Origin of the sequence: Streptomyces sp. NPDC059695 (assembly GCF_042733785.1) — a bacterium.
GTDB lineage: Bacteria > Actinomycetota > Actinomycetes > Streptomycetales > Streptomycetaceae > Streptomyces.
Map to the genome: position 1 here is coordinate 1 of NZ_JBHWFF010000034.1, position 54,582 is coordinate 54,582.

At 73.6% G+C, this 54,582-nt stretch carries 57 protein-coding genes (1 of these 57 only partly in view); 37 read left to right on the top strand and 20 right to left on the bottom strand.

Features of this window, described 5'->3' with window-relative positions; all coding sequences use genetic code 11:
* Positions 1–143: 143 nt before the first annotated feature.
* A complete protein-coding gene (locus ACFV2S_RS31045; protein WP_385566478.1) occupies positions 144–1,388 on the bottom strand; it encodes a LuxR C-terminal-related transcriptional regulator in 1,245 nt (414 codons plus the stop codon).
* Positions 1,389–1,530: 142 nt separating this feature from the next.
* Here ACFV2S_RS31045 and ACFV2S_RS31050 point away from each other — a divergent pair, with 142 nt between their 5' ends.
* Both ACFV2S_RS31050 and ACFV2S_RS31055 read left to right on the top strand, forming a co-directional pair.
* Entirely contained in the window at positions 1,531–2,457 is a 927-nt protein-coding gene (locus tag ACFV2S_RS31050) for an NADP-dependent oxidoreductase (protein ID WP_385566483.1), read from the top strand.
* Between the two features lie 27 nt (positions 2,458–2,484).
* Complete coding sequence (locus tag ACFV2S_RS31055) at positions 2,485–3,042, top strand: GNAT family N-acetyltransferase (protein WP_383799022.1); 558 nt, start codon at positions 2,485–2,487, stop codon at positions 3,040–3,042.
* A 271-nt stretch (positions 3,043–3,313) separates the two neighbouring features.
* Here the strand turns inward: ACFV2S_RS31055 and ACFV2S_RS31060 are convergent, their stop codons facing one another.
* The 3 genes from ACFV2S_RS31060 to ACFV2S_RS31070 all read right to left on the bottom strand — a co-directional run bounded on the left by ACFV2S_RS31060 (position 3,314) and on the right by ACFV2S_RS31070 (position 7,068).
* On the bottom strand, positions 3,314–5,407 hold the full coding sequence (locus tag ACFV2S_RS31060) for an FtsX-like permease family protein (RefSeq protein ID WP_385566490.1): 2,094 nt from the start codon (positions 5,405–5,407) through the stop codon (positions 3,314–3,316).
* Entirely contained in the window at positions 5,401–6,150 is a 750-nt protein-coding gene (locus ACFV2S_RS31065; protein ID WP_385566495.1) for an ABC transporter ATP-binding protein, read from the bottom strand. Before ACFV2S_RS31065 ends, ACFV2S_RS31060 begins: the two co-directional genes overlap by 7 nt.
* Before the next feature lie 87 nt (positions 6,151–6,237).
* Complete coding sequence (locus ACFV2S_RS31070) at positions 6,238–7,068, bottom strand: NAD(P)H-binding protein (protein WP_385566499.1); 831 nt, start codon at positions 7,066–7,068, stop codon at positions 6,238–6,240.
* A 73-nt stretch (positions 7,069–7,141) separates the two neighbouring features.
* On the opposite strand from ACFV2S_RS31070, the gene ACFV2S_RS31075 reads away from it, so the two are divergent.
* The 9 genes from ACFV2S_RS31075 (at position 7,142) to ACFV2S_RS31115 (ending at position 14,508) form a co-directional block, all read left to right on the top strand.
* Positions 7,142–7,534 (top strand): winged helix-turn-helix transcriptional regulator, encoded by a 393-nt coding sequence (locus ACFV2S_RS31075; RefSeq protein ID WP_385566503.1) that lies wholly within the window; start codon positions 7,142–7,144, stop codon positions 7,532–7,534.
* Positions 7,510–8,655 carry a DUF2786 domain-containing protein gene (locus ACFV2S_RS31080; RefSeq protein WP_385566507.1) on the top strand — a complete coding sequence of 382 codons (1,146 nt, stop codon included), beginning with the start codon at positions 7,510–7,512 and terminating at the stop codon, positions 8,653–8,655. The genes ACFV2S_RS31075 and ACFV2S_RS31080 overlap by 25 nt, the downstream gene beginning before the upstream one ends.
* 486 nt (positions 8,656–9,141) lie before the next feature.
* Positions 9,142–11,235, top strand: a complete 2,094-nt coding sequence (locus ACFV2S_RS31085) for an FUSC family protein (protein WP_385566512.1) — start codon at positions 9,142–9,144, stop codon at positions 11,233–11,235.
* Positions 11,236–11,355: 120 nt separating this feature from the next.
* Positions 11,356–11,946, top strand: a complete 591-nt coding sequence (locus ACFV2S_RS31090) for a hypothetical protein (RefSeq protein ID WP_385566517.1) — start codon at positions 11,356–11,358, stop codon at positions 11,944–11,946.
* Between the two features lie 315 nt (positions 11,947–12,261).
* Complete coding sequence (locus ACFV2S_RS31095; protein WP_385566522.1) at positions 12,262–12,819, top strand: SigE family RNA polymerase sigma factor; 558 nt, start codon at positions 12,262–12,264, stop codon at positions 12,817–12,819.
* Complete coding sequence (locus ACFV2S_RS31100; protein WP_385566527.1) at positions 12,816–13,526, top strand: hypothetical protein; 711 nt, start codon at positions 12,816–12,818, stop codon at positions 13,524–13,526. The genes ACFV2S_RS31095 and ACFV2S_RS31100 overlap by 4 nt, the downstream gene beginning before the upstream one ends.
* Positions 13,527–13,620: 94 nt before the next feature.
* Positions 13,621–13,785 (top strand): 50S ribosomal protein L33, encoded by a 165-nt coding sequence (rpmG, locus tag ACFV2S_RS31105; RefSeq protein ID WP_041129871.1) that lies wholly within the window; start codon positions 13,621–13,623, stop codon positions 13,783–13,785.
* A 5-nt stretch (positions 13,786–13,790) separates the two neighbouring features.
* Positions 13,791–14,045 (top strand): type B 50S ribosomal protein L31, encoded by a 255-nt coding sequence (locus ACFV2S_RS31110; protein ID WP_385566534.1) that lies wholly within the window; start codon positions 13,791–13,793, stop codon positions 14,043–14,045.
* A gap of 250 nt (positions 14,046–14,295) precedes the next feature.
* The gene (locus ACFV2S_RS31115; RefSeq protein ID WP_063992029.1) at positions 14,296–14,508 is read left to right on the top strand and encodes a DUF397 domain-containing protein; all 213 of its coding nucleotides are present in this window, start codon (positions 14,296–14,298) and stop codon (positions 14,506–14,508) included.
* Positions 14,509–14,572: 64 nt separating this feature from the next.
* Here ACFV2S_RS31115 and ACFV2S_RS31120 read toward each other — a convergent pair whose 3' ends face one another.
* Positions 14,573–15,070: an ATP-binding protein gene (locus ACFV2S_RS31120; protein WP_385566540.1), complete on the bottom strand. Its 498-nt coding sequence runs from the start codon at positions 15,068–15,070 to the stop codon at positions 14,573–14,575.
* Positions 15,071–15,410: 340 nt separating this feature from the next.
* Here ACFV2S_RS31120 and ACFV2S_RS31125 point away from each other — a divergent pair, with 340 nt between their 5' ends.
* The 6 genes from ACFV2S_RS31125 (at position 15,411) to ACFV2S_RS31150 (ending at position 20,936) form a co-directional block, all read left to right on the top strand.
* Positions 15,411–16,283, top strand: a complete 873-nt coding sequence (locus tag ACFV2S_RS31125; protein ID WP_383795514.1) for a helix-turn-helix domain-containing protein — start codon at positions 15,411–15,413, stop codon at positions 16,281–16,283.
* Positions 16,284–16,345: 62 nt separating this feature from the next.
* Entirely contained in the window at positions 16,346–17,803 is a 1,458-nt protein-coding gene (locus ACFV2S_RS31130) for an aldehyde dehydrogenase family protein (protein ID WP_385566545.1), read from the top strand.
* An 88-nt stretch (positions 17,804–17,891) separates the two neighbouring features.
* Entirely contained in the window at positions 17,892–18,434 is a 543-nt protein-coding gene (locus ACFV2S_RS31135) for a DinB family protein (protein ID WP_385566549.1), read from the top strand.
* An 82-nt stretch (positions 18,435–18,516) separates the two neighbouring features.
* Positions 18,517–19,131, top strand: a complete 615-nt coding sequence (locus tag ACFV2S_RS31140) for a PadR family transcriptional regulator (RefSeq protein WP_385566554.1) — start codon at positions 18,517–18,519, stop codon at positions 19,129–19,131.
* A 93-nt stretch (positions 19,132–19,224) separates the two neighbouring features.
* Complete coding sequence (locus tag ACFV2S_RS31145; protein ID WP_385566559.1) at positions 19,225–20,175, top strand: ATP-binding cassette domain-containing protein; 951 nt, start codon at positions 19,225–19,227, stop codon at positions 20,173–20,175.
* Positions 20,172–20,936, top strand: a complete 765-nt coding sequence (locus ACFV2S_RS31150; RefSeq protein WP_385566564.1) for an ABC transporter permease — start codon at positions 20,172–20,174, stop codon at positions 20,934–20,936. The genes ACFV2S_RS31145 and ACFV2S_RS31150 overlap by 4 nt, the downstream gene beginning before the upstream one ends.
* Before the next feature lie 44 nt (positions 20,937–20,980).
* Here the strand turns inward: ACFV2S_RS31150 and ACFV2S_RS31155 are convergent, their stop codons facing one another.
* The gene (locus ACFV2S_RS31155; RefSeq protein WP_385566569.1) at positions 20,981–22,255 is read right to left on the bottom strand and encodes an ion channel protein; all 1,275 of its coding nucleotides are present in this window, start codon (positions 22,253–22,255) and stop codon (positions 20,981–20,983) included.
* Positions 22,256–22,416: 161 nt separating this feature from the next.
* Here ACFV2S_RS31155 and ACFV2S_RS31160 point away from each other — a divergent pair, with 161 nt between their 5' ends.
* A complete protein-coding gene (locus ACFV2S_RS31160; protein ID WP_385566573.1) occupies positions 22,417–23,178 on the top strand; it encodes a MerR family transcriptional regulator in 762 nt (253 codons plus the stop codon).
* Positions 23,179–23,196: 18 nt separating this feature from the next.
* Here the strand turns inward: ACFV2S_RS31160 and ACFV2S_RS31165 are convergent, their stop codons facing one another.
* Positions 23,197–23,565, bottom strand: a complete 369-nt coding sequence (locus ACFV2S_RS31165; RefSeq protein ID WP_383795533.1) for a YbjQ family protein — start codon at positions 23,563–23,565, stop codon at positions 23,197–23,199.
* A gap of 150 nt (positions 23,566–23,715) precedes the next feature.
* Here ACFV2S_RS31165 and ACFV2S_RS31170 point away from each other — a divergent pair, with 150 nt between their 5' ends.
* The gene (locus ACFV2S_RS31170) at positions 23,716–24,417 is read left to right on the top strand and encodes a DedA family protein (RefSeq protein ID WP_385566576.1); all 702 of its coding nucleotides are present in this window, start codon (positions 23,716–23,718) and stop codon (positions 24,415–24,417) included.
* Positions 24,418–24,426: 9 nt separating this feature from the next.
* On the opposite strand, the gene ACFV2S_RS31175 is transcribed toward ACFV2S_RS31170, so the two are convergent.
* Entirely contained in the window at positions 24,427–26,079 is a 1,653-nt protein-coding gene (locus ACFV2S_RS31175; protein WP_385566581.1) for a threonine/serine exporter family protein, read from the bottom strand.
* 115 nt (positions 26,080–26,194) lie between these two features.
* Positions 26,195–26,686 (bottom strand): inorganic diphosphatase, encoded by a 492-nt coding sequence (locus ACFV2S_RS31180; protein WP_024758444.1) that lies wholly within the window; start codon positions 26,684–26,686, stop codon positions 26,195–26,197.
* Between the two features lie 102 nt (positions 26,687–26,788).
* On the opposite strand from ACFV2S_RS31180, the gene dacB reads away from it, so the two are divergent.
* From dacB to folE, 6 genes are all read left to right on the top strand, one after another.
* The gene (gene dacB / locus ACFV2S_RS31185) at positions 26,789–28,210 is read left to right on the top strand and encodes a D-alanyl-D-alanine carboxypeptidase/D-alanyl-D-alanine-endopeptidase (protein WP_385566585.1); all 1,422 of its coding nucleotides are present in this window, start codon (positions 26,789–26,791) and stop codon (positions 28,208–28,210) included.
* Positions 28,211–28,269: 59 nt separating this feature from the next.
* Positions 28,270–29,409, top strand: a complete 1,140-nt coding sequence (locus ACFV2S_RS31190; protein WP_385566589.1) for a zinc-dependent metalloprotease — start codon at positions 28,270–28,272, stop codon at positions 29,407–29,409.
* Between the two features lie 208 nt (positions 29,410–29,617).
* Entirely contained in the window at positions 29,618–30,616 is a 999-nt protein-coding gene (tilS, locus tag ACFV2S_RS31195; RefSeq protein ID WP_385566593.1) for a tRNA lysidine(34) synthetase TilS, read from the top strand.
* 41 nt (positions 30,617–30,657) lie between these two features.
* Complete coding sequence (gene hpt / locus ACFV2S_RS31200) at positions 30,658–31,197, top strand: hypoxanthine phosphoribosyltransferase (protein ID WP_030219931.1); 540 nt, start codon at positions 30,658–30,660, stop codon at positions 31,195–31,197.
* Between the two features lie 171 nt (positions 31,198–31,368).
* The gene (gene ftsH / locus ACFV2S_RS31205; protein ID WP_385566597.1) at positions 31,369–33,387 is read left to right on the top strand and encodes an ATP-dependent zinc metalloprotease FtsH; all 2,019 of its coding nucleotides are present in this window, start codon (positions 31,369–31,371) and stop codon (positions 33,385–33,387) included.
* A 98-nt stretch (positions 33,388–33,485) separates the two neighbouring features.
* Positions 33,486–34,091 (top strand): GTP cyclohydrolase I FolE, encoded by a 606-nt coding sequence (folE, locus tag ACFV2S_RS31210; RefSeq protein ID WP_383791310.1) that lies wholly within the window; start codon positions 33,486–33,488, stop codon positions 34,089–34,091.
* 21 nt (positions 34,092–34,112) lie between these two features.
* Here folE and ACFV2S_RS31215 read toward each other — a convergent pair whose 3' ends face one another.
* The 6 genes from ACFV2S_RS31215 to ACFV2S_RS31240 all read right to left on the bottom strand — a co-directional run bounded on the left by ACFV2S_RS31215 (position 34,113) and on the right by ACFV2S_RS31240 (position 38,943).
* The gene (locus ACFV2S_RS31215; RefSeq protein ID WP_385566603.1) at positions 34,113–34,595 is read right to left on the bottom strand and encodes a DUF3180 domain-containing protein; all 483 of its coding nucleotides are present in this window, start codon (positions 34,593–34,595) and stop codon (positions 34,113–34,115) included.
* 49 nt (positions 34,596–34,644) lie between these two features.
* Positions 34,645–35,244 (bottom strand): 2-amino-4-hydroxy-6-hydroxymethyldihydropteridine diphosphokinase, encoded by a 600-nt coding sequence (gene folK / locus ACFV2S_RS31220; RefSeq protein WP_385566606.1) that lies wholly within the window; start codon positions 35,242–35,244, stop codon positions 34,645–34,647.
* Positions 35,241–35,600 carry a dihydroneopterin aldolase gene (folB, locus tag ACFV2S_RS31225; protein ID WP_116160313.1) on the bottom strand — a complete coding sequence of 120 codons (360 nt, stop codon included), beginning with the start codon at positions 35,598–35,600 and terminating at the stop codon, positions 35,241–35,243. Before folB ends, folK begins: the two co-directional genes overlap by 4 nt.
* Before the next feature lie 121 nt (positions 35,601–35,721).
* Complete coding sequence (locus tag ACFV2S_RS31230) at positions 35,722–36,210, bottom strand: nuclear transport factor 2 family protein (protein WP_383791302.1); 489 nt, start codon at positions 36,208–36,210, stop codon at positions 35,722–35,724.
* A complete protein-coding gene (gene folP, locus ACFV2S_RS31235; protein WP_385566614.1) occupies positions 36,207–37,067 on the bottom strand; it encodes a dihydropteroate synthase in 861 nt (286 codons plus the stop codon). The genes ACFV2S_RS31230 and folP overlap by 4 nt, the downstream gene beginning before the upstream one ends.
* Positions 37,068–37,095: 28 nt before the next feature.
* Positions 37,096–38,943, bottom strand: a complete 1,848-nt coding sequence (locus ACFV2S_RS31240) for a phosphatidylglycerol lysyltransferase domain-containing protein (RefSeq protein ID WP_385566618.1) — start codon at positions 38,941–38,943, stop codon at positions 37,096–37,098.
* A 165-nt stretch (positions 38,944–39,108) separates the two neighbouring features.
* Between ACFV2S_RS31240 and ACFV2S_RS31245 the strand changes: the two genes are divergently transcribed.
* Positions 39,109–40,221 (top strand): alpha/beta hydrolase, encoded by a 1,113-nt coding sequence (locus ACFV2S_RS31245; RefSeq protein WP_385566623.1) that lies wholly within the window; start codon positions 39,109–39,111, stop codon positions 40,219–40,221.
* A gap of 18 nt (positions 40,222–40,239) precedes the next feature.
* Here ACFV2S_RS31245 and ACFV2S_RS31250 read toward each other — a convergent pair whose 3' ends face one another.
* The gene (locus tag ACFV2S_RS31250; protein ID WP_383791292.1) at positions 40,240–41,211 is read right to left on the bottom strand and encodes an ABC transporter ATP-binding protein; all 972 of its coding nucleotides are present in this window, start codon (positions 41,209–41,211) and stop codon (positions 40,240–40,242) included.
* Between the two features lie 143 nt (positions 41,212–41,354).
* Between ACFV2S_RS31250 and ACFV2S_RS31255 the strand changes: the two genes are divergently transcribed.
* From ACFV2S_RS31255 to ACFV2S_RS31275, 5 genes are all read left to right on the top strand, one after another.
* A complete protein-coding gene (locus ACFV2S_RS31255) occupies positions 41,355–42,041 on the top strand; it encodes an ABC transporter permease (protein WP_385566630.1) in 687 nt (228 codons plus the stop codon).
* 1 nt (position 42,042) lies between these two features.
* The gene (locus ACFV2S_RS31260) at positions 42,043–42,717 is read left to right on the top strand and encodes an ABC transporter permease (RefSeq protein ID WP_385566634.1); all 675 of its coding nucleotides are present in this window, start codon (positions 42,043–42,045) and stop codon (positions 42,715–42,717) included.
* A 4-nt stretch (positions 42,718–42,721) separates the two neighbouring features.
* Positions 42,722–43,720: an ABC transporter substrate-binding protein gene (locus ACFV2S_RS31265; RefSeq protein ID WP_385566638.1), complete on the top strand. Its 999-nt coding sequence runs from the start codon at positions 42,722–42,724 to the stop codon at positions 43,718–43,720.
* A gap of 130 nt (positions 43,721–43,850) precedes the next feature.
* Positions 43,851–44,918 carry a hypothetical protein gene (locus ACFV2S_RS31270; RefSeq protein WP_385566640.1) on the top strand — a complete coding sequence of 356 codons (1,068 nt, stop codon included), beginning with the start codon at positions 43,851–43,853 and terminating at the stop codon, positions 44,916–44,918.
* On the top strand, positions 44,915–45,403 hold the full coding sequence (locus ACFV2S_RS31275) for a GNAT family N-acetyltransferase (protein ID WP_383791280.1): 489 nt from the start codon (positions 44,915–44,917) through the stop codon (positions 45,401–45,403). Before ACFV2S_RS31270 ends, ACFV2S_RS31275 begins: the two co-directional genes overlap by 4 nt.
* A 34-nt stretch (positions 45,404–45,437) precedes the next feature.
* On the opposite strand, the gene ACFV2S_RS31280 is transcribed toward ACFV2S_RS31275, so the two are convergent.
* Together ACFV2S_RS31280 and ACFV2S_RS31285 are read right to left on the bottom strand one after the other, a co-directional pair.
* A complete protein-coding gene (locus tag ACFV2S_RS31280) occupies positions 45,438–46,580 on the bottom strand; it encodes an NADH-quinone oxidoreductase subunit D (protein WP_385566645.1) in 1,143 nt (380 codons plus the stop codon).
* An 87-nt stretch (positions 46,581–46,667) separates the two neighbouring features.
* Entirely contained in the window at positions 46,668–47,681 is a 1,014-nt protein-coding gene (locus ACFV2S_RS31285) for an SAM-dependent methyltransferase (RefSeq protein WP_385566649.1), read from the bottom strand.
* Between the two features lie 97 nt (positions 47,682–47,778).
* Here ACFV2S_RS31285 and ACFV2S_RS31290 point away from each other — a divergent pair, with 97 nt between their 5' ends.
* Together ACFV2S_RS31290 and ACFV2S_RS31295 are read left to right on the top strand one after the other, a co-directional pair.
* Positions 47,779–48,981, top strand: coding sequence for a sensor histidine kinase (locus tag ACFV2S_RS31290; protein ID WP_385566653.1), 1,203 nt, complete (start codon positions 47,779–47,781; stop codon positions 48,979–48,981).
* A 22-nt stretch (positions 48,982–49,003) separates the two neighbouring features.
* Positions 49,004–49,678, top strand: a complete 675-nt coding sequence (locus tag ACFV2S_RS31295) for a response regulator (RefSeq protein ID WP_385566658.1) — start codon at positions 49,004–49,006, stop codon at positions 49,676–49,678.
* 93 nt (positions 49,679–49,771) lie between these two features.
* Here the strand turns inward: ACFV2S_RS31295 and ACFV2S_RS31300 are convergent, their stop codons facing one another.
* Positions 49,772–50,860 carry a DUF5937 family protein gene (locus tag ACFV2S_RS31300; RefSeq protein ID WP_385566663.1) on the bottom strand — a complete coding sequence of 363 codons (1,089 nt, stop codon included), beginning with the start codon at positions 50,858–50,860 and terminating at the stop codon, positions 49,772–49,774.
* Positions 50,861–50,992: 132 nt separating this feature from the next.
* Here ACFV2S_RS31300 and ACFV2S_RS31305 point away from each other — a divergent pair, with 132 nt between their 5' ends.
* On the top strand, positions 50,993–51,193 hold the full coding sequence (locus ACFV2S_RS31305) for a hypothetical protein (RefSeq protein WP_385566668.1): 201 nt from the start codon (positions 50,993–50,995) through the stop codon (positions 51,191–51,193).
* Between the two features lie 8 nt (positions 51,194–51,201).
* Here the strand turns inward: ACFV2S_RS31305 and ACFV2S_RS31310 are convergent, their stop codons facing one another.
* On the bottom strand, positions 51,202–52,374 hold the full coding sequence (locus tag ACFV2S_RS31310; RefSeq protein ID WP_385566673.1) for a threonine aldolase family protein: 1,173 nt from the start codon (positions 52,372–52,374) through the stop codon (positions 51,202–51,204).
* A gap of 126 nt (positions 52,375–52,500) precedes the next feature.
* Between ACFV2S_RS31310 and ACFV2S_RS31315 the strand changes: the two genes are divergently transcribed.
* The 3 genes in view from ACFV2S_RS31315 to ACFV2S_RS31325 are tightly spaced (each overlapping or abutting the next) and all read left to right on the top strand, a layout consistent with a single transcriptional unit that may run on beyond the window.
* On the top strand, positions 52,501–53,481 hold the full coding sequence (locus tag ACFV2S_RS31315) for a Rossmann-like and DUF2520 domain-containing protein (protein WP_385566678.1): 981 nt from the start codon (positions 52,501–52,503) through the stop codon (positions 53,479–53,481).
* A complete protein-coding gene (panC, locus tag ACFV2S_RS31320; RefSeq protein ID WP_385566682.1) occupies positions 53,478–54,548 on the top strand; it encodes a pantoate--beta-alanine ligase in 1,071 nt (356 codons plus the stop codon). Before ACFV2S_RS31315 ends, panC begins: the two co-directional genes overlap by 4 nt.
* Positions 54,545–54,582 carry the start of an L-aspartate oxidase gene (locus tag ACFV2S_RS31325; RefSeq protein WP_385566687.1) on the top strand. The gene runs 1,657 nt beyond the window's last position, so only the first 38 of its 1,695 coding nucleotides appear in the window; the start codon lies at positions 54,545–54,547; the stop codon falls past the right edge of the window. Before panC ends, ACFV2S_RS31325 begins: the two co-directional genes overlap by 4 nt.

Below are 54,582 nucleotides of genomic sequence, written 5' to 3' on the forward strand. Positions count from 1 at the left end.
CGCCGTCCCGTGTGCCCACCCTCCCCCAAGCTCTCGGCTTCGCTCGAGCAGGGGGGACCCCCATCGCCCCAGCGGGACGATTGCCCACACGGGCGTGGGCGAAGGCCCACAACGGGCGGGACGACCGCCCACACGGCAGCGGGTCAGGCCGCCGCGTGGAAGAGGGCTGCCGCCTCGCCGCGGGAGTCGACGCCCAGCTTGTTCAGGATGTTCGCCACGTGGAACTTCACCGTCGACTCGCTGATGTGCAGCTGCTCCGCGATCCGCCGGTTCCGGTGCCCGAGCGCCAGGTGCCGCAGCACCTCCACCTCCCGTTCGCCGAGCCCCGTCAGGGGGTGCGCGGCCTCGACCGGGGCCTCCGGGGTCGCCAGCGGGACGACCGCCGTGATCGTCGTGCCCCATCCGGGGACCGCGTCCATGTCGAGCCGCCCGCCGAGGACGTCGAGCCGGTCCCGGATCGTGCCGGCGCCGAGGTCGCAGGCGGCGAGGGCGCCGGCGCCGTCGTCCCGCACGGAGGCCCGCAGTTCGTGCTCGGTCAGCTGCCAGCCGACGTGGACCCGGTGCACGGACTCCTGTTCCAGGACGATGAGGAGCAGCGACCGGACGATGGCCCGCGCGCTGTGCGCGACATCGGCCGCGAGCGAGCGCGTCGAGTCGGGCGCGCCCAGGTCGAGCCGGACCTTGCTGTGCCGCAGCATGGGCCGCAGTTCGCCGGCCAGCCGCTCGAAGGCGTCGTCGGCGGGCTCCTCCGCGAGCGCCCGGTCCCGCCGCTGCTCGGCCCGCCACTCGACGAGCGCGGTCGCGGCCAGGTCGGTGGCGGTCGCCCGGGCCGTCGTGTCGTCGAGGGCCCGGCTGCGCAGCACCCCGAGGACTCCGGAGAGGGCCGCCGCGTGCGAGGCGGTGAGTTCGGCGATCACGCGCGCGCGGGTGTCGGCCGCCGCCCGGGAACGGGCCAGGGCGCCCGGCATGGCCTCCGTCGCGAAGCGTTCGAAGTGCCCGGTGACCAGGTCCCACAGGGCCTGGGCCGCGGTGAGCGCGGACGCGCCGGCCGGGGCGGCGCCGTCCTCCCGTACGAGCACGAGGACCGCTCCGCGCCGGGTCGCGTGGCTGGTGACGGCGAGGACCTCGCGCTCCCGGCCGCCGATCGTCGCGCGTCCCTGCCAGGGCGCGCCGGGGACGCCGGCCGCGAGCAGCGGGGTCAGCTCGGCGGCGGTCATCAGCTCCGTGCCGCCGAGTGTCTTGAAGGGGGAGTGGGCGCAGTGCGTGGAGAGTTCGGCCGCGTCCACGTGCGGGACCAGCGGTGCGAGGGCGGCCGAGACCTTGGGGAGGATCTCCCCGAGCGGCTGCCTGATGATCTCGTACGCGGTGGTCAGGGTGAGCGCGTCCATGCGGCTCAGCCTAGTCGGGGGCGTTCGGCTGACGGCCCGTCTTTCGGCCAGGCGGGACTGGCCGTTGGGAGGGCGGGGGGAGGGGTGGCGGGAGCGCAGGATGGGGGCATCGAAGATCGAACGGGCGGCAGCGGAGGCTGAGATGGAAGCGATCGTGTACGAGGAGTTCGGCGGCCCCGAGGTGCTGCGCCACGAGGCCGGCGTCGAGAAGCCGGAGCCCGGCCCCGGCGAGGTCCGGGTCAGGGTGGCGGCGGTCGGGGTCAACCCGGTGGACTGGAAGCGGCGTTACGGCTGGGTCGAGGAGTTCTACCCGACGACCTTCCCCGCCGTCCCCGGCCTGGAGTTCGCCGGCACCGTCGACGCGCTCGGCGAGGGCGTCACCGACCTGGCCGTCGGCGACGAGGTCCTCGGCTGGACGAAGACCGGTGCCTACGCCGAGTACGCCATCGCCGGCACCGTCGCCCCGAAGCCCGCCGGGCTCTCCTGGGAGGCCGCGGCCGCCCTCCCGGTGGCGGGCGAGACCGCCCAGCGCGTCCTGGACCTGCTCCGGGTGCGGAAGGGCGAGACGCTGTTCCTGCACGGCGCGGCGGGCGTCGTCGGCTCGGTGGCCGTGCAGCTCGCGGTCGCGGCCGGGATCACGGTGATCGGCAGCGCCTCGGAGTCCAACCACGCGTACCTGCGGGAGCTCGGCGCGATCCCCGTCGCCTACGGGGACGGGCTGGCCGACCGGGTCCGGGCCGCCGCCCCGGAGGGCGTCGACGCGGTCTTCGACGCGGCCGGGCACGGAGTCCTGCCGGTCGCCGTCGAGCTGCTCGGCGGCGGCGACGCGGCGAAGGAGCGGATCGTGACGATCGCCGCGACGGACGCGGCGGAGCACGGCATCGTCTTCTCGGGCGTCACCGCGGAGCCGGACGTCGTGCGGCGCGGGCTCACCGACCAGGCCCGCCTCGCGGTCGAGGGCGCGCTCACCGTCCGCGTGGCGGAGACGCTGCCGCTGAAGGAGGCGGCCCGTGCGCAGGAGTCCAGCGAGACGGGTCATGTACGGGGCAAGATCGTCCTGATCCCGTAGCACTCTGACGTGAGGAAGGCGATGCCGATGTACGCGAGGTCCCTGGGTGACGACGGCGCGGAGCTGCGCCCGCTCGAACCGTGGCAGGCCGAGGAGTTCCTCGCGCACATGGACCGGGGGCGGGAGTTCATCGGCGCCCGCAACGGGCTCCCCGACGTCGTCACCGACCTGGAGTCGAGCCGGGCCTTCCTGCGGGCGTACGCGGAGCGGGCGGCGGCCGACACCGGACGCATCCACGGCATCTGGTCCGACGGCACGCTCGTCGGCGCGGTGATCCTGCGGACGTTCGACGCCGCCGGCGGCAGGGCCGAGGCGGGCTGCTGGCTGGAGCCGGCGGCCGCCGGCAAGGGCCTGGTGACCCGGGCGGCGCGGGCGCTGATCGACTGGGCGGTCGAGGTGCGGGGGATCCACCGGGTGGAATGGGTGGTCTCCTCGTCCAACGAGCCCAGCATCGCGGTGGCCCGGCGGCTGGGGATGACGCGGGACGGAGTCCTGCGGGGGAGCTACCTGTACCGGGGCGAGCGGCACGACGAGGAGATCTGGTCGATCCTGGCGCCGGAGTGGCGCGCCCGGGCCGCGTCGTAACCCTCGCGCCCGGTGTGCCCGGTGCGGGCCCGCCGGGCACATACCGGCACGGACCCGGGCCGCCCGGGACCGGCCGGGGGAACCGCCCCCTGGCCCCACCCGTCCCTCCCCAAGGGGACGACGGGCCGCACCGGGGTGGACGCCGTCCTCCGGACCGTCGGGCGGTGCCGGTCCCACGGGGGTGGACCCGCACCGCCCGCACCGTTCGCACGGGCGGGGCGGTGACCCGGCTCCGACCCCGGTCGCCGCCCCGTCGTCCCACCATCGCCGCTCAGCGCGTGAGCCGCCACGCGGGGACGGCCGACGCGGCGACCGCGACCGCCCCGCACACCCCGGCCGCCGCGCCGACCGTGCCCCACGGCAGGGCCAGGGCCACCGGCGCCGACAGGGTCGCCAGGGCCGCTCCCAGCGTGCCCAGGACCACCGCCGTCACCGCGAGGCCCAGCGCCGTCCCGATGGCGACGGCCAGCGCCGCCTCACCGGTCACGACCCGCAGGATCTGGCTCCGGGTGGCCCCGGCGAGCCGCAGCGAGGCCAGTTCCCCGCCCCGTACCGAGGTCGCCATGAGCAGGGTGTTGGCGAGGCCGATGACCGTGTAGACGAGGGCGATGCCCAGGACCAGGACCATGCCCAGGCGGGACGCCCGGGTGGTGCCCGCCGCGCGTGAGGGCGCCGTCCCTCCGCTCGCCTCCAGGGCCCGGACCGTCGCCGCCCCGCCCCCGCGCGCGTCGATCCGGTCGAGGGTGGCGCCCGGCGCGTTGGCCCGGGTGACGTAGGGCCCGTTGTCGCCGGTCCCGAGCGCGAGGACGGCCGCGACGCGGAGCCGTACGGGGCCGCTCCCGTCCGCCCGCCACACCTCGACGGTCTCGCCGACCCGGTGCCGCTCGAACTCCTCGTTCACGACGATCGACCGGTCGTCCAGGTCCCGCAGGTCCCCCGCGGTCACCGGCAGCCGGGCGAGCTCCGCGAAGGCGGCGGGGTCGGCGACCGCCCGTGCCCCGTACTTCACGACGGCCTCGTCCCCGTCCCGTACGAAGACGGAGGTCGCCCCGGTCGCGGAGAGGACGGCTCCGGCCGGTGCGGCGACCGGCGGCCTCAAGTCCGCGCCGCCGACGACGTACTGGGCGTTCGTCTGTTCCCGGGCCTCGGTCTCCTTCGCGCGCGTGACGCTCGTCGCCGAGCCGAAGAGCGTCCCGGCGAGCGCCACGGTCACGAGGACGGGCGCGGCGACGGCGGCGGTGCGGCGGACGGCGGCCGCGCTGTTCTCCCGTACGAGCGTCCCCACCGCCCCGCGCGCCCGCAGCAGCCGGGCCGCCGGCCGGACGAGGAGCGGCGAGAGCAGCGCGGCGCCGGTGATCAGGAGCATCGGCAGGGTCGTGTACGTCTTCCGCTTGAGCAGCGCGGACGGGTCCGTGGCGCAGGTCCAGGCGAGGAGCCCGAGGCTGGCCAGGACCAGGCCCGTGCCGAGGACCGCGCGGCCGCGGGGCAGGGCGTCGGCGTCGACGTCCGCCTCGCGCAGCGCGGCCGTCGGACCGACCTTCCCGGCCCGCCGGGACGCGGCGACGGCTCCGGCGAGGGCGACGGTCACCCCGGTCCAGAAGGCCGCGTGGAAGGGCCAGGAGGGGCCGCCGACCGTGAACCACGCGGGCGCGAGGCCGCCGTCGACGAGGGTCCGGGCGAGGAGGGGCCCGCCGAGTGCGCCGAGGGCGCACCCGGCGGCGGAGGCGAGCACGCCGAGCACCGCGGCCTCGGCGAGCAGGAGCCGCCGGATCTGGCCGGGGGTGGCTCCGGCGGTGCGCAGGAGCCCGAACTCGCGCCGGCGCAGCGCGACGGCGAAGGCGAAGGTGGACGCGACGACGAAGACGGAGACGAAGGCGGTGACGCCGCCGGAGGTGCCGAGGAGGGCGTTGAGGGTGACGAGGGCGCGGGCGTCCCGCTCGGGGTCGGGGTCGGCCCGGACGCGCTCGGCGCCGGTGAGGACCCGGGCGCGGTCGCCGACGAGCGCCCGCACCTCGGCGGCGGGGGCGTCGACGCCGACGGCGTCGGGGCCGCCGGAGGCGGTGACCCTCCAGCGGGCGCGGAGCTCGCGGACCAGTTCTCCGTCCACAGGCTGTGGACGGTCGAGCCGCTGCTCCACGGGCGCGGTCACGGGCCCGCGCCGTACGTCCAGTGCCAGCCGGTCCCGGCCCTGGACGACGACGGGCGAGGAGGCGAACCGCTCGGGAGGACGCTCGGGCGCGTGGGACGTCGCGGCGAGCCCGAGCCCCATGGTGGCGAGCAGCCCGACACCGAGCGCGAGGGCGACGAAGCCGCCGAGGAAGGAGGCCCAGCGGGCACGGAGCCCGGCGCGTACGACGGTCAGCACGCCGCACCTCCGACGGGGACGCCCGCGGTCTCCAGGGTGGCCATCCGTGCCGTCACCGACTCCACGGTCGGGCAGGCCAGTTCGCCCGCGACCCGTCCGTCGGTCAGGAAGACCACGCGGTCCGCGCGGGACGCCGCCACCGGGTCGTGGGTGACCATGACGATCGTCTGGCCGTCCCGGTCGACCAGCTCCCGCAGCATGCCGAGGACCTCCCGGCTCGTCGTCGAGTCGAGCGCGCCGGTCGGTTCGTCGCCGAAGAGGACGGCCGGCCGCGTGATCAGCGCACGGGCGATCGCGACCCGCTGCTGCTGGCCGCCGGACAGCTCCCCGGGCCGGTGCCGTTCCCGCCCGGCGAGACCCACGCGCGCGAGTGCCTCCCGTATCTCCGTACGGGACGGGCGGCGGCCGGCGAGCCGGAGCGGCAGGGCCACGTTCTGCGCGGCGGTCAGGGAGGGCAGCAGGTTGAAGGACTGGAAGACGAAGCCGATCCGGTCGCGCCGCAGCAGCGTGAGGCGCCGCTCGCTCAGCCCCTGGAGGGCGGTGCCGCCGACCTCGACGGTCCCGGCGGTGGGCCGGTCGAGGCCGGCGGCGCACTGCAGGAGGGTGGACTTGCCGGAGCCGGAAGGGCCCATGACGGCGGTGAAGGTCCCGGTGCGGAAGTCGAGGTCGACGCCGTCGAGGGCGCGGACGTCGCGGTGGTGCCGGGTGAGCCGGCGGAGCCGTACGGCGGCGTTCGAGGTCATGGTCCAAGCGAACCGTCCCGGCCCGCTCCGATCACGACCACCACCGGGCGTCCCGGGGGTGGGCCTGGCCCTACCCCCGGGCTCGGCTCAGCCCTCCCGTGCCGCCCGCACCGCCGCCACGAACACGTCCAGCGCGTCACGGGGTTCGCGGCCGCCGAGCAGCGCGCGCAGATGGCCCCGGTCCACGCCCGTGCCGTCGAGGAAGCCGTGGGCGATCGCCGAGTACGTGCTCGCCAGCATCGGCACCTGGAAGGGCACGGCGCCGGACGCGGCGATCGCCGCGCGGGCCTCCGCGAGCGTGCCGGGGGCGTACGCGGCCCCGAGGGCCGCCGCCAGGTCGGCGCCGCCGAGGGCGCGCTCGCCGACGAGCTCGTACACCCGGTTCCGGTGCGCGGCCGGGTCCGTGGCGACGGCGACGGCGACGTCGGCGAGGTCCTCGCGGGCGACGGCGGCGAGCCGGCCCGCGCCGAGGGGGCCCGTGACGCGGTGCTCGGCGTCGGGGGCGGCGATCCAGGTGAGGAACTCGGCGTAGAGGCCGTTGCGGAGGATCGTCCAGTCGAGGGCCGTCGACCGCCGGAGCCGCCGCTCGGTCCAGCGGTGCGCGAGCGCGTACGCGAGGTGGTCGCCGTCGCCGGACAGGCTCGTGTAGACGACGTGGCGGACACCGGCGGCCTCGGCGGCGGAGATCGCGGCCTCGTGGCGGGCGACGACCACGTCGTCCTCCCCGTACCCGGCGGAGATCAGGAGCAGGGTGTCCACCCCGGCGAAGGCCCCGGGAAGGGTCTCCGGGGCGTCGAAATCGAGGCGGCGGGTGCCGGGAAGCCCGGCGCGGGTGCCGAGGACGACGTCGTCGCGGCCGGCGAGCCGTGCGGCGACGAGAGAGCCGAGGGCGCCGGAGACACCGGTGACGAGCAGCATGGATTCCCCCTGGGGTGGTGACGGCTGAGACCATCGTGACGGGACGGTCAGGAGTGCGGAAGGAGGCACATTGATGTCAGAGGGGCACACGGAGGTAACCACCGAGCCCTTGGTCAGCTGTGCCGAGGACTGCGGGGTGCGGGACGTCCAGGACCGGCTCGGCGACAAGTGGACGGTGCACGTCGTCGTCGAACTCGCCGCCGGGCCGAGGCGGTTCAGGGAGCTCCAGCGGCTCGTCACCGGGATCTCGCAGCGGATGCTGACCCTGACGCTGCGCCGCCTCGAACGGGACGGGCTCGTGTCGAGGACGGTGTACCCGACGACCCCGCCGCAGGTGGAGTACGCGCTCACGGAGACCGGGCACAGCATGACCCGGCTGATCAGACAGCTGGTCGACTGGTCGCTCGACCACCGCGCGGTGATCGCCCGGTCGCGCGAGGCATGGGACACGAGGGGTACGCAGTGAGCAGCACCATCGAGAAGGCCTTCGCGGCGCTGTACGCGAGCGACGACGGCTCCCTCGACACGGCGGCCTCCCTGCTGGCCGCCGACCCGGGCACGGACGCGGAACTCGCCCGGCGCGGAGAGGAGTTCGTACGGACGCTGTGGAGCCGGGGCTGGCAGCCCGCGGACCTGGCGCGGACGGCGCGGCGCGAGCTTGAGGACGAGCACGTACGGCTCCTGGCGGGGCTGATCAGGGCGGAGACGGCCGGGTACGAGCGGCTCCCGCACCGCTGGCGGGCGCAGCTGGACGACCTGGACGGCCCGGACTCCGGCGCCGCCCGCCCGGCGGACCGCTTCTCCCGGGCGACCGCGGTCCTGGAGCTGTACCGGCTGCTCGTCCGGCTGCCGCGCCTCGACGCGGTGGGCCCCGTCCCCGGGGAGGCCCTGCCGCCGGCTGCCGCGGGCGAGCCCCGGATGCTGACCCGGATCAGGGCGCTGCTCGCGAAGGCGGAGGCGACGGGCTACCCGGAGGAGGCGGAGGCGCTCACGGCCAAGGCGCAGGAGCTGATGGCCCGGCACAGCCTGGACGAGGCGACACTCGCGGCGGGCGCGCCGAGCCCGGAGACGCCGGGCGCGATCCGGATCGGGGTGGAGCCGCCGTACGAGCAGGCCAAGGCGATCCTGCTCGACGCGGTGGCCACGGCGAACCACTGCCGGGCGGTGTGGAACGAGGCGTACGGCTTCTCGACCGTCGTCGGCTTCGAGGCGGACCTGGACCCCGTGGAGCTGCTGTACACCTCGCTGCTCGTGCAGGGGACGGCGGCGATGACGCGGGCGGAGGCGGAGCAGCGGGCGGGCGGCCGCAAGCGCACGAAGTCCTTCCGGCAGTCCTTCCTCCTCGCGTACGCGAACCGGCTCGGCGCCCGGCTCTCGGCGACGTCCCGCCGGGTGGCGGCCGAGGCGCCCACGCTGCTGCCCGCCCTGGCCTCCCGGGAGGTGGCGGTGGGCGCGCGGACGGACGAGCTCTTCCCGGAGACGCGGACGACGCGGGTGCGGGCGGCGTGGGACGAGGCGGGGTGGACGGGCGGCGCGTCGGCCGCCGACCGAGCGGGCCTCCACCCGCCCCACCCCCGCCTGCCGTAGCACCCGGACCCGACCCGAGGCCCACCACCTGCGCGGCGCCCACGCCTGGGCGGCGCCTGGCCGGGCGGTGCCCGCGCCCGTGCGGTGCCGCCCCATGCGGGCACGCGCCCGCGCCCGTGTGGGCCTTCGCCCACGCCCGTGTGGCGCCTCGGGCCGCTGCCCGTGTGGGCAATCGTCCCGCTGGGGCGGGACGGGTGGGCACACGGGACGGCGCGCTTCGCGGCGCCTCCGCGTTCTGTGCCTGGACCCGCAGCCCAGTGACGGCGCCCGTTCGGTGCGGGTCAGGGCGCGGGAGCCTGGGCCCGGCACGGGGCGCCGTTCCGTTGTGCCCACCCTCCCCCAAGCTCTCGGCTTCGCTCGAGCAGGGGGGACCCCCATCGCCCCAGCGGAACGATTGCCCACAACGGGGGTGGGGACGCCAAGGCCGCGGCCGCGCTCGGCAAGCGAAAAGCCTGATTCGTCCCCGTTCGCGGATACGCTCTGCCTATGAGCTGGCTCCGGGCGCTGAAGGAGACCGCCCGTTCCGGGCTCACCGTCGAGCGGCGGCGGCTCGAACCCGCCATCGCGGCCCGCGGAGCACTCGGTCTCGCCCTCGTCGTCGGGTTCTCCCTGGCCCTGTTCGGCCCCGCCGTCGCCGCGTCCTCCGCCTTCGGCGCCTTCCAGGCGGCCATCGCCACCTTCCAGCGCTCCTGGCGCCCCCGCCCCACTCTGGCCCTCGCCTCCGGCGCGAGCCTCGCCGTCTCCACCTTCCTCGGGTACCTGACCGCGGCGCACACCGTCCTCTTCCTCGCCCTGCTGGTGCTCTGGACGTTCCTGTCGGGGCTCGCCTGGGCCGCGGGCCCGACCGCCGGCATCATCGCCTCCTCCAACGTGGCGATCATGCTGGTGACGGTCACCCTGCCGACCTCCGTCGCCACCGCCGCCGGCCATGCCGCCGTGATCTTCGCGGGCGGTGTCGTCCAGGCCGCCCTCGTCGTCCTCCTCCCGGTCCGCCGCTGGGGCGCCCAGCGTGACGCCCTCGCGGACGCGCTGGCCGCCGAGGCGGACTACGCCCGCAGGCTGCGCCACGACCCGGTCGCCCCGTTCGACCCGGTACCGCTCATGACGGCCCGCAACGCCGCCGCCGTGACGCCCCGCCAGGCCCGTACCCGTCCGGCGGAGCTGTACGGCGCGCGGGGGCTCGCGGAACGCATCCGTCCGGTCCTGGCCTCGCTGGCGGATCCGGCGGTCGGCGTCCCGGAGGAGGGGCCCGCGCGGGCCCGGGTGCGGGAGGTGCTCGGCGCGGCGGGGGAGGTCCTGGACGCCGCCGCGCACGCGATCCGGCACGGCGAACCGGTCGTCCTGCGGCCGCCCGCGCAGGCCGCCCTCCGCAACCCGGACACCGTCACGATCCTCAGGGGCCCGCCCCGCAGGGCGGCCCTGCGCCTGGTGGCGCTGCTCGACGACGTCGTGGAGACGGCGGAACCGCGCACGGAGACGGCGGGGACGAAGGAGACGGCGGGGGCGGCGGGCACGGGCCGCCGGGCGCACCGGACCCGTCCGACCCTCATCGGTCTCGCGCCCGTCGTCCTCGCGAAGGCACGCGCCGAGCTGCGCCCCGACTCCCCGATCCTGCGGCACGCGGTGCGCGTGTCCGCCGTCGCGGCCGCGGGCTACCTCCTCGGCGGCTGGCTCCCCTTCGGCCACGGCTACTGGGCGCCGATGGCCTCGGTGATGGTGATGCGCCCGGACTTCTCGCAGACGTACGCGCGCGCGGTGGCGCGGTTCGGCGGCACCCTCGTGGGCGTGGCGCTGGCGACGGCGGTCGTGCAGTCGGCGCACCCGGGCACGTACCTCTCCGCCGCGCTCGCGGTGCTGTGCGCCTTCGGGATGTACCTGCTGATGCGGACGGGGTACGCCGCGGCCCAGGTCTTCGTCTCCGCGTACGTCGTCTTCCTGCTGGGCATGGCCGGCGCGGGCCTGGGCCAGACCGTGCGGGACCGGGTGCTGCTGACCCTGGTCGGCGGGCTCCTGGCGATGCTGTCGTACGCCGTCTACCCGGCGTGGGAGACGCCCCGGCTGCGCGGCCGGCTCGCGGACTGGCTGGCGTCGGTCGGCGCGTACGCGGCCGTCGTCACCGCCCGGTACGCCGACCCGGCCGGGCCGGCCAGCCCCGACGTGCGGGAGGCGCTCCTGAGGACCCGCGCGGCCCGGGTGGCCTGGCAGGAGGCGGTGGCCCGGGCGACCCACGAACCGGTGCGGCACCGGGGGCTCTCGCACGCGGCGGTGGAGCAGGCCGAGCACGCGCTCGCGGAGTTCGGCCGGGTGGTGATGCTCCTGGAGGCGCACCTGCCGGAGCACGGCGCCCCGCCCGTGCCCGCCGCCGCGACTCTCGCCGAGTCCCTGCACCGGTCGGCGGAGCGGGGCGCGAAGGACGTGCGGGAGCGCAGGGAGCCGCGGTGGGACGACCTGCGCGAGACGGTCGCCGCCTGGTCCGCCGCACCGCCCGACCACTTCCTGCTCGACAAGGGCGCCGTCCTGCTCCTCGGCTGCCTGGAGGAGCTCACGACGGCCCTGGCGGAGTCGAGAAGGCGCCGCTGACGACGCGAGTTCCGGGCGGCGGATTTCGACGGCGTGTCATCCGGAGCGGTGGGAGCGGGAGTTGAAAGGGACGAGGGGCGCGAACGGTCGCGTCCCCCGGAGATCCCGAGGAGCAACCGGATGAAGAAGTACCTGCTGGCCGCCGCCGGCGTCGTGGCCGCCGCGGTGATCGCGGCACCGTCGGCGGTGGGCGCCGCCGGGTCCCCTGCGCCGGCCGCCGTGTCCGCCCCGGCGAAGGCCGCCGCCCCCGCGGCCCCGGCGAAGGACGCCGCCGCCCCCGCCGCCGCCGCTCAGGCCCCCGCCCGGATCCGTACCGTCCGCTCCGGCGAGCGGATCGACGCCGGGCAGGGGTACACGGTGTGGCTGACGGAGGACGGCAAGCACTGGGCGGACCCGGACGGATTCGAGAACTTCCGCAGCGTGGTCGACGGCAACATCGACCGTTTGCAGCCCGGCGTCAGCCACCAGAGCGAGGGCGGCCCGGCGGGCGCGTTCCACTCGGGCCTCTTCTACGGGACGAAGAGGGCGGGCCGCGTCGAACTGACCGACGCCGGGGGCCACAAGACGGTCGCCACGCTCGTCGCCCTGCCGGGACACCCCGACTGGGGCGTCTGGTACACCCACGCGGGAGCGTCCAAGGACAGCCCGTCCGTGGCGCTCTACGACCGCGCGGGCAAGCTCCTGGCCGAGCTGCCGGCCCGGACGTCCTGACCCGGCGTACGTGACCGCGTACGCCACCGGTGGGGGGCCCGGCACGGGGTGGGGCCCGGCCCCCCCCCCCCCCCCCCCCCCCCCCCCCCCCCCCACACACAGCGCCCCCCCCCCCCCGCCCCCCCCCCCCCCCCCCCCCCGCGGCGGCGCGCCGCGCCCCCCCGATACCACCCCCCCCCACCCAGAATAAAAAACAATCTTTAGCGGGGGCGCAGCCGACTATATATATCCCCCCGGGGGGGGGGCCGCGGCGGGGGGCCCCCCCCCCACCACCCCACCCCTTCCCTCCACCGACAGATCACGAGGTCCGACACCGTGCCGCAGGAGTCCGCCACCGAGGACGACGGCTTCGCCGCGTTCGCCGTCGCCGCCTGGCCCCGGCTGGTGCGCACGGCGCAGCTCCTGACCGGGGACTTCCACGAGGCCGAGGACCTGGTGCAGACGACGCTGGCCAAGGTCTACGGGCGCTGGCGGCGGGTTCCGCGCGCCGAGATCGACCTCTACGTGCGCCGCGCGCTGATCAACAACAACCTCAGCAGGGTGCGCCGGAAGCGGGTCGTCCACCTCCTGACGCCGGTGCTGCCGGAGTCGCTCCGCCACACCTCGGCGGGCCACGCGGAGGCGGTCGAGGAGCGCACGGCGCTGCTCGCCGCCCTCGCGGACCTCACCGCCCGCCAGCGCGCCGTGATGGTGCTCCGCTACTGGGAGGACCTGACGGAGCCGCAGATCGCGAGCGTGCTCGGCTGCTCGCTCGGCACGGTCAAGTCGCACGCCCGGCGCGGCCTCGCGGCCCTGCGCGCCCACCCCCGGCTCGCCGGCGTCCCGGCCGCCCCCGTCCCCTCCCTCCCCCTCTCCTCCGGAGCCCGCCGATGAACCCCACGCCCCTGCCGGAGCCCGGCCCGTCCGCGTCCGGCCCCGCCGACGGCGACGTCCGGGCGGCCTTCGCCCGCGCGGCGCTCGACGTCACCCCGGGGCCGGTGCCGCTGGCCGCCGTGCGGCGCGCGGGCCGGGCGCGCCGCCGCCGCCGGACGGCGGGCCTGTCGGCGCTCTCGGTGCTCGGAGCGGCGGCGGCCGTGGCGGCGGTCGTCGCCCTCGTCCCCGTACGGTCGTCACCGCCGGAGCCGGTGCGCGTGGCCGCGCCGCCGACCGCCGTCCGGCCCACGCAGGCCCCGGACCGGATCCGCACCGTGCGCCCCGGCGAGCGGGTGGACGCCGGGCACGGGTACACGGTGTGGCTGACCGGGGACGGCAAGCACTGGAAGGGCCCGGACGGTCTGGAGAACTTCCGTCGTGTGACCGACGGCAACATCGACCGCTCGCGGCCGGACGTCAGCTATCAGAGCGAGGGCGGTCCCCAGGGCGCCTTCCACTCGGGGCTCTACTACGGGACGGGCGCGGCGGGCCGGGTCGAGCTGACCACCGGGCCCGGGGGGCGCACGGTCCTCGCCACCCTGCTCGAACTCCCGGGCCGTCCGGGCTGGGGCGTCTGGTACGCGCGCACCGGTCCGGGCGGCGGCGGGGTCACCGCCGTCACGCTCTACGACCGCGCGGGCGCACGCCTGGCCGTCCTGGGGAACTGACCGCGCGCCCCTCCGTGCCCAGCGCCGGCGGGGGTGGGGGCCCCACCGGCAGATTTATTGGCAATGGGATTCATTTTCATTTATCCTGCACACCATGGCACGCAACGAGCTCCGCCCCGTCGTCAAGCTCCGGTCCACCGCCGGAACCGGATTCACCTACGTCACCCGCAAGAACCGCCGCAACGACCCCGACCGGCTCAGCCTGCGCAAGTTCGACCCGGTCGCCGGCCGGCACGTCGACTTCCGAGAGGAGCGCTGACCCTCATGAAGCCCGGCATCCACCCCGTCTACGGGCCCGTCGTCTTCCGGGACAAGGCCGGCGGCTTCGCCTTCCTCACCCGCTCCACCCTCGGCAGCGAGAAGACGGTGGAGTGGGAGGACGGTCGCACCTATCCCGTCGTCGACGTCGAGATCTCCTCGGCGAGCCACCCCTTCTATACGGGCACCGCGCGCGTGCTCGACACGGCCGGCCGCGTCGAGCGCTTCGAGAAGCGCTACGGGCGGCGCGAGGCGCCCTGATGTCCCCGGTCGGCCCCGCGGCAGCCCCGGCGGCCGGGGGTCCGGCCGCCTGACCTCCACCGATGACGCGTCGGACGGGGCCTACCCGACGGTAGAACTCTCCGTCGCGTAGTCGCTACGCCACCCCTTGTGCACGTGCATCTGCTCATGCATCGGCATATGAACACAGCTATGATCCGAGGAAGTTGACACCTGCACCAAGCAACTCGGGGAGCTACCAGTGCATCATGCGCATCACGCGTACAACGGCATGGCGGCCACTGAGCTGCGAGGAGTCGTGTGGCAGAAGAGCCGGCACAGCAACTCCCAGGGGTCCTGCGTGGAGTTCGCGAAACTCCCGGGGGGCGACGTCGCCGTGCGGAACTCACGGCACCCCGACGGGCCGGCGCTCGTCTACACACCCGCCGAGATCGAGGCCCTTCTGCTGGGCGTCAAGGACGGCGAGTTCGACCACCTCGTCTGACGACCTCTGAGACGCGAGAAGGGCCCCGACGGTTGCCGTCGGGGCCCTTCTTCCGTTCTCGGCGCTACTCCGGTCCGATCCGGAACAGCGCCCACACCACCTTGCCCTGGAGCGTCCCGGCGAGCGGGTGCCAGCCCCAGCCGTCGCTGAACGAGTCCACCAGGAACAGACCCCGCCCCGACTCGGCGGCGAAGTCCTCCTCGCCGCCGCGCGCCTCCGGGCTCTCGCGGCTGGGGTCGCGCACGGCGCACACCAGGCGCGAGGCCCAGCGCATCAGGTGCAGCCGGACCGGCGGGTTCTGGCCTTCCTCCTGCGGCGCGTCGGCGGGCACCGCGTGACGCAGCGCGTTCGTGACGAGCTCGGAGACGACCAGGGCCACGTCGTCGAAACGCTCCGTCAGCTCCCAGCGGTCGAGCGTGTTGCTGGTGAACTTGCGGGCCCCGCGCACGGCTTCGTACCGGGCGGGCAGGGCGCAGGAGGCGGAGGTGGAGACGGCGCCGGGATCGATCGGCGGCAGGCCCTGCCGTAACGGCTCGAGCACGGTCGATCCATTCGTCCCCATGCGAGGCACTCCCGGGAATCGCGACTGTGGTGCGACAACACGACAACACGAACGAGTACGCGGCTGCGCGGGCTCCATGGTTCCGAATGCGTGCACTGGATGCAAGGGCAGATGCACGTGCACGCGCCGGACCTGTCCGTCCACGCGCCGAATCTGTGCATAAGTCGGCCACACGATGAGGGGAACTTCCCCGGATCCGCACCCACTGTGCCCGCGATGTGCGCGCCGATGCCCGGAAGTCGCCGCCTTTCCGTAATCGAATGTGTACGCGCTGAAGCGTTTGATGGCAGAATCCGGGGCTCGACGGGGGCTCGACACCGTAAAGGGGAGGCGAAGAGCCGTGACCGCAGGCGAATCGGGCGGAGCGAGCGGGAGTGTGGTGCGGCGCATCCTGCTGGGCTCCCAGCTGAGGCGGCTGCGCGAGTCGCGCGGGATCACCCGCGAGGCGGCCGGGTATTCCATCCGCGCGTCCGAATCCAAGATCAGCCGCATGGAGTTGGGACGGGTGAGCTTCAAGGCCAGGGACGTCGAGGATCTGCTCACCCTCTACGGGGTCGGGGACGAGGCCGAGCGCGGCTCGCTCCTCGGGCTCGCCCGCGAGGCCAACGTCGCCGGGTGGTGGCACAGCTTCGGCGACGTGCTGCCGGGCTGGTTCCAGACGTACGTCGGCCTGGAGGGCGCCGCCTCCCTCATCCGCGTCTACGAAGTGCAGTTCGTCCACGGCCTGCTGCAGACGGAGGCCTACGCCCAGGCCGTCGTCACCCGGGGCATGCCCGACGCCCCGCCCGCCGAGATCGACCGCCGGGTCGCCCTGCGCCTGGAGCGCCAGAAGGTCCTCGTCTCCGAGCGCGCCCCGCAGTTCCACGCCGTCCTCGACGAGGCCGCGCTGCGCCGCCCCTACGGCGACCGGGCGGTCATGCGGGGGCAGTTGAGGCACCTGATCGAGATCTCCGAGCACCCGGGCGTCACGCTCCAGGTCATGCCCTTCAGCTTCGGCGGTCACGCCGGCGAGAGCGGCGCCTTCACGATGCTGAGCTTCCCCGAGTCCGACCTCTCCGACATCGTCTACCTCGAACAGCTCACCAGCGCCCTCTACCTCGACAAGCGCGAGGAGGTCGCCCAGTACCAGCGGGTGATGGAGAAGCTGCAGAAGGACGGACCCGATCCGGCCGAAAGCCGGGACCTTCTCCGAGGTCTCCTTCAACTCTCCTGATACATCAGTACGATGACGCCACATCAGTCGCACTGCAGGTAGCGGGTAGAGGGGTCTCATCCATGTCGCACTTCACCGACCTGGCCCACCAGTACATCGACGGCGAGTGGAAGCCCGGAAGCGGCTCGTGGGACATCATCGACTTCAACCCGTACACCGGGGAGAAGCTCGCCTCCCTCACCGTCGCCACCGCCGGTGAGGTCGACCGCGCCTACCGGGCCGCCGAGCGCGCCCAGACCGCGTGGGCCGAGACCAACCCGTACACCCGCCGGCTCGTCTTCGAGCGCGCGCTGCGGATCGTCGAGGACCGCGAGGAGGAGATCGCCGAGACGATCGTCGCCGAGCTCGGCGGCACCCGCCTCAAGGCGGCCTTCGAGCTGCACCTCGCCAAGGAGTTCCTGCGCGAGGCGGTCCAGCTGGCGCTGCGCCCCGAGGGCCGCATCCTGCCCTCGCCGGTCGACGGCAAGGAGAACCGCGTCTACCGCGTCCCGGTCGGCGTCGTCGGCGTCATCTCCCCCTTCAACTTCCCCTTCCTCCTCTCCATCAAGTCGGTCGCGCCCGCGCTCGCGCTCGGCAACGCCGTCGTCCTCAAGCCGCACCAGAACACCCCGATCTGCGGCGGCACGCTGGTCGCGAAGGTCCTGGAGGAGGCCGGGCTGCCGGCCGGGCTGCTCAACGTCGTCGTCACGGACATCGCCGAGATCGGCGACGCGCTCCTGACCCACCCGGTCCCGAAGGTCATCTCCTTCACCGGCTCCGACAAGGTCGGCCGGCACGTCGCCACGGTCTGCGCGCAGAACTTCAAGCACGCCGTCCTCGAACTCGGCGGCAACAGCGCCCTGATCGTCCTCGACGACGCCGACGTCGACTACGCGGTGGACGCGGCGGTCTTCAGCCGCTTCGTGCACCAGGGCCAGGTCTGCATGGCCGCCAACCGCATCCTGGTGGACCGCACACTGGAGGAGGAGTTCACCGAGAAGTTCGTGGCGAAGGTGAAGACCCTGCGCGTCGGCGACCCGGCCGACCCCGCCACCCACATCGGCCCCCTCATCAACTCCCAGCAGGCGGAGGCCGTCTCCTCGGTCGTCGACCAGACGGTCGCGGCCGGCGCGACGGCGCTGCTGCACGGCACGGTCGACGGCAACCTCGTCTCCCCCTCCGTCCTCACCGGCATCGCCGCCGACTCCCCGGTCCTGAGCCAGGAGATCTTCGGCCCGGTGGCCCTGATCGTCCCCTTCGACGGGGAGGAGGAGGCCGTACGGATCGCCAACGACACCCCGTACGGGCTCAGCGGCGCCGTCCACACCGGGGACGTCGAGCGGGGCGTGCGGGTCGCCAGGCGCATCCACACCGGCATGATCCACATCAACGACGGCACCGTGCACGACGAGCCGATCGTGCCCTTCGGCGGCGAGAAGCACTCGGGCATCGGGCGCCTCAACGGCGAGGCGATGGTGGACGCCTTCACCACCCAGAAGTGGATCTCGATCCAGCACGGCCGCAGCCGCTTCCCGTTCTGATCCGCATCCCCTTGCGGACAGAAGGTGTCCGCAAGGGTCCGTAGCGTGGTGGTTGTCGGAGAAGCCACAGCTACGTAAGGCGGAGATCATGGTTGCCCTTGTTCCCACGGAGGCCCACGGCGACGAGCGCGGCGCGTTCCTGAACTTCGTCGAGGCCCAGCGCGCCGCGCTCCGCCGCTCGCTCCTCGGTCTCACCGAGGAGCAGGCGGCGAGCCGCCCCAGCGCCAGCGAGCTCAGCCTCTCGGGGCTGGTCAAGCACGTCGCCGAGGTCGAGCTCAACTGGCTGCGGCTGGCCCAGGAGCAGCCGAACGAGCGCCAGCGCACGGAGGAGACCTGGGGCGACGCCTTCCGGCTCGTGGACGGCGAGACGATCCCCGAGGTCCTCGCCTTCTGGGCGGACGTGGCGAAGCAGACCGAGGAATTCGTCCGCTCGGCGCCGAGCCTGGACGACACCTTCCCGCTGCCGACCGCGCCCTGGTTCCCGGTGGACGGGCGCGTGTCGGTGCGCTGGATGCTGCTGCACCTGGTCCAGGAGATGGGACGGCACGCGGGCCACGCGGACATCGTCCGCGAGTCCCTGGACGGCAAGGGCTCCTTCGACCTGATCGCGGAGGAGAGGGCCCTCGCCTAGGCCGTCTCTTTCGGATCTTGCCGCGCCGACCGACATCGGGGCACGGCGGCGGTGCGTAGTCAAGGCTGACTAGCATCGAGTCATGTCAGCGATCCGACTTCTCGTCCTGGGCGCGGTCAAGCAGCACGGCCGCGCCCACGGCTACCAGGTGCGCAACGACCTGGAGTACTGGGGCGCGCACGAGTGGTCCCACGCCAAGCCCGGCTCGATCTACCACGCGCTGAAGCAGATGGCGAAGCAGGGACTGCTGCACGCGCACGAGGTCGCGCCGAGCGCCGTGGGCGGACCGCCGCGCGTCGAGTACGAGCTGACGGAACGCGGCACCGAGGAGTACTTCGCGCTGCTGCGCGAGGCGCTGACCACGTACGACCAGAAGACGGACGTCCTGTCGGCGGCCATCGGCTTCATGGTGGACCTGCCCCGCGAGGAGGCCGCGGAGCTGCTGCGGCGGCGGGTGCGGGCGCTCGACGAGTGGCGGGTGGCGGTCACGGAGTACTACACGCCGGAGGGCGGCCCGGGGCAGCTCGGGCACATCGGCGAGATCATGCACATGTGGGTCCACTCGGCGGACGCCGGCAAGGAGTGGACGCTCGGCCTGATCGAGCGGATCGAGGGCGGTGCGTACGTGTTCGCGGGCGAGGGTGACCCGTTCGTGGGGGTGCTCGCGGAGGGCGAGGAGAACCCGTATGCGAGCTAATCAAGTTTGATTAATGCCTGAGCAGGGCATACCGTCCTCCGTCGTCGGCGGCTAATCAAATTTGACCAGTGGCTACGTGCGGGAGGAAGACGGATGACATCGGAAGCGGTCCTGGTGGAGGGCGCGCGGAAGCGCTACGGGGAGAAGAGCGCCCTGGACGGGCTCGACCTGGCCGTCGGACGGGGGACCGTCCACGGCCTGCTCGGCCCCAACGGCGCGGGCAAGACCACGACCGTACGGATCCTGGCCACCCTGCTGCGGCACGACGAGGGCCTCGTGCGGGTCGCGGGCCACGACGTACGGACCGGGGCCCGGGAGGTGCGGCGGCGGATCGGGCTGCTCGGACAGCACGCCGCACTCGACGAGGAGCTGGGCGGCCGGCAGAACCTGGAGATGTTCGGCAGGCTCCACCACCTGGGCGCCCGGGGCGCCGGCGCGCGCGCCGACGAGCTCCTGGAGCGCTTCGGCCTCGCGGACACCGGCCGCAAGCCCGTCCGCCAGTACAGCGGCGGCATGCGCAGGCGCCTCGACCTGGCGGCCTCGCTGATCACCGAGCCCGAGGTGCTCTTCCTCGACGAGCCGACCACCGGACTCGACCCGCGGGGGCGCATGGAGGTCTGGGACTCGGTGCGTTCGCTGGTCGGCGGGGGCACGACCGTCCTGCTCACCACGCAGTACCTGGAGGAGGCCGACCGGCTCGCCGACCGGATCTCGGTCGTGGACCGGGGCAGGGTCGTCGCCGACGGCACGCCCGACGCGCTCAAGGCGCGCGTGGGCGCCGACCGCGTCGACGTCGTCGTCCGGGACGCGGCACGGCTCGACGAGGCGGCCGGGCTGCTGCCCGTGCCGAGGGCCCAGGTGCGCGTGGACGCGGACGCGCGGCGGCTGAGCGCACCGGTCACGGACCGGACGGCCACGCTCGCCGAGACCCTCCGGGCCCTCGACGAGGCCGGCGTCGAGGTGGAGGACATCGCCCTGCGGCGGCCGACCCTGGACGAGGTGTTCCTGCTCCTGACGGCGCGGTCCGAGGAGGTGGCGGCATGAGCGCGACGCACGTGGCGGGCGACTGCTGGACCATGACCCGGCGTGAACTCGCCCACTGGGCGCGGCAGCCGGTGCAGGTCCTCGTCGGGCTCGTCTTCCCGGTGATGATGCTGCTGATGTTCGGCTACCTGGTCGGCGGAGGGCGGACCGTCGACGGCGCGTACGTGGACTACCTGGTGCCGGGGATGCTCACCCTGACCATGGTGTTCGGTCTCGAAGGCACCATGACGGCGGTGACGCGGGACCTCGACAAGGGCGTCATCGACCGGTTCCGGTCCCTGCCGATGGCCGACGGGGCGGTGCTCGTGGGGCGGGCGGCCGCCGACATGCTCCAGTCGGCGGTGGGGCTGCTCGTGATGGTCGGCGTGGGGTACGCGATGGGCTGGCGCGCGGACGGCGGCGCCGCGGCCGCCCTCGGGGCGCTGGGGCTGCTGCTCCTGCTGCGCTTCGCGATGCTGTGGATCGGGATCTTCCTGGCCCTGGTCGCCGGGAAGGCGGAGCTGGTGCAGGCCGTGCAGATCCTGGTCTGGCCGGTCGGCTTCCTCTCCAACGCCTTCGCCTCGCCGGACTCGATGCCGGGCTGGCTCGGCACGGTCGTGGAGTGGAACCCGATGTCGGCGACCGCGACGGCGGTGCGCGACCTCTTCGGCGGTCCGGGAGGGGAGCCGGGGCACGTCACGGCCGCGGTGCTGTGGCCGCTGGCGCTGCTGGTGGTCTTCTTCCCGCTGGCGGTACGGAGGTTCGGGCGGCTCGGGAGGTAGCGGCGCGGGAGGCGGCGGCGCGGAAGGGGCGCCGGGCGCGGGGATCAGTGCAGGGAGTGGCCCTCGTGGTCGAGTTCGAGCTGCGGGCGGCCGGTGACGATCAGCCAGGCCGGGAGGGAGGCGAGGCAGAGCACGGCCAGCATCGTGGGGGAGGAGGCGAGGACGGCGCCGGTGAAGAGGCTGATCCAGCCCTGCCGGGTGGTGGCGAGCAGGACGCCCAGGACGGCGGAGGAGACGGCGACGGCCGGGTGGACCTCGGGGACCAGGGCCTGGGCGCACAGGCCGAAGGAGGCGCCGATGAAGACGGCGGGGAAGATCCGGCCTCCCGGGAAGCCGCAGGAAGCGGCGACGAGGAGGGCGAGGAGCTTGATGACGGCCAGCTTGAGCAGCTCGCCCGAGGACCAGCTGCCGATCGAGGCGGTGAGCTCCTTGGTCTCCGCCAGGCCCTTGAAGAGGGTCAGGTGTCCGCCGACGGCGCCCAGGAGACCGAGGGTGAGGCCGCCGAGGGGCAGCATCACCATGGGGTGCCGCAGCCGCCGGTAGACGGCGTGGACGTACGGGAAGAGGTAGCACGCGGCGAGGCCGAGGAGGGCCGCGGCGGAGGCGATCACCAGGGCGGCGGCGATGTCGCCGAAGCCGGGGTCGTCCAGTGGTGGCAGTCCGATGTCGAAGCTGGGCTCGGCCAGGAGCTGGGTGGTCAGCGCGCCGGTGCCGGCGGCGACGAGCGGGGCGAAGAGCCGGTCCCAGAGGGAGCCGCGGCCCGGCTGTCCGGCGAGGGCCTCGGAGAGGACGAGGGCGGCCGCCACCGGGGTGCCGAAGAGGGCGCCGATGGTGGCGGCCGAGGCCAGCGCGACCCAGGCGGCGCCGGGCGTCTCGGGTGCGGCCTTGCGGCCGAGCCAGTACGCGAGCGCGATGTTGGCGGCGATGATCGGGTTCTCGGGGCCGAGGCTGACGCCGCCGGCCAGCGCGAGGGTGCTCGCGAGGAGCAGCCCCGGCACCATCCCCGGGGTGTGCGGCGGTCCGCCGAGCCCCTCGGAGGACGGGTCGGGTCCGGCGTGTCCGGGGATCTTCCACACCACGAGGCCCACGGCGACGCCCGTCGCGGTGAGCATGACGATGATCCAGAAGGAGGAGTACCGCCCGATGCCGAGCGCGTCCGGCAGGTTGTTCCAGAGCACGTGCTGGAACTCCTCCGCGAGGACGCTGATCCCGAGGAAGAGCAGGCTCGCGCCCACGCCGACGAGGAGTGCGGGGAGGATCTGGGGGAGGAGGAGCCGGGCGGACGCCTCCGGGGGAGGCGGAGCATGATCGGTGGCCACCGCCCCACCATAAGTGAGCAAATGCGGCACAACACCCCGAACGTCCCGGAACGGCCCCGGCGCGGGGAACCGGGGACAACGCCCGGGCCGGGACTTGCACCTCACGTCGCGTCAGGACCCAGGCTGAACGGCGTACCGACAGAGAGAGGGGCGGACGGCCGATGGGCTACTCCGTGGGACAGGTGGCCGGCTTCGCCGGGGTCACGGTGCGCACCCTGCACCACTACGACGCGATCGGACTGCTCGCACCGGGCGGCCGCAGCACGGCGGGACACCGCCGCTACGACGACGCGGACCTCGACCGGCTCCAGCAGATCCTGTTCTACCGGGAGCTCGGCTTCCCCCTCGAAGAGGTCGCGGCCCTCCTCGACGACCCGCACGCCGACCCGCAGGAGCACCTGCGGCGGCAGCACACGCTGCTGACCGCGCGGATCGGCGAGCTGACGAGGATGGCGGCGGCCGACGAGCACGCCATGGAGGCGAAGAAGATGGGCATCAACCTCACGCCCGAGGAGAAGTTCGAGGTCTTCGGGGACAAGGACCCCGAGCGGTTCGCGGAGGAGACCGCCCGCCGCTGGGGCGGCTCCCACTCCCACGAGCGGGCCCGGGCGCGGGCCGCCGCGTACGGCAAGGAGGAATGGCAGCGGATGAAGGACGAGGTCGACGTGTGGGGCGCCGCCTACGCGGACCTGATGGCCGCGGGCGCGGACCCCCGGTCCGAGGAGGCGATGGACCTCGCCGAGGCCCACCGCAGCCACCTCACGACCTGGTTCTTCGAGTGCCACCCGAAGACCCACGTGGAGCTCGCCGAGATGTACGTCGCCGACGAGAACTTCCACGCGTTCTACGAGTCGATCCACCCGGGCCTGCCGGAGCACCTGCGGGAGGCGGTCCGGGCGAACGCCGCGCGCCTGGCGGGCTGACCGGGGGAGCGGGCGGGTTCAGACGCGCGGCTCGATCACCACCGCCGTGCCGTACGCGCACACCTCCGTGCCGACGTCCGCCGCTTCCGTCACGTCGAAGCGGAACATCAGCACGGCGTTCGCGCCGCGCGCCTTCGCCTGCTCCACCAGGCGCTGCATCGCCTGGTTGCGGGTCTCCACGAGGGTCTTCGTGAGTCCCTTCAGCTCACCGCCGATCATCGACTTCAGGCCCGCGCCGATCTGGCTGCCCAGATGGCGGGAACGGACGGTGAGCCCGAAGACCTCACCGATCACCTGCCGGACCTGGTAGCCCGGCACGTCGTTCGTGGTCACGACCAGCACGTCGGGGTGCGGCCCCTGGCCGCCCCCGTACTCCTCGATGCCCATCGGCATGCACCTCCTGACCCCCAAGCCTCGGGCCGGCGGGCCCGGACCGCATCCCGTGGGGACCGGGTGGAACCGGGTGGCTCCGGCCCGCGTTGATAGCTTGGGGCCAGCCGTCCCCCAAGCCCCCACCACCGCAGGAGCCCGGAACCCGTGAACACGCTTGCCCTCGGACCGAGCTGGCTGGACCCGGACTATCTGATCGGGACCTTTGGTCTGATCGGTGTCCTCGTCATCGTCTTCGCCGAGTCCGGCCTGCTCATCGGGTTCTTCCTGCCCGGCGACTCGCTGCTCTTCACCACCGGCCTGCTGGTCACCACCGGCAAGCTGGACACGCCGCTGTGGCTGGTGTGCACCCTGGTGGTGGCCGCCGCCGTCCTCGGCGACCAGGTCGGCTATCTCTTCGGCCGCAAGGTCGGCCCGTCGCTCTTCAAGCGCCCCGACTCCAAGCTCTTCAAGCAGGAGAACGTCGAGAAGGCGCACGAGTTCTTCGAGAAGCACGGACCGAAGTCGCTGATCCTGGCCCGCTTCGTCCCCATCGTCCGGACGTTCACGCCGATCGTCGCCGGTGTGAGCGGGATGAACTACCGCTCGTTCATCACGTTCAACGTCATCGGCGGCGTCCTGTGGGGCGCGGGCGTGACGCTGCTCGGCGCCTCCCTCGGCAAGGTCGAGTTCGTCCACCAGCACATCGAGATGATCCTCGTCGGGATCGTCCTGATCTCCGTGATCCCCGTCGTGATCGAGCTCCTCCGGGCCCGCTCCCAGTCGAAGAAGAACCCGCCGCGCGGCGACCACGACGCCCCCGGCACGCCGAACCCGCAGTCCCCCCGCGGCCGCCACGCCAAGCGGTAGGAACCGACGCTAGAAACCCCGGGTGCGCTTCGCCGCGCGCCGCGCCGCCGCCGCGCCCGGGGCCTGCATGAAGAGGCGGGCCAGCTCGCTCCCCAGGTTCACGCCGATCGCGATCGCCAGGGCCAGCGCCGCCGCCTTCGCGAGCGAGGCGAAGCCCTGGTCCAGATTGTTCTGGGCGATCGCGAGCACCCCGAAGTACGTCGCCGAACCGGGCAGCAGCGGCCCGATCGCCGCCGTCACGTACGGCAGCGACGAGGTGTGCTCGTAGCGGGCGATCAGCTGCCCGAAGAGCCCCACCAGACCGGCCGCCACCGCCGTCGCCATCACCGTCGAGCCCCCGGCGGTCACCGCGATCGACGCGTAGATCACCCAGGCCACCCCGCCGTTCAGGGTCGCGAACAGCACCGTCGCCCGCGACTGCTGCAGCAGGATCGCGAAGGTCGCGCACAGCACCATCGACGCCAGGATCTGCGTCACCGGCCGCTCCACCGCCCGCAGCGCCCCCTCGGGGTTCAGCTGCGCGTCGAACTGCACGGCGACGTACAGCACCGACAGCACGCCCACCACGATCGCGACGAAGAAGTACGCGACCTCCAGCAGCCGGGCCGAGGCCGTGATGTAGAAGCCGGTCAGGCCGTCCTGCACGGCCGCGACGAGCGCCCGCCCCGGGATCAGCGCGAACAGGCCACCGGTGATCACCGCGGACGGACGCAGCTCCGCGTGCAGCAGCGTCAGGAGCACCCCCATCGCCGCCGGCGGCATCGCCGCCACCAGGAACTGGTAGAACTCCGGCATCCCGCGCCCCGCGAACAGCCACGCGAGACGGTCGCCGAGGACCGCGCCGAGCGCCGCCACGAAGAAGACCGTCGGACCGCCGCCGAGCAGCACCGAGGCCGCACCGGCCAGGACGCCCGCCGCCGCCGTCAGGACCCACCCCGGGTACGGGTGCCGGTTCCGCCGTATCTCCGCGAGCCGCCGGTAGGCCTCCTCGGGCGTCACCTCGTGCGCCTGCGCGTTGATGTCCGCGAGCAGCTGGTAGACGGCCGCGAGCCGCGTGTAGTCGGTGCCCCGGCGGCGTACGGTCCGGTTCGCCGTGATCGGGTCGTCCACCAGCGAGGGCTGGTACGTGACCGACAGCAGGGTGAACGTCACCGTCGGCTCCACCCGGTCCAGACCGTACGAGCGGCAGATCGCGAACATCGCCGCCTCGACGTCCTCCGCGCCCTCCCCGCCCGCGAGCAGCAGCTCGCCGATCCGCAGGGTCAGGTCGAGGACGCGCGGCACCGAGGGCCCGGACTCGTCCTCCTTGCGCGGGGCCTCCGGCACCGGCCGGTCACCCACGGGCAGCCGCAGCATCGTCCGCATCCGGTCCTGCCACGGCGCGTCCTGCGAGAGCCGCACCATCGGCACCCCGTACGCCGGGGTGAACGCGGGCGGCGAGCTCTTCGCCGTGTACGTGGCGGGCGGGGCGAACGCGGAACCCTCCGGCTCCTGCGGCGGCTCGGGCGCCAGCCCCGGCGGCAGGGCGAACTCGGAGGTCGCGTGCTCGTCCTCGGGCGGTGGGGGCTGCTCCACCCCGGCCGGCGGGACGAACGCGCTCCGCGCCTCGTCCGACTGCGGCTTCCGGTCCTCAGGAGCACCGTCGTCCGGCTCCGCCACCACGCTCTCCGCCTCACCCCGGGGAATCCTGGATTCCAGTATGAAGGTGCGACGGACACGCGAAAGGCGGTGCACCCCAAGAGGTGCACCGCCTTCACACGCTCACGGCATCAGGGGCTCAGTGGCCGCCCTGCTCCTTGGCGCGCGCGTACGACTTCTCGATCTCTTCCTCGGCCTCGGCGCGGCCGACCCAGTCGGCGCCCTCGACGGACTTGCCCGGCTCCAGGTCCTTGTAGACCTCGAAGAAGTGCTGGATCTCCAGGCGGTCGAACTCGGCCACGTGGTGGATGTCGCGCAGGTGCTCCATGCGCGGGTCCGTCGCCGGGACGCACAGCAGCTTGTCGTCGCCGCCGGCCTCGTCCGTCATGCGGAACATGCCGATGGCGCGGCACTTGATCAGGCAGCCCGGGAAGGTGGGCTCGTCGAGGATGACGAGCGCGTCCAGCGGGTCGCCGTCCTCGCCGAGGGTGTTCTCGACGTAGCCGTAGTCGGTCGGGTAGGCCGTCGACGTGAAGAGACGACGGTCCAGACGGATGCGACCCGTCTCGTGGTCGACCTCGTACTTGTTCCGCGATCCCTTCGGGATCTCGATGAGAACGTCGAACTCCACGGGTGGCTCCTCCTGAATCAACACAAGTGAATGCTCGCGACGACGCGCGGTGATTAAGTGTCCCTCACGCACGTGTGTGATCGCGAAAGGGGCTGGTCAGCAATGCCGGAGCCGAGGACGTGGCAGCTCACGGCGGGCTCCGCCGCCCTCGGTCTCGTCCTGGCGGCCGTCGCGGCGACCGCGGCCGGACCGTGGGACGGAGGCCAGCGTACGGCCGAGCGGGCCCGCGCCGCCGCCCCGGCGGCGGGTGGCACGCGTCACGCCCCGCCCCCGGCGCCCGCCGCGCCCCGCCGCCCCGCCCCCGCCCCCAGCGCCCCCGGCGTCCTCGCCGCCCTGCGCGCCCCCGCCACCGCCGCCCCCGCGGCGCCCGCCGGACGCGGCGCCGACCTCGCCGCCGTCCTCGTCCCGCTCCTCGCCGACCCCGGCCTCGGCCCGCTCCGCACCGCCTCCGTCGTCGACACGGCCACCGGCCGGCAGCTCTACGGCGAGGGCGCCGGCACCCCCATGACCCCCGCCTCCACGGTCAAGATCGCCACCACCGCGGCCGCGCTCTCCGCCCTCGGCCCCGAGCACCGCATCGCCACCACCGTCACCGCCGCCCCCGACGGCAAGGGCATCACGCTCACCGGCGGCGGCGACCCCACGCTCGACCCGGCCCGCCTGAAGGCCCTCGCCGCCGACACCGCCCGCGCCCTCAAGGCCCTCGGCCACACCTCCGTACGCCTCTCCTACGACACGAGCCTCTACCGGGGCCCCGCCCTCCACCCCATCGGCCCCAACGAGAACATCGCCCCCGTCGTCGCCCTCATGACCCGCGAAGGCCGCCTCGACGACAGCCACAGCGGCCCCGCCCCCCGCACCGCCGACCCGGCCGGCGACACCGCCACCGCCTTCGCCGGCCTCCTCGCCGCGGCCGGGATCGAGGTCACCGGCGACCCCGCCCCCGGCCACACCCCCCGGGCCGACCCGCTCGCCGTCACGCACTCCGCACCCCTCGGCGACCTCGTCGAGCGGACCCTCACGAACAGCGACAACGACCTCGCCGAGGCCCTCGCCCGGCAGACCGCGCTCGCCCGCAGGCAGCCCGCGAGCTTCCAGGGCGCCGAGAAGGCCGTACGCGACGAACTCACCCGGCTCGGCGTCCCCGTCGCCGGCGCCCGCTTCGCCGACGGCAGCGGACTCGACCGCCGCGACCGCGTCTCCGCCGCCCTCCTCACCGGACTCCTCACCCGCGCGGCCGACCCCGCCCGCCCCGCCCTGCGCCCGCTGCTCACCGGACTGCCCGTCGGCGGCTTCACCGGCACGCTCGCCGCCCGCTTCGACACCGACCCCGCCACGGCCGGCGCCGGACTCGTCCGCGCCAAGACCGGCACCCTCACGGGCGTCAACACGCTCGCGGGGACCGTCGTCACCGCCGACGGCCGCCTCCTCGCCTTCGCGTTCCTCGCCGGCCGCACCGTCTCCGCGTCCGAGGCACAGCCCGCCCTCGACCGGCTCTCCGCCGCCCTCGCGGGCCGGAAGTGAGCGCACACGCCCCCCGTCGAACCCTCACCGAACAGGCGCCGAGCCCGTACGGTTGACGCATGACGAGCATCGGTGGCGCAGGCACATCCGGGATGGTCGACTGGAACCTCGCGGTCGCGACCGCGACCCGCCTCGTGCGGCCCGGACCCGAAGTCAGCCGCGACGAGGCCCGCGAGGTCGTCGCCGAACTCCGCAGGCACGCCAAGGCCTCCGAGGAACACGTCCGCGCCTACACCCGGATGATCCCCGAGGGCGCCGAACCGCACGACACGCCCGTCCTCGTCGTCGACCGCGCGGGCTGGATCAAGGCCAACGTCGCCGGCTTCCGCGAGCTGCTCACCCCGCTCCTCGGCAAGATGCAGGAGCGCCGCTCCACCACCCCCGGCAGCGGCGTCCTCGGCGCCGTCGGCGGCAAGGTCACCGGCGTCGAGCTCGGGATGCTGCTGTCCTTCCTCGCCTCCCGCATCCTCGGCCAGTACGAGACCTTCGCCCCCGCCACCCGCGACCTCCCCGCCGGGGCGAACGGCGGCGGACGGCTGCTCCTGGTCGCCCCCAACATCGTCCACGTCGAACGCGAACTCGACGTCTCCCCGCACGACTTCCGGCTCTGGGTCTGCCTCCACGAGGAGACCCACCGCACCCAGTTCACCGCCGTCCCCTGGCTACGTGACCATCTCCAGGGCGAAATCCAGTCGTTCCTCGCCGCCACCGACGTCGACCCCGGCACCGTCGTCGAACGCCTCCGCGAAGCCGCCCAGGCCCTCACCGGCGGACGCCCCGAGGGCGAGGAGGGCGAGCCCTCCCCCTCCCTCGTGGAGCTCGTCCAGACGCCCGAACAGCGCGAGATCCTCGGCCGCCTCACCGCCGTCATGTCGCTCCTCGAAGGCCACGCCGACTACGTCATGGACGGCGTCGGCCCCCAGGTCGTCCCCTCCGTCGCCGAGATCCGCGAGAAGTTCCAGGCCCGCCGCGCCCGCGGCGCCTCCCGCCTCGACCTGGCCCTGCGCAGGCTCCTGGGCCTCGACGCCAAGCTCCGCCAGTACCGCGACGGCGAGCGCTTCGTCCGCGCCGTCGTGGACCAGGTCGGCATGGAGGGCTTCAACCGCGTCTGGACCTCGCCCAACACGCTCCCCACCAAGACCGAGATCGCGGCGCCCGCCGAGTGGATCGCGAGGGTGCACCGTAAGGCAGACTCCTGAGACAGGTGCGGCACACGGCACCAGAACACGTGAGAAGACCCCGCCAATCACCCATCCGAGGGACCCTTGGCATGGGGTGAGGCGTGCAATGCTCGGGTAACGGCCGGGTTTCTGTCACCATCGACGCACTCTGAGTGACCGAACCCCCCTTTCCGACCGTTAAGACTCCGACCGAGGCACCCCACCCCCATCACGAAGGGCACCGGACATGGGTCCCCATCCTGCGGTCGCGGCGATACGCCTGGCGGTCCGCCGCGTACTCCACGACGTCATCACCGAACACACCACCGGCGAAGCGCCGCTGGTGCTCGTCGCCTGCTCCGGAGGCGCCGACTCCATGGCGCTCGCCTCCGCCCTCGCCTTCGAGGCCCGCAAACTTCCCGTGCGCGCCGGCGGCGTCACCGTCGACCACGGCCTCCAGGACGGCTCCGACAGCCGGGCCGCCGAGGTCGCCGGACGCATGACCGCCCTCGGCCTCGCCCCCGTCGAGTCCGTCACGGTCACCGTCGGCCGCGAGGGAGGCCCCGAGGCCGCCGCCCGCGACGCCCGGTACGCCGCCCTGGACGCCGCCGCCGAGCGCCACGGCGCCGCCGCGATCCTCCTCGGCCACACCCGGGACGACCAGGCCGAGACCGTCCTCCTCGGGCTCGCCCGCGGCTCCGGCATCCGCTCGCTCTCCGGCATGGCCGCCGTCTCCGGAACCTCCCGCCGCTACCGGCGCCCGTTCCTCCAGCTCGACCGCCAGACCGTCCGCAAGGCCTGCATCGCGCAGGAACTCGCCGTCTGGGACGACCCGCACAACAGCGACCCCGCCTACACCCGCTCCCGGCTCCGCCACGAGGGCCTCCCCGCCCTGGAGAAGGCCCTCGGCAAGGGCGTCGTCGAAGCCCTCGCCCGAACGGCCCAGCTCTCCCGCGACGACGCCGACGCCCTCGACACGTGGGCCGCCGACGCGGAGACCGCCGTACGGGACGAGGCGGGCGCCCTCGAATGCGCCAAGCTCTTCGGGCTGCCCCCCGCCGTACGCCGCCGCGTCCTGCGCCGCGCCGTCATCGCCGAGGGCGCCCCGGCCGGCTCGCTCTTCGCCCGGCACATCGAGGAAGTCGACCGGCTCATCACCGGCTGGCGCGGCCAGGGGGCCATCAACCTGCCCGGACGCGTCGAAGCGCGCCGTCAGGGTGGCAGACTGGTCATCCGGCAAGGCTGACGCACGCTGCAACGAAAGTGACCCGGGTGAACGAGAAGGACATGGGCACCGACCTCCAGTCGGTGCTCATCACCAAGGAAGAGATCGACGCCAAGCTGGCAGAGCTGGCCGCGAAGATCGACGCGGAATACGCGGGCAAGGACCTGCTCATCGTCGGCGTCCTCAAGGGCGCCGTGATGGTGATGGCGGATCTGGCTCGCGCCCTTTCCACCCCCGTCACCATGGACTGGATGGCCGTCTCCTCCTACGGCGCCGGCACCCAGTCCTCGGGCGTCGTCAGGATCCTCAAGGACCTCGACACCGACATCAAGGGCAAGCACGTCCTGATCGTCGAGGACATCATCGACTCCGGCCTGACCCTGTCGTGGCTGCTGTCGAACCTCGGCTCCCGCGAGCCCGCCTCCCTCGAGGTGTGCACCCTCCTGCGCAAGCCGGAGGCCGCGAAGGTCGCGATCGACGTCAAGTGGATCGGCTTCGACATCCCCAACGAGTTCGTCGTCGGCTACGGCCTCGACTACGCCGAGAAGTACCGGAACCTTCCGTTCGTCGGCACGCTCGCCCCGCACGTCTACGGCGGCTGAGACCCCGTCCTCGCGGGGAACCCGTACCGCCTTCCCTCCGTTGAACCACGGGAAGGCGGTCGCGGGCGACGATGCTGAGGTACCGTCCGAAGAACAGCTTTTTCACACAGCAGCTCTCACAGCAGCATTTTCCTACGGGCAGGAGGGACGGGGCGTTCTCGCTCCGTATGGATGGACGTGAAGCGATACTTCCGTGGGCCGGTCATGTGGATCGTGCTGGCCGTCCTCGCCGTGGTCGTGCTGATGCAGGTCGTCGGCTCGTCCGAGGGCTACAAGACGGTGGACACCGGCCAGGTCGTCCAGGCGATCGACAAGAACCAGGTCAAGCAGGCAAAGCTCACCACCGGTGACGAGCAGATCATCAAGATCGATCTCATCGACGGTCAGAAGATCAACAAGAGCGACAAGGTCCAGGCCAGCTACATCGGCACCCAGGGCGCGGACCTCGCCGACAAGCTCCAGGAGAAGTTCGAGGCCGGACAGATCGAGAAGGGCTACACCGTCTCCCCGACGAAGCAGTCGCCCTTCGTCTCGATCCTGCTCTCGCTCCTCCCCTTCGTCCTCATCGTGGTCGTCTTCCTCTTCCTGATGAACCAGATGCAGGGCGGCGGCTCCCGCGTCATGCAGTTCGGCAAGTCCAAGGCGAAGCTCATCACCAAGGACACGCCGAAGACCACGTTCGCCGACGTCGCCGGCTCGGACGAGGCCGTCGAGGAACTCCACGAGATCAAGGAGTTCCTCCAGGAGCCCGCGAAGTTCCAGGCGGTCGGCGCCAAGATCCCCAAGGGTGTCCTGCTCTACGGCCCGCCCGGAACCGGCAAGACGCTCCTCGCGCGCGCCGTCGCCGGCGAGGCCGGGGTGCCGTTCTACTCGATCTCCGGCTCCGACTTCGTCGAGATGTTCGTCGGTGTCGGCGCCTCCCGGGTCCGCGACCTGTTCGAGCAGGCCAAGGCCAACGCCCCGGCGATCGTCTTCGTCGACGAGATCGACGCCGTCGGACGCCACCGCGGCGCCGGCCTCGGCGGCGGTCACGACGAGCGCGAGCAGACGCTCAACCAGCTCCTCGTCGAGATGGACGGCTTCGACGTCAAGGGCGGCGTCATCCTGATCGCGGCGACCAACCGCCCCGACATCCTCGACCCGGCGCTCCTGCGCCCCGGCCGCTTCGACCGGCAGATCGCCGTCGACCGCCCGGACATGCAGGGCCGCCTGGAGATCCTCAAGGTCCACCAGAAGGGCAAGCCGGTCGCCCCGGACGTCGACCTCGGCGCCGTCGCCCGTCGCACCCCCGGCTTCACCGGCGCGGACCTCTCCAACGTCCTCAACGAGGCGGCGCTCCTCACCGCCCGCAGCGACCAGAAGCTGATCGACAACAAGGCTCTGGACGAGGCGATCGACCGTGTGGTCGCGGGCCCGCAGAAGCGGACCCGGATCATGTCGGACAAGGAGAAGAAGATCACCGCGTACCACGAGGGCGGCCACGCCCTCGTCGCGGCGGCCTCGCCCAACGCCGACCCCGTCCACAAGATCACCATCCTGTCCCGCGGCCGCGCCCTGGGCTACACGATGGTGCTCCCGGAAGAGGACAAGTACTCGACCACGCGCAACGAGATGCTCGACCAGCTGGCGTACATGCTGGGCGGGCGCGCGGCCGAGGAGCTCGTCTTCCACGACCCGACCACGGGCGCCGCGAACGACATCGAGAAGGCCACCGGCACGGCCCGCGCGATGGTCACGCAGTACGGCATGACCGAGCGGCTCGGCGCCATCAAGTTCGGCGGCGACAACACCGAGCCCTTCCTCGGCCGTGAGATGGCGCACCAGCGCGACTACTCGGAAGAGGTCGCGGCGCTGGTCGACGAAGAGGTCAAGAAGCTCATCGAGACCGCGCACAACGAGGCCTGGGAGATCCTCGTCGAGAACCGCGACGTCCTCGACAACCTGGTCCTCGCCCTCCTGGAGAAGGAGACGCTGGGCAAGGAGGAGATCGCCGAGATCTTCACCCCCATCGTCAAGCGCCCGGCCCGCCCGGCCTGGACCGGCTCCAGCCGCCGCACCCCGTCCACGCGTCCGCCGGTGCTCTCCCCCAAGGAGCTCGCCCTGACGAACAGCGCGAACGGCTCGGCGACCCCGACCGTGGACACCACCAAGGGCATCGACATCGCCCCGGTGGACAACCCCGAGGACTGACCTCCCCGGACCCGGAATGGATGCCGCGCCCCCTCAGGTTCTAGCCTGTGGGGGCGCGGCTCTTTCGCGCGCACACATGCAGACGGAACGAGGCAGAGATGACCGACCCGGTGACGCTGGACGGTGAGGGCAGGATCGGCGAGTTCGACGAGAAGCGCGCCGAGAACGCCGTGCGGGAGCTCCTCATCGCGGTCGGTGAGGACCCGGACCGCGAAGGCCTGCAGGAGACGCCGGCGCGGGTGGCGCGGGCGTACAAGGAGATATTCGCGGGCCTGTGGCAGCGGCCCGAGGACGTCCTGACGACCACGTTCGACCTGGGCCACGACGAGATGGTGCTGGTCAAGGACATCGAGGTGTACTCGACGTGTGAGCACCACCTCGTGCCGTTCCGCGGGGTCGCCCACGTGGGGTACATCCCGTCCACCACGGGCAAGATCACCGGTCTGTCGAAGCTGGCCCGGCTGGTGGACGTGTACGCCCGCCGTCCCCAGGTGCAGGAGCGGCTCACCACGCAGGTGGCGGACTCGCTGATGGAGATCCTGGAGCCGCGCGGCGTCATCGTGGTCTTCGAGTGCGAGCACATGTGCATGTCGATGCGGGGCATCCGCAAGCCGGGCGCGAAGACGATCACCTCGGCGGTCCGCGGTCAGCTGCGCGACCCCGCGACCCGCGCCGAGGCGATGAGCCTCATCATGGCGCGCTGAGCCGTACGGCGGAGCGGTACCTCAGGCCCGGGCCTTGCCCGGGCCTTCGTCGTCGTCCTCGGGGAGCTTGCACACCCGCTCCAGGAAGAGGGCGGCGGCGACGACGGCGACGCCCGCCGCGACCGAGAGGGCCGCGTAGAGGGCCTGGTCGCGGCGGGCGGGGATGTCGAGGGAGCCGAGGAGGAAGACGCCCGTGCCGCCGTACATGCCGGCGACGAGGGCGGCGACCAGGGCGCTCGCCTGGCCGAAGACCACCGCGCGGGCCGCCATCAGGGGTTCGACGCCCTTGGCGCCGGGGCGGCGCTCGCGCTGGGCCTTGAGGCGGACGCGGATCGACAGGGCGGTCGCGGTGAGGACGACGGCGATCACGGCGAGGACGATGGGCGCGGCGATCGGCACGCTGGGGAGGGTGCCGACCGCGTCCCAGAGCCGGGCGGCACCCCACGAGAGGATTCCGGCCACGAGGAACAGTCCGGTGAGCACCTTCAGCCGCAGTTGTTTCACCGGATGTCCTTCGTGTCGTCGCGGGGGCGGTCTGGCACGAGCGTAACGACTACTCCGGGAGGTGGAGTTCCAGGTCGGCACGGGGCGTGACGCCTTCGTGGCCGAGGGCGGCGAGGAGCTCGGCCACCGGGCCGTGGCCGGGGATCAGGGCCTCGGGGTCGACGTCGTGCCACGGGGCGAGGACGAAGGCGCGCTGGTGGGCGCGGGGGTGCGGGAGGGTGAGGACGGGGTCCTCGGAGACCACGTCCGCGTACGCGACGATGTCGACGTCGATGGTGCGGGCGCCCCAGTGCTCCTCGCGGACGCGGTGGAAGGCCTCCTCGACGGCGTGGGCCCGCTCCAGGAGGGAGGAGGGCGGCAGCGTCGTCTTCACGAGGGCGACGGCGTTGAGGTAGGAGGGCTGGCTGCCCGGCTCGACGCCCCAGGGGGCCGTCTCGTAGACGGGGGAGACGGCTTTGACCCGGAGGCCGGGGGTGTCGCCGAGGGCGTCGACGGCGCCCTGGAGGGTCTCCAGGCGGTTGCCGAGGTTCGCGCCGAGGGCGAGGACGGCCCAGCGGGGGTTGGAGAGGGTCGTGTCGGCGGCGTCGACGGTCTCGACGACGGACGCGGGCACGGGCTGGACGGTGGGGTCGCTCTGCGTCGGCTTCATCGTCGGCTCCGGGTGATCGTGATGGTCACGTCGTCGAAGGGCACGGTGATGGGTGCGTCCGGCTTGTGGACGACGACTTCCACCTCTTGTACCCCGGCGTGGCTGAGGCATTGCTGGGCGATGCGCTCGGCGAGGGTCTCGATGAGATCGACGGGCTCGCCCTGGACGACGTCCACGACCTCTTCGGCGACGATGCCGTAGTGGACGGTCTTCGTGAGGTCGTCCTCGGCGGCCGCCGGGCGGGTGTCCAGGCCGAGGACCAGGTCCACGATGAAGGTCTGGCCCTCCTCGCGCTCCTTGGGGAAGACGCCGTGGTGGCCCCGGGCCTTGAGGCCGCGCAGCGCGACACGATCCACGCGAATCACTCCTGCTGTCGTAGTTCGGGTGGCCACGCAGCCGGGTGCGGACGGCCGGGTGTCCACTTCGAATCTACCTGCGGGGACCGACAGCGCTTGCCCTTGGGGGGTCGGAGGCGCGTCAGGCGGGTGGATTCGAAGCCTCGGTGCCGTCCTCGGGACCGCCCGTCTCCTCGGTGTCGCCCAGGACCGGGGAGGCGTGGTGGGACCAGACCCGCCAGCCTCCGGGTGTGCGGCGGAACACATTGGTGGCGACGACGAGCTGGCCGACGAGGGGGCCGAGTTCGGCGCCGTCCTCGGCGGGGCCGCCGCTGAGGATGTTCTCGGTGCAGGTGACGAGCGCGGTGTCGCCCGCGAGGGAGATCCGCAGGTCGGTGAGGAAGAACTGGATGTAGTCCGTGTTCGCCATGATCAGGGCGTACGAGCGGAGGACCTCGCCGCGGCCGGTGAGCACGGGCCAGCCGGGGTGGACGCAGGTGATGGGGGTGGCCCCGTCGTCGAGCCAGAGCGCGGAGAGGCGCTCGAAGTCGCCGGTCTCCATGGCCTCGTAGAAGGCGGTGTTGGCGGCTTCTACGGCTGCCTCGTCGGCTTCGCGGTCCGTGCGGCTCACGCGGCTCCCTCGACGGCCCTGGCGACCCGTACGGCGTCGGCGGTGGCCCGTACCTCGTGGACGCGGACGGCCCACGCGCCCGCGTGGGCGGCGAGGGCGGAGACGGCGGCGGTGGCGGCGTCGCGCTCGCGGGCGGGGGGCGGGGTGGCGCCCTCGCGGGTGAGGACGTGGCCGAGGAACCGCTTGCGGGAGGCGGCGACGAGGAGGGGGCGGCCGAGGGCGCGGAGCTCGGGGAGGTGCGCGACGAGAGCCAGGTCGTGGGGGGCGAGCTTGGCGAAGCCGAGGCCGGGGTCGATCACGATCCGCTCGGGGGCGACGCCGCCGTCGACGACGGCCTCCATGCGGGCGCGGAGTTCGGTGACGACCTCGCCGACGACGTCGTCGTACACGGCGAGGCTGTTCATGTTGTCGCTGAAGCCGCGCCAGTGCATGACGACGAAGGGGACCTCGGCGGCGGCGACGGCGGGGACCATGCCGGGGTCGGCGAGGCCGCCGCTGACGTCGTTGACGAGGACGGCGCCGGCCTCGACGGCGCGGGCGGCGACGCTGGCCCGCATGGTGTCGACGGAGACGGTGACGCCTTCGGCGGCGAGGCCGCGGACGACGGGGACGACGCGGCGGAGCTCTTCCTCCTCGTCGACGCGGGTGGCGCCGGGGCGGGTGGACTCGCCGCCCACGTCGACGAGGTCGGCGCCCTCGGCGACCAGGTCGAGGCCGTGTTTGACGGCGGCCGTGGTGTCGAACCAGCGGCCGCCGTCGGAGAAGGAGTCGGGGGTCACGTTGACCACGCCCATGACCGCGCAGCGGTCCCACTCCGGCAGGCCCCGGGCCGTGCCCCGGTCGATCGTCGTACTCATGTGTCCAGCGTAGGGCCCAGGGGTGATATCAGGCCGCGCGGACCTCTCGGTCGGCCGCCGGGGAGGGCACGATGTGCGCGCAGGGGCGGGGTGCGGGGGCGGGGCGCCTGCGGGTGAAGGGGCGGGGCAGCGAGAGGTTCACGAAGCCTTCGGCCTGCATGGCGGCGAAGCCGATGCGGGGGAGGTCGCGGCTCTTGCGGTAGACGACGAAGCGGGGTTCCCAGCGTGGCCGGAACTTGGCGTTGAACTTGTAGAGCGACTCGATCTGGAACCAGCGGGAGAGGAAGACGAGGAGTCCGCGCCAGATGCGCAGGACGGGTCCCGCGCCGATCTTCTCGCCGCGGGCGAGGGCGGCGCGGAACATCGCGAAGTTGAGGGACACGCGTTCGATGCCGAGGCCGGGGGAGGCCTGGAGGGCGGCGACGATGAGGAGCTCGTTCATGCCGGGGTCGGCGGAGCGGTCGCGGCGCATGAGTTCGAGGGACATGCCGTCGGGGCCCCAGGGCACGAAGTGGATGATCGCCTTGAGGTCGCCGTAGGGGGACTCCGGGCCGTCGGCGTCGTCGGGTTTGTGGGCGGTCGCTATGACGGCGTCGCCGTCGCCGGGGGCGCCGATGCGGCCGAGGGCCATGGAGAAGCCGCGTTCGGTGTCGGTGCCGCGCCAGTCGGTGGCGGCGCGGCGGACGCGTTCGAGTTCCTCGTCGTCGAGGTCACGGACCCGGCGGACCTGGGTGGTGTAGCCGTTGCGTTCGATCCGCTTGACCATCTGGCGGACGTTGCGCATGGCCCGGCCGGAGAGGGAGAAATCCGCGACGTCGACCACCGCCTCGTCGCCGAGTTCCAGGGCGTCGAGGCCGGTCTCGCGGGTCCAGACCTGGCCGCCGGTCTCGGAGCAGCCCATGACGGCGGGGGTCCAGGAGTGGGCCTTGGCCTCGTCCATGAAGCGTTCGATGGCGCCGGGCCAGGCCTCGACGTCGCCGATGGGGTCGCCGCTGGCGAGCATGACGCCGGAGACGACGCGGTAGCAGACGGCGGCCTTGCCGCTGGGGGAGAAGACGACGCCCTTGTCGCGGCGGAGCGCGAAGTGGCCGAGGGAGTCGCGGCCGCCGTGCTGGTCGAGGAGGGCGCGCAGCCGGGTCTCGTCGTCGTCGGTGAGGCGGGCGGCGGGGTGTTCGGGGCGGAAGGCCAGGTAGATGGTGGTGAGGGCGGTGAGCATGCCGAGGGCGCCGAGGGAGTAGCCGACGGTCCAGTCGACGCCCTTGGTGTAGGCGACGGGGCCTTCGATGCCGAGGAGTCCGTACAGGACGTGTTCGAGGCGGTCGGCGAGGCTGGGGCTGCCGACGACGCGCCGGGGGTGGGCGCTGACGATGACGAGGCCGAGGGCGATGGATCCGGCGCCCATGACGACGAAGTTGGCGAGGGCCCGCCAGCGGCTGCGGGGGTCGGGGAGGGCGGCGAACTCACTCCGGTGGCGTACGAGGAGGGTGAGGAGTACGAGGGAGAGGAGGGCGCCGAGGACGGAGTGGCGCCAGACGAACTGGGCGACGGCGCCGAGGGGGAGCAGGACGACGGCGGCGCGCCAGGCCCGGCGCTTGTGCCGCTTGAGGCCGTGGGCGAGGAGCAGGAGGAGCACGCCGGCGCTCAGGGAGAGCGCGGCGGAGAGGGGGCCGAGGGTGCCGGGGAGGACTTCGGCGACGGCGTGCATGCGGCTGACGCGGAAGCGGGGGAAGACCCCCGCGGCGATGTCGATCAGGCCGACGAGGGTGGCGGCCGTGCCGACGAGGGCCGGGACGTTCTCGGGGCGGGGGCCGCGGAGAATCCGCCGCATCCGAATCGGAACCAATCCCGATTTGTCCCCATCTACCGTGACAGACATGGCTTCCCGTACTTCCCGTGGTCCCGCGCAGGGTCTTTGACTCCGGTCGGGCCCTGCGGCGCGTTCGGCGGGCCGTTCCGGCTGGTGCGCCTTCTATGACGGCGGCGTACGGGGCCGGGTTCATTCGTCCACAGGAAAATCTCGGAAAGAAGGCTCGGTCGTCTCATGGGTCTCACCAGCGACAAAGTCCTCGTGTCGGCCGTGGCGCTGGCCGTGGCCCTGTTCCTGGCCACGGTCTGGATGTGGCCGAGGCTCGCCCGGCGGGGCTGGCGGCCGGTCGTGGGCCGGGTGGGGCTGCTGCTCGTGACCCAGGTGGCGCTGTTCGCGGCGGTGGGTCTCGCGGCGAACCGGTCGTTCCTGTTCTACGGCTCGTGGGCCGACCTGCTCGGTCAGGAGCAGGAGATGGGGGTGGTCGTGGACCACGCGGCCGGCTCGAAGGACGTGCGGGTGGTGGGGACGCAGACGCTCGACGTGCCGGGCGGCGGACGTCCCTCGGTCGGGGGGCAGATCCAGAAGGTCGTGGTGGCGGGGGAGCGGTCGGGGATCGCCTCGCCCGCGTACGTGTACCTGCCTCCGGAGTACTTCCAGGCCCGGTACGCGAAGCGCACGTTCCCGGCGGCCGTGGTGCTCACGGGGTACCCGGGAACGGCCGAGAACCTGCTCAAGGGGCTGAACTATCCCAAGGCGGCGTACCTCCAGGCGAAGGAGGGACGGATGCAGCCGATGATCCTCGTGATGCTGCGCCCGACGGTGGCGCCGCCGCGGGACACCGAGTGCGTGGACGTCCCGGGGGGCCCGAAGACGGAGACCTTCTTCTCGGAGGACCTGCCGAACGCGGTCTCGGGGATGTACCGGGTGGGGACGAAGCCGCGGAACTGGGGCTTCATGGGGAACTCGACGGGCGGCTACTGCGCGCTGAAGATCGCCCTCCACCACCCGGACCGCTTCGCGGCCGGCGCGGGCTTCTCCGCGTACTACAAGGCGGCGGAGGACGTCACCACCGGGGACCTGTTCCACGGGGACGACGCGCTGCGCAGGCGGGGCGACCTGCTGTGGAGCCTGGACCACGGGCGGCAGGGCAGCACGTCGTTCCTGGTGACGTCGTCGAAGCGGGGCGAGGGCAACCTGAAGGGCACGCGGCAGTTCATCGAGAAGGTGAAGAGCCCGGCGGAGGTCTCGTCGATCGTGCTGGACAGCGGCGGCCACAACTTCAACACGTGGAACAGGGAGCTCGCGCCGGGCCTGGTCTGGATGGGCGGGAAGCTCAGCGCGTCCTGACGGGCGCCCCGGGCGGCCTCATCCGGCCGACGCCCGGCGCAGGGCGCGGTGGACGCCCGCCGGGGTGAGGACGCCGACGGGCCGGCCGTCGTCGCCGGTGACGGTGAGGCGGCCGGTGTCGTGCTGGAGGAGCACGGCGAGGGCGTCCTTGAGGGAGGTTCCGAGGGGCACGGGGGAGGGGGCGCCGTCCGTGGCGGCTTCGGCGTCCTTCGCCCACGGGTCGAGGTCGGTCGCGGTGACGGGGGTGACCGCGAGCCGCTTGAGGCCCCGGTCGCTGCCGACGAAGTCCGCGACGTACGGGGTGGCGGGGGTGCCGAGGACGGTGGCGGGCGTGTCGAACTGCTCGATGCGTCCCTGCCCGTAGACGGCCATGCGGTCGCCCATGCGGACGGCCTCCTCGATGTCGTGGGTGACGAGGAGGACGGTCTTGCGGACGGTGGCCTGGAGCGCGAGGAACTCGTTCTGCAGGCGCTCGCGGACGACCGGGTCGACGGCGCCGAAGGGCTCGTCCATGAGGAGCACGGGCGGGTCGGCGGCGAGGGCGCGCGCGACGCCGACGCGCTGGCGCTGCCCGCCGGAGAGCTGGGCGGGGTAGCGCGAGCCGTAGACGGCCGGGTCGAGGCCGACGAGGTCGAGGAGTTCGGCGGCACGCGCGCGTGCGGCGGCCTTCTTCCAGCCGAGGAGGGCGGGGACGGTCGCGGTGTTGTCGAGGACCGTGCGGTGGGGGAAGAGCCCGACCTGCTGGATGACGTATCCGATCTTGCGGCGCAGGGCGACCGGGTCGACGTCCGCGATGTCCTCGCCGTCGACGAGGACGCGGCCCGAGGTCGGCTCGACGAGCCGGTTGACCATCATCATCGTGGTCGTCTTGCCGCAGCCGGACGGGCCGACCAGGGTGACGAGTTCGCCCTCGGCGACCTCGAAGGAGAGGTCGTCGACGGCCGTGGTGCCGTCGTCGTACCGCTTGGTCACGTGCTCGAACCGGATCATGGTTCCCCATTCTGGCCCCTGGGCGGTGGGGGTGTGTGAAGGGCGTGTTGCCGCATTGTGGCGGGTCTCGGGGATTGTCGGTGGCGGGGGTTAGGGTCGTCACACAAGCGTTCGGGAGGGCGGACGACACGGGGGGAGGGACGATGGGCGCGCGGAACTGTCTGGTCACGAACGACTGGATCTGCGGCGAGTATCTGCGCTCGCGCCGCACGGAGTTGACGGACGCGCTGCTCCAGCATGTGGGAATCACGGTCGTGTCGGTGCTGATCGCGCTCGCCGTCGCGGTGCCGCTCGCGCTCCTCGTGCGTGCCAGGCCCCGGTTCGCCGGCCCGGTCCTCGGCCTGACCACCCTGCTCTACACGGTGCCGTCGCTCGCGATGTTCTCGCTGCTGCTGCCCCTCTTCGGTCTGTCGGCCGCGCTCGTCGTGACCGGTCTCGTGCTGTACGCCCTGACGATCCTCGTGCGGAACACGCTGGCGGGGCTCGCCGCCGTGCCGGCCGAGACGCGGGAGGCCGCCCGGGGCATGGGGTACGGCTCGCTGCGGATGCTCTGGCAGGTCGAACTCCCGCTGGCGCTGCCGGTGCTGATGGCCGGCGTGCGGATGGCGACGGTCTCCACGATCGCGCTGACGACGGTCGGTTCGGTCGTCGGCCGCGGCGGCCTGGGCAATCTCATCGAGGACGCGCTGCCGACGTTCTTCAAGGCGCAGATGCTCGCCGCCTCGGTGCTGTGCGTGCTGCTCGCCGTCACCGCCGACCTGCTGCTCCTGGGCCTCCAGCGGCTGCTCACGCCGTGGACCCGGATACGGACCGCGCCGGGGGGCGGGTGAGATGGGCATCGTGACGGACGCCTGGGGCTGGCTCACCACCGGCGCGCACTGGACGGGCGAGGACGGCATCGGGCAGCGGCTCGCCGAGCACGTGTACGTGAGCGGGGCCGCGCTCCTCGTCGCCTCGGCGCTCGCGCTGCCGCTGGGCCTGTGGCTCGGCCACCTCGGCCGGGGCGGGGCCCTCGCGGTGAACGTGTCCAACGTGGGGCGGGCGATCCCCGTCTTCGCGGTGCTCGCCCTCTTCATGGTGTCGCCCCTGCGGAACGCCGGCTACGTGCCGACGGTGGTGGCCCTGGTGCTCTTCGCGATACCCCCGCTCCTCACCAACGCCTACGTGGGGGTGCGGGAGGTCGACCGGGCCGCGGTGCGGGCCGCGCGGGGCATGGGCATGACGGGCGCCCAGCTCTTCCTCCGGGTCGAACTCCCGCTGGCCCGGCCGGTGGTGATGACCGGGGTCCGCTCGGCCGCGGTGCAGGTGGTCGCCACGGCGACCGTCGCCGCGATGGTCGGGCAGGGCGGTCTCGGCCGGATCATCACGGCCGGCTTCGCCACGTACGACACCGCGCAGGTCGTCGCGGGCGCCGTGCTCGTGGCGCTGCTCGCCCTCCTGGTGGAGGGCGTCCTGGTGGCCGCGGACCGCCTCTTCGACCGACACAGACGACTTGTCGAACACTGACTGGATGGGTGATCTCGTGAACAGGGTCTCGCGTATCGCGGGCGCGCTGCTGGGTACGGCGGCGCTGACCGTCGCCCTCGCCGCGTGCGGCGGTGACAGCCTGGAGGAGGGCAAGAAGAAGGACTCCGGGGGCTCCGGTGCCTCCGGCGGCGGGGAGAAGGGCTCCCTGGTGGTCGGCGCGGCCGCCTTCACGGAGGCCAAGGTCCTCGCCGAGCTGTACGCGCAGTCGCTGCGGGCCGAGGGGTACTCGGTGTCCATCACCACGGTGAAGAATCGCGAGCTGTACGAACCCTCGCTGGAGAAGGGCGAGATCGACGTCGTCCCGGAATACGCGGCGACGATCGCGGAATTCCTCAACGCGAAGGTGAACGGCCCGAAGGCGCCGGAGGGCAAGCCGGTCGCCTCGGGCGACGCGACGGCCACGGTCGAGGCGCTGCGCAAGCTCGCCGAACCGCGCGGCCTGAAGGTGCTCGCGGCCGGAGAGGCGGTCGATCAGAACGCCTTCGCGGTGACGAAGGAATTCGCCGAGAAGAACAAGCTGACGACCCTTTCCGATCTCGGCCGCGCGAAGCTGAAGGTGAAGATCGCCGCCGGTGACGAATGCGCGGTGCGGCCCTTCTGCGCGCCCGGTCTGAAGAAGACGTACGGCATCGACGTGGCCGGGATCGACCCCAAGGGCGTCGGCACGCCGCAGGCCAAGCAGGCGGTCAAGGACGGGGTGGACCAGCTGGTCCTGACCACCACCACGGACGCCACGATCGACAGCTACGGCCTCGTCTTCCTCACCGATGACAAGAAGCTGCAGAACGCGGACAACGTGCTGCCCGTGCTCAACGCCAAGGACGCCGGCGCTCCGGAGATAGCCGCCGCCCTGGACAAGATCACCAAGGTGCTGACCACAGCGGATCTCGCCGAACTCAACCGCAAGGTGGACGCCGAGCGGGCGAAGCCGGAGGACGTCGCCAAGGAGTATCTGGAGACGAAGGGGCTGCTCAAGAAGTAGTCGGCGGGGGAGGGGAGTCGGCCCGAAACGGAACCGGAACCGTCGATATCCACTTCTGATGGCGAGAAGTGGCCAAGAGATTGCCGGGCCGACGCCCCACATGGCGCCTACGCACGGTAAATTTCAGGCCATGCCACGTGGACGCCACCGCCATTCCCCGCCTCTGCACAAGCTGCTGCCGCCCTCCGCGGTCGCCGGCGCCGCGGTCGTGTGCGCCGCGGCCGCCTGGCTGCCCGGCGACCCGGTGATCGCGCGGCTCCTCGCGGCCGCGGCGGCCGCCGCCGCCGTCACCGGCGCCGTCCTCATGCGCAGTTGGGACCGGGGCGCCGGTCTGAAGGTCGCCGAGCTCGACCGGGCGCGCGCCGCCGACCAGTGGAAGGCCGAGGAGCGGACCGCCGAGCTGGAGTCCGACCTGGAGGAGTCCCGCGCCCTGCGCGTCCGCCTCGACGCCAAGCTCCGCGCCAAGCGCGTGGAGCTCGCCGGACTGCGCGGCGAGCACGCCGACCTCCTCCGCCGGTACGCCACCGCGGAGACCGAGCGGGCCAGCGCCCTGGAGGGCCGCCGCGTCCTCGCCCTGGAGACGGGCGGCCCCGCCGGGGCCAAGGCGCTGCCGGCCGCCGGCTCCACCCCCACCCCGGAGGCCTTCCGCCGCGCCGCCCAGGCGCTGCGCGACCTCCCGCGCAACGCCGCGGCCCAGCAGGCCCGCCGCACGGCCGAGGCGGCCCGCGCCCGCGACCTCGCCGAGCGCTCCCGGGAGACGGAGGAGCCGCAGGGGAAGCACGCGGCGGCCGCCGGAACCGAGCAGCACACCCGTACGGCCGCCGCCGCCCCCGCGCTCCCGCCGGCCGCGCCGGCCAGGACCACGGCCCTTCCGGCGGTGCCGGTCGCGGCCGCCATCGCCCCCTACGCGGCCCGCAGGCCCGTCCCGCGCCCCGAGGGGGGCTTCGACTTCTTCGGTACGCAGAAGGCGGCGGAGGCCATCGAGGCCGTGCAGAACACCGACCTCGCCGACGTCGTGGGCGAGGAGGTCCTCGAAGAGGCCCTGGCCTCCGGGACCCCGCTGCTCACCCCGGTCGCCGCGCCCCTCGCCCCGCACGTCACGCCGCCCCGGGCGATCGGCCAGGTCATCGACCTGACCGCGCACGACGAGACCGAGCAGCTGGACGTGGCCGAACTGCGCGGTGCGGTCAGCTCGTGACGTACCGCCTGGCGCCCCTCGGGGCCGATCAGCTCGCCGGCCGCCGCGACGAGCTCCTCGCCCTGTGCGCGCAGGCCTTCGGCGGCGAGCCCTGGCACGAGCCGCCGCTCGGCGCCGTACGGACCGTGGACAGGCTGCTCGGTTCGGCCGCCGGGAGGGACGACTTCACGGCGGTGGCCGCGCTCGACGCCGAGGAGGCCCTCCTCGGCTTCTCCGCCGGCTGGAGCGACACGGTCCTCACCGGGGACGCCTCCGCCTTCGAGCTCGCCGAACTCGTCGTCGCCCCCGGCCACCAGGGGCGCGGCATCGGCCGCCGGCTCCACGACGCGCTGCTCCGGGCCGCGGCCCCCGGCCCCGCCCTGCTGATGACCCTCGACGTACCGGCGCTGACGGACCGGTACACGGGCTGGGGCTGGACCGTCGTCGACCGGCGGCGCCCCGGCAGGGAGCAGCGGGAGTACGTCGTGATGCGCCGGGAGCAGTGACGCCGGGCCCGGTGGCCCCCGGCGCGGCGGCCGTCTACTTGTCGATGTCGCCGACGACGAAGAAGAGCGAGCCCAGGATCGCCACCATGTCGGCGACGAGCGTCCCCGGCAGCAGCTCCACCAGCGCCTGGATGTTGTTGAACGAGGCCGAGCGCAGCTTCAGCCGGTACGGGGTCTTCTCGCCCTTCGACACCAGGTAGTAGCCGTTGACGCCGAGCGGGTTCTCGGTCCAGGCGTACGTGTGGCCCTCCGGCGCCTTGAGTACCTTCGGCAGCCGCTGGTTGATCGGGCCCGGCGCCAGTCCGCCCATCCGGTCCAGGCAGGCGTCCGCCAGGTCCAGCGCGTTGTGCGTCTGGTCGAGCAGGCACTCGAACCGGGCGAGGCAGTCGCCCTCCTGTCGCACGGCGACCCGCAGGGTGTCCTGGAGCTCCCCGTACGCGAGGTACGGCTCGTCGCGGCGCAGGTCGAAGTCGACGCCCGAGGCGCGCGCGATGGGACCGGACACCCCGTACGCGTGGACGGCCTGCGGGCTCAGGACGCCGACCCCGCGCGTACGGCCCCGGAAGATCTCGTTCCCGAGGACGAGCCGGTCGTACACGTCCATCCGCGACCGGACGTCCGCGACGGCCTGCCGCGCCCGCCCCAGCCAGCCGGCCGGCAGGTCCTCCTTGAGGCCGCCGACCCGGTTGAACATGTAGTGCATCCGGCCGCCGGAGACCTCCTCCATCACCGCCTGGAGCTCCTCGCGCTCCCGGAAGGCGTGGAAGACGGGCGTGATCCCGCCCAGTTCGAGGGGGTACGAGCCGAGGAACATCAGGTGGTTGAGGACCCGGTTCAGCTCGGCGAGGAGCGTCCGCGTCCACACCGCCCGCTCCGGGACCTCCATGCCGAGCATCCGCTCGACGGCCATGACGACGCCGAGCTCGTTGGAGAAGGCGGACAGCCAGTCGTGGCGGTTGGCCAGCATGATGATCTGCCGGTAGTCCCGCGCCTCGAAGAGCTTCTCGGCGCCCCGGTGCATGTAGCCGATCACCGGCTCGGCGTGCCGGACGACCTCGCCGTCGAGCACGAGCCGGAGCCGGAGCACGCCGTGCGTCGAGGGATGCTGCGGTCCGATGTTCAGCACCATGTCGGTGCTCTCCGCCGCGCCGCCGATTCCGACCGTCGTCTGCGTCATGCGGTCAGTATCCCCTGCCGCTCCCGGCGCCAGGGCCCCTGCCCGGAGGACGGACCGGACCGGTCGGTGGGCGGGCCGGCGGGCGGCTCAGGCCGGCACCCGCTGGGTCAGCCAGAGGAAGTCGCCGAGGCCGCCCCGGGCGGTGAGCTCGGCCGCCTCGCCGGCGGAGGCGAGCGCGCGGACGTACCCGGCGGGGTCGGCCGAGGCGAGCGCCAGCGGCGGCCGCTCCCCGGACACCCCGAGCCGCCCCAGCGCCTCCCGCTGCGTGACCAGCTCGGCGCGGGGGAGCCCGGGCCCGGCCTGGGGGGCGCCGGTCCCGCCGGGGACCTCCTCGTCGAGGCCCCCGCACGCGTCCAGGGCCACGTGGGCCGTCACGTCGCAGCCGCCGTCCGGGACCGGGGGGACCTCACGGCCCGCGCGGAAGCCCGTCAGGGTGCCGAAGGGCGGCCGGGAGGCCCGTACGTGCGCGTAGTCCACGGCCACCGCGCGCCCCGCCGCGAGGCGGGCGACCGCCGCCGCCCAGGCCTCGTCGCGGGGCCGTCCGATCTCCGCCCGCGCGCCCGGCTCCCGCAGCGGCCACCAGCGGGCCAGCCACGCGGCGTCCCGGCCGGCGACGGGGGCACCGAGGCGCTCGGTGCCGTCCGGCGCGACCTCCACGTACCGGACCGTGCCCGCCGCGTCCGCCTCGGCGACGTCCACCGGCACGTTGTCGAGCCACTCGTTCGCGAAGAGCAGCCCGCGCACGCCCCGCGGCACCCGGTCCGTCCACTCCACCCGGGGGTCGAGCCCGGCCGGGCGGGCGGCGCGCTCGACCGCGTACGCCCGGACGGTCAGCGAGGATCCGACGGCCGCGAGCACCGCCGTCAGGAGCTCACCGCGGCCCGCGCCCACGTCCACCAGGTCGACCGCGTCCGTGCCCAGCTCCTCCGCGACCTCGCCGAGCAGCCGGGCCACGGCCGCCGCGAAGAGCGGAGAGGCGTGCACCGAGGTCCGGAAGTGCCCCGCGGGCCCCTCGGGTCGCAGGTAGAACCCCCCGGGTCCGTACAGCGCCCGCTCCGTGGCCTCCCGCCACCCCTGCCACTGACACGTCTCATCCGTCACGTGCCCCAGTCTCCACCTCGGGGAGTACGGGTCCCGCGCCAAGGATCGATCCCACGGTTGATCCCCGCACCTGTCCCCCTTCCCTACTCTGGGTGACGTGCAGCGCCTCTACGACTTCATCCGCAGACACCCGACGGGCGTCGACGTCTTCTGGGCCGTCGTCCTCCTCGGGTTCTCCCTGCTGTGGGTGGGGACGACCTACCCGACGGTGGACCACCCCGTCGCGTACGGTCTCGTCGGCGCGCTGTTCTCCCTGGTCGTGGCCCTGCGCCGACGTGCCCCCGAGAAGATGCTGGTGCTCGCCGTCGCGCTGGGCGTCGCCCAGCTCGCCTTCGACCTGAAGCCGTTCATGGCCGACTTCGCCATGCTCGTGATCATCTTCACCGTCGCCGCGCACGACGGACCCCGCTGGGCCTCCCGGCTCGCCCTCATCGGCGGGCTCAGCGCCTCCACGCTCTCCCAGCTCAGATGGCCCCTGGAGACCCAGAGCTCCGGCGCGGCCAAGGTCTTCTTCACGATCATCATGACCGTGCCGTTCGCCCTCGCCTGGGTGCTCGGCGACTCGCTCCGCACCCGCCGCGCCTACTTCGCGCAGCTGGAGGAGCGGGCCTCCCGCCTGGAGCGGGAGCGCGAGGCCCAGGCCAAGGTCGCGGTCGCCGCCGAGCGGGCCCGGATCGCCCGCGAGCTGCACGACGTCGTCGCCCACAACGTGTCGGTGATGGTGGTGCAGGCCGACGGCGCCGCCTACGTCATGGACTCCTCCCCGGCGACCGCCAGGCAGGCCCTGGAGACGATCTCCACGACGGGCCGGCAGGCGCTCGCCGAGATGCGCCGGCTCCTGGGGATCCTGCGCACCGGGGAGCACCAGGAGGCCGGGGAGTACGTGCCGCAGCCCGACGTGGGGCAGATCGAGGACCTGGTGGAGCAGGTCCGGGGCGCGGGTCTCACCGTCGACTTCGCGATCGAGGGGAGCCCGCGCCCGCTGCCGAGCGGCGTCGAGCTCACCGCGTACCGGATCGTGCAGGAGGCCCTGACCAACACGCGCAAGCACGGCGGGCCGGACGTCGGCGCCAGCGTGCGTCTCGTCTACTTCGACGACGGCCTCGGGCTGCTCGTCGAGGACGACGGCCGGGGCGCCCCGCAGGAGATGTACGAGGACGGCGGCGCCGACGGGCGGGGCCACGGCCTGATCGGCATGCGCGAGCGGGTCGGCATGGTCGGCGGCACCCTGGACGCGGGCCCGCGTCCGGGCGGCGGTTTCCGGATCAGCGCCCTGCTCCCCCTCAAGCCCGCTCACTGACGACCCCTAAGGAACTGACCTGATGTCCATCCGCGTGATGCTCGTCGACGACCAGGTGCTGCTGCGGACCGGTTTCCGCATGGTGCTCGCCGCCCAGCCGGACATGGAGGTCGTGGCGGAGGCGGGCGACGGCGTCGAGGCCCTCGAAGTGCTGCGCTCCACGGCCGTCGACGTCGTCCTGATGGATGTGCGCATGCCGAAGCTGGACGGGGTGGAGACGACCCGGCGGATCTGCTCGGAGCCGGATGCCCCGAAGGTGCTGATCCTGACGACGTTCGACCTCGACGAGTACGCGTTCTCGGGGCTGAAGGCGGGCGCGAGCGGCTTCATGCTGAAGGACGTGCCGCCCGCCGAGCTGCTCGGCGCGATCCGCTCGGTGCACAGCGGCGACGCCGTGGTGGCGCCGTCCACCACCCGTCGGCTGCTGGACCGCTTCTCGCCGATGCTGCCGTCCTCGGGGAAGGACCCCGAGCGCAAGGAGCTGGAGCGGCTGACGGACCGGGAGCGCGAGGTGATGATGCTGGTCGCGCAGGGCCTGTCGAACGGCGAGATCGCGGCCCGGCTCGTCCTCTCCGAGGCGACGGTGAAGACGCACGTGGGCCGCATCCTGACCAAGCTGGGCCTGCGCGACCGGGTCCAGGTCGTGGTCCTGGCGTACGAGACGGGTCTGGTCCGGGCGGGCGGCGGCGGCGTCTGACCGGACCGGCGACGGGAGCGCCGAAGCCGGGAAGCCGCGACGGGAGCGCCGACGCCGGGAAGCCGCGACGGGAGCGCCGACGCCGGGAAGCCGCTACCGGAGCACCGACTCCAGGAAGTCGCTGCCGAGGCGGGCGACGACCGAGAAGTCGAGCTGGTGCAGCACGTAGCGCCCCCGGCGCTGGGTGGTGAGCAGACCGGCCTTCTTCAGGACGGACAGGTGCCGGGAGACCTCGGGGGCGGTGATGCCGTACGCGTCGGCCAGCTCGCTCGTCGAGTACGAGCCGCGCGCCAGGTTGCGGCACAGCCGCATCCGCATGGGGTGGGCGATGGCCTCCAGGCGCAGCTTGACCGTCTCGACGGGCTCGGAGCCGCCGACGTCACGGGTGGCGGCCGGGTACTGGATCACGGGCTGCCAGCCGGGCGCGCTCGTGGCGAAGAGGTGCGGCCAGCCGAAGGCCGTCGGCACCAGCGTCACGGCGGCGCCCTGGGCCTCGGTGCGGCCGTGGACCAGCTTGTCGACGACGATGCGGCTGCCCCGCTCCCCCTCCTCCAGGCTGAGCGCGGGCGAGGCGGCCGTGAGGGCCTCGGCCAGGCCCTTGCGGCGCAGCAGCTCGGTCTTGTGGCGGGCGTCGGCGGCGAGCTGGACGCGGACCCGGCGCCAGGTGTCGGCGAAGAACGCGTCGTCGCAGTCCTCCAGGAGCCGCCGGATCCATGCCCGGGTGGCGGTCGGCTCGGCCAGCATCTGCTCCACGAAGGCGGCCTGGCGCGGGCCGCGCGCGGTGGCCAGGTCGAGGGCGCGGCGGCGGGACCGCTCGTCGACCAGCGGGGAGGGGATGCCCTCGGAGTAGCGGGTGCTGCAGGAGATCTCCAGGGCGGCGCCGACGAACTTCTCGTCGCTCATCCGGTCGACGTCGTCCAGCTCCTCGGCGAGCGTCTCCCGCGGCTGGGCGGGCAGCAGGAAGTCGGAGCGGGTGGACCGCCACATGAAGTCGGCCTCGTGCAGCCGGTCCGCGAGCTCCGGCTTCAGCGCGGAGGAGGTGGCGGTCGTCCAGGCGTGCAGCCGCGCGTGGTGGGCGGGCTCGGCCAGGGCGTGCAGGGCGTTGCCCAGCTCGGCCAGCGGCGAGGGGCAGAAGGTGATCCGCTCGTGCGGCAGTCCGGTGATGTCGATGGTCACGCTCACCCGTCCATGGTGCGGGGTGCGGCGGGGGAACCGTCGTCCCGATTGACGGGGGCCGTCAATCGACGGGCCCCGGATTGACGCGGGCGGTCAATCCGGGGGACGGTCCGCGGCGGTCCGGCGCACGGTGACGTCATGAACGCTCTGCACCAGTACCTCTTCGACGCCTACCGGGCCGCCTCGCTCGGCGAACCGGCGCCGCCGGCGCCCGGCACCCATGACGTCGCCGTGCTGCGGGCCGTCCGCGACCACCGCCGCGCCGAACGGGCGAGGGCGGGCCGCCCGGCGCGCGGCGCCGTCCGGACGACCCTGCGCCGCTGGCTGCGCACCTCCTGAGGGGGGTGTCACCCCGCCACGCGCGCCAGGAAGTCCCGTACCGCGTCCTTCACTTCCTTCGCCGTCCACTCCAGACCGGGTTCCGTCACCGTCAGCTCCGTCACCGCGACCCCCGGCGGGCCGCCCGCGGCCGGGGTGAACCAGCGGCGGAAGAACGCCGCGCCGGTCTCCTCGGTCTGGGCGAGGGCCGCCGCCGTCAGGACGTCGGGGTCGTACGGCAGCCAGACCTGGAACTGGTGGGTGTGCGGGGTCTCCGGGTGGATCCGGGACCAGCCGGTGCCCGCCTCCGCGAACGCCTCCCGGATCGCGTCGGCCACCACGCGCGCGTGCGCCACGTACGAGGGCAGCCGGGGCAGCTCGACGTCCAGGCCCCGGAGCGCGGACAGCGCCGCCGGGTAGTTCTGGAAGACCAGGCCGCCGTACCGGTGGCGCCAGACCCTGGCCTCCTCCATGACGTCCTCGGGCCCGGCGAGCGCGGCCCCGGACATGCCGCCCAGGGACTTGTAGAAGGACACGTACACGCTGTCGGCGAGCTCCGCGATCTCCGGGAGCACCCGGCCGAAACGGGTCGTGCACTCCCACAGCCGGGCGCCGTCGAAGTGGACCACCGCGTCCCGTTCGCGGGCCGCCGCCACCACCTCGGTCAGCTCCTCCCAGGTCGGCAGCACGAAGCCGGCGTCCCGCAGCGGCAGCTCCAGCATCAGCGTCCCGAAGGGCTCGGGGTGGTCCCGTACCTCCTCGGCGGTCGGCAGCCGGGGCGCGCCGGTCGGGTGGACGGTGCGGAGCCCGGAGACGGCCCCGAGCGCCCCGCCCTCGTGGACCTCGGGGTGGGCGAGCGGGTGGAGGGCGACGACGGGGCTGCCGGTGCGCCCGGCCCAGCACCGCAGCGCCACCTGCTGGGCCATGGTGCCGGTCGGGAAGAACACGGCGGCGGGGAGGCCGAGCTCCTCGGCGACGCGCCGTTCCAGCACCTCCACGAGCCCGTTGCCGTACGTGTCGAGCGCGGCCTCCTCGTGTCCCGCGGCCTCCGCCCACGCGGCCAGCTCCCGCAGCCGCGGACCGACCGCGCCGTCCACCGAGGTGTCCCACAGTCTCCGCTCGGCGCCGCCCCACACCTTGGCCCGGTGGAGCCGGGCCGCTTCCTCGTCCACAGGAGTCTCCGCAGGAGTCACAGGATTCATGGGCCGATCATCACACCACCGCCCACACCCTGTGGACAGGCCACGGAGCGCCGCGAAACGCTGGCGTAGCATGACCAGAAATCGTCCGGTACCCGCCGAGGACTGGAACGGAAGGCCGTCCCCACCGTGAACGCACCAGCAGCGCCAGAGCCCAGAGCGTCGGAGCCCCGGGCCGAGGACCGACCCGCCCGGCTCACCGTCGGAGTCGTCGGCGCCGGCCGCGTGGGCCCCGCCCTCGCCGCCGCGCTCCGGCTCGCCGGGCACCGCCCCGTCGCCGTCTCGGCGGTCTCCGACGCCTCCCGGCGCCGCGCCGCGGAGCTCCTGCCCGGCGTCCCGGTCGTCGAGCCCGCCCGCGTCCTCGCGCTCTCCGACCTGGTCCTCCTGACCGTGCCGGACGACGCGCTGCCGGGCCTGGTCGAGGGCCTCGCCGACACCGGAGCCGTACGGCCCGGGCAGCTGCTCGTGCACACCTCCGGGCGGTACGGGGCGCGGGTCCTCGATCCCGCCCGCCGGGCCGGCGCCCTGCCGCTCGCCCTGCACCCCGCGATGACCTTCACCGGCACCGCCGTCGACGTCCAGCGGCTCGCCGGCTGCTCCTTCGGGGTGACCGCGCCCGAGGAGCTGCGGCTCGCCGCCGAGGCGCTCGTGATCGAGATGGGCGGCGAGCCCGAGTGGATCGCCGAGGAGGCCCGGCCGCTCTACCACGCGGCCCTGGCCCTCGGCGCGAACCACCTGGTCACCCTCGTGGCCCAGTCGATGGAGCTGCTCCACAAGGCCGGGGTCGCCGCCCCCGACCGCATGCTGGGCCCGCTCCTGGGCGCCGCCCTGGACAACGCCCTGCGGTCCGGGGACGCGGCCCTCACCGGACCCGTCGCGCGCGGTGACGCCGGCACGGTCGCCGCCCACGTCGCCGAGCTGCGCAAGCACGCGCCCGGCACCGTCGCCGGGTATCTGGCGATGGCCCGCACCACCGCCGACCGGGCGCTCGCGCACGGCCTGCTCAAGCCCGAGCTGGCCGAGGACCTCCTCGGCGTGCTCGCCGAGCAGCCGACCGGCGCCGCCCACCCCGCCGACCCCGCCGACGGGCCGCAAGGAGAAGACCGATGAGCCTGTTCGCCCGTGACCGCGCCGACGCCGGCCGGAACGTCGGGCGCCGGCCCGCCGACCTCCTCCCCACGGGCGAGGACCTCGCGGACGCGGTCGCCCACCGGGGCGCGCCCGGCCGCAACGCCGTGGTCATGACCATGGGCGCGCTCCACGAGGGGCACGCCACCCTGATCCGGGCCGCACGCGAGCGCGTGGGCGACGAGGGGTTCGTCGTCGTCACCGTCTTCGTCAACCCGCTGCAGTTCGGCGCCGGCGAGGACCTCGACCGCTACCCCCGCACCCTCGACGCCGACCTGGCGCTGGCCGCCGAGGCCGGTGCGGACGCCGTCTTCGCGCCCTCGGCCGACGAGGTCTACCCGGGCGGCGAGCCCCAGGTCCGGATCACCGCGGGACCCATGGGCGAGCGCCTCGAAGGCGCCTCCCGGCCCGGCCACTTCGACGGCATGCTGACCGTCGTCGCCAAGCTGCTCCACCTCACCGCGCCCGACCTGGCCTTCTTCGGCCAGAAGGACGCCCAGCAGCTGGCCCTGATCCGCCGCATGGCCCGCGACCTGAACTTTCCCGTCGAGATCGTCGGCGTGGAGACCGTCCGCGAGAGCGACGGCCTGGCCCTGTCCAGCCGCAACCGCTACCTGTCGGAGGGGGAGCGGCGGACCGCCCTGGCGCTGTCCCGCGCGCTGTTCGCGGCCCGTGAGCGGCTCGCCGCCCAGGAGGCGCTGCGCGCGCGTGCCGCCTCGCTGCCCGGCGCCCAGGGCCGGGCCGAGAACCGCGCCGAGGCCCTGTCCCGGCTCGGTGAGGCCCGCGCCGCCGCCGACGCCCACGCGGTCGCGCAGGCCGCCGAGGGCGGCTGCGCCGACGCCGTGCGGGCCGCGGCCCGCGCCGTCCTGGACGAGGCGGCCCGGTCCGAGCCGCCCCTCACCCTCGACTACCTGGCCCTCGTGGACCCGGCCGACTTCACCGAGGTCGCCGACGGCCACGACGGCGAGGCGATCCTCGCCGTCGCCGCGCGCGTGGGGAGCACGCGGCTCATCGACAACATCCCCCTGACCTTCGGAGCCACCAAGTGACCGGAATACGGCTGCACGCGCCCGCGCCGGGCTG

Bases quoted from the DNA above. Each gene is read 5' to 3' on its own strand.
- ACFV2S_RS31160 (WP_385566573.1), top strand. From the start codon at position 22,417: ATGGGCTACTCCGTGGGACAGGTGGCCGGCTTCGCCGGGGTCACGGTG.
- folK (WP_385566606.1), bottom strand. From the start codon at position 35,244: ATGAAGCCGACGCAGAGCGACCCCACCGTCCAGCCCGTGCCCGCGTCC.
- ACFV2S_RS31070 (WP_385566499.1), bottom strand. From the start codon at position 7,068: ATGCTGCTCGTCACCGGTGTCTCCGGCGCCCTCGGCTCTCTCGTCGCC.
- ACFV2S_RS31110 (WP_385566534.1), top strand. From the start codon at position 13,791: ATGAAGCCCGGCATCCACCCCGTCTACGGGCCCGTCGTCTTCCGGGAC.
- ACFV2S_RS31150 (WP_385566564.1), top strand. From the start codon at position 20,172: ATGAGCGCGACGCACGTGGCGGGCGACTGCTGGACCATGACCCGGCGT.
- ACFV2S_RS31120 (WP_385566540.1), bottom strand. From the start codon at position 15,070: ATGGGGACGAATGGATCGACCGTGCTCGAGCCGTTACGGCAGGGCCTG.
- ACFV2S_RS31190 (WP_385566589.1), top strand. From the start codon at position 28,270: ATGACGAGCATCGGTGGCGCAGGCACATCCGGGATGGTCGACTGGAAC.
- folP (WP_385566614.1), bottom strand. From the start codon at position 37,067: ATGAGTACGACGATCGACCGGGGCACGGCCCGGGGCCTGCCGGAGTGG.
- ACFV2S_RS31115 (WP_063992029.1), top strand. From the start codon at position 14,296: ATGGCGGCCACTGAGCTGCGAGGAGTCGTGTGGCAGAAGAGCCGGCAC.
- hpt (WP_030219931.1), top strand. From the start codon at position 30,658: ATGGGCACCGACCTCCAGTCGGTGCTCATCACCAAGGAAGAGATCGAC.
- dacB (WP_385566585.1), top strand. From the start codon at position 26,789: ATGCCGGAGCCGAGGACGTGGCAGCTCACGGCGGGCTCCGCCGCCCTC.
- ACFV2S_RS31305 (WP_385566668.1), top strand. From the start codon at position 50,993: ATGAACGCTCTGCACCAGTACCTCTTCGACGCCTACCGGGCCGCCTCG.
- ACFV2S_RS31240 (WP_385566618.1), bottom strand. From the start codon at position 38,943: ATGTCTGTCACGGTAGATGGGGACAAATCGGGATTGGTTCCGATTCGG.
- ACFV2S_RS31130 (WP_385566545.1), top strand. From the start codon at position 16,346: ATGTCGCACTTCACCGACCTGGCCCACCAGTACATCGACGGCGAGTGG.
- ACFV2S_RS31310 (WP_385566673.1), bottom strand. From the start codon at position 52,374: ATGAATCCTGTGACTCCTGCGGAGACTCCTGTGGACGAGGAAGCGGCC.
- ACFV2S_RS31045 (WP_385566478.1), bottom strand. From the start codon at position 1,388: ATGGACGCGCTCACCCTGACCACCGCGTACGAGATCATCAGGCAGCCG.
- ACFV2S_RS31085 (WP_385566512.1), top strand. From the start codon at position 9,142: ATGAGCTGGCTCCGGGCGCTGAAGGAGACCGCCCGTTCCGGGCTCACC.
- ACFV2S_RS31165 (WP_383795533.1), bottom strand. From the start codon at position 23,565: ATGGGCATCGAGGAGTACGGGGGCGGCCAGGGGCCGCACCCCGACGTG.
- ACFV2S_RS31260 (WP_385566634.1), top strand. From the start codon at position 42,043: ATGGGCATCGTGACGGACGCCTGGGGCTGGCTCACCACCGGCGCGCAC.
- ACFV2S_RS31055 (WP_383799022.1), top strand. From the start codon at position 2,485: ATGTACGCGAGGTCCCTGGGTGACGACGGCGCGGAGCTGCGCCCGCTC.
- ACFV2S_RS31050 (WP_385566483.1), top strand. From the start codon at position 1,531: ATGGAAGCGATCGTGTACGAGGAGTTCGGCGGCCCCGAGGTGCTGCGC.
- ACFV2S_RS31245 (WP_385566623.1), top strand. From the start codon at position 39,109: ATGGGTCTCACCAGCGACAAAGTCCTCGTGTCGGCCGTGGCGCTGGCC.
- ACFV2S_RS31270 (WP_385566640.1), top strand. From the start codon at position 43,851: ATGCCACGTGGACGCCACCGCCATTCCCCGCCTCTGCACAAGCTGCTG.
- ACFV2S_RS31135 (WP_385566549.1), top strand. From the start codon at position 17,892: ATGGTTGCCCTTGTTCCCACGGAGGCCCACGGCGACGAGCGCGGCGCG.
- folE (WP_383791310.1), top strand. From the start codon at position 33,486: ATGACCGACCCGGTGACGCTGGACGGTGAGGGCAGGATCGGCGAGTTC.
- ACFV2S_RS31075 (WP_385566503.1), top strand. From the start codon at position 7,142: ATGTCAGAGGGGCACACGGAGGTAACCACCGAGCCCTTGGTCAGCTGT.
- ACFV2S_RS31280 (WP_385566645.1), bottom strand. From the start codon at position 46,580: ATGACGCAGACGACGGTCGGAATCGGCGGCGCGGCGGAGAGCACCGAC.
- ACFV2S_RS31090 (WP_385566517.1), top strand. From the start codon at position 11,356: ATGAAGAAGTACCTGCTGGCCGCCGCCGGCGTCGTGGCCGCCGCGGTG.
- ACFV2S_RS31080 (WP_385566507.1), top strand. From the start codon at position 7,510: ATGGGACACGAGGGGTACGCAGTGAGCAGCACCATCGAGAAGGCCTTC.
- ACFV2S_RS31065 (WP_385566495.1), bottom strand. From the start codon at position 6,150: ATGACCTCGAACGCCGCCGTACGGCTCCGCCGGCTCACCCGGCACCAC.
- ACFV2S_RS31145 (WP_385566559.1), top strand. From the start codon at position 19,225: ATGACATCGGAAGCGGTCCTGGTGGAGGGCGCGCGGAAGCGCTACGGG.
- ACFV2S_RS31255 (WP_385566630.1), top strand. From the start codon at position 41,355: ATGGGCGCGCGGAACTGTCTGGTCACGAACGACTGGATCTGCGGCGAG.
- ftsH (WP_385566597.1), top strand. From the start codon at position 31,369: ATGGACGTGAAGCGATACTTCCGTGGGCCGGTCATGTGGATCGTGCTG.
- rpmG (WP_041129871.1), top strand. From the start codon at position 13,621: ATGGCACGCAACGAGCTCCGCCCCGTCGTCAAGCTCCGGTCCACCGCC.
- ACFV2S_RS31265 (WP_385566638.1), top strand. From the start codon at position 42,722: ATGGGTGATCTCGTGAACAGGGTCTCGCGTATCGCGGGCGCGCTGCTG.
- tilS (WP_385566593.1), top strand. From the start codon at position 29,618: ATGGGTCCCCATCCTGCGGTCGCGGCGATACGCCTGGCGGTCCGCCGC.
- panC (WP_385566682.1), top strand. From the start codon at position 53,478: ATGAGCCTGTTCGCCCGTGACCGCGCCGACGCCGGCCGGAACGTCGGG.
- ACFV2S_RS31250 (WP_383791292.1), bottom strand. From the start codon at position 41,211: ATGATCCGGTTCGAGCACGTGACCAAGCGGTACGACGACGGCACCACG.
- ACFV2S_RS31100 (WP_385566527.1), top strand. From the start codon at position 12,816: ATGAACCCCACGCCCCTGCCGGAGCCCGGCCCGTCCGCGTCCGGCCCC.
- ACFV2S_RS31295 (WP_385566658.1), top strand. From the start codon at position 49,004: ATGTCCATCCGCGTGATGCTCGTCGACGACCAGGTGCTGCTGCGGACC.
- ACFV2S_RS31140 (WP_385566554.1), top strand. From the start codon at position 18,517: ATGTCAGCGATCCGACTTCTCGTCCTGGGCGCGGTCAAGCAGCACGGC.